This is a genomic window from Mesorhizobium sp. ESP6-5, from assembly GCF_020164695.1.
Taxonomy (GTDB): domain Bacteria; phylum Pseudomonadota; class Alphaproteobacteria; order Rhizobiales; family Rhizobiaceae; genus Mesorhizobium; species Mesorhizobium australicum.
On sequence record NZ_JAIUGR010000021.1, the window covers coordinates 1 to 56,664 of the forward strand.

The 56,664-nt window shown below is 62.9% G+C and carries 51 protein-coding genes, 2 tRNA genes and 1 pseudogene (1 of these 54 only partly in view); 24 read left to right on the plus strand and 30 right to left on the minus strand.

Features of this window, described 5'->3' with window-relative positions; genetic code table 11:
* Positions 1-124: 124 nt before the first annotated feature.
* Positions 125-742, minus strand: a complete 618-nt coding sequence (gene rpsD / locus LB524_RS27175; protein WP_015318151.1) for a 30S ribosomal protein S4 — start codon at positions 740-742, stop codon at positions 125-127.
* Between the two features lie 372 nt (positions 743-1,114).
* Between rpsD and LB524_RS27180 the strand changes: the two genes are divergently transcribed.
* On the plus strand, positions 1,115-1,309 hold the full coding sequence (locus LB524_RS27180; RefSeq protein ID WP_224531413.1) for a hypothetical protein: 195 nt from the start codon (positions 1,115-1,117) through the stop codon (positions 1,307-1,309).
* Positions 1,310-1,394: 85 nt separating this feature from the next.
* Here LB524_RS27180 and LB524_RS27185 read toward each other — a convergent pair whose 3' ends face one another.
* Entirely contained in the window at positions 1,395-1,577 is a 183-nt protein-coding gene (locus LB524_RS27185; protein WP_224531416.1) for a DUF3008 family protein, read from the minus strand.
* 159 nt (positions 1,578-1,736) lie between these two features.
* On the opposite strand from LB524_RS27185, the gene LB524_RS27190 reads away from it, so the two are divergent.
* Positions 1,737-3,119, plus strand: a complete 1,383-nt coding sequence (locus tag LB524_RS27190; protein WP_224531418.1) for an RNB domain-containing ribonuclease — start codon at positions 1,737-1,739, stop codon at positions 3,117-3,119.
* Here LB524_RS27190 and murI read toward each other — a convergent pair.
* Both murI and LB524_RS27200 read right to left on the minus strand, forming a co-directional pair.
* Positions 3,069-3,932, minus strand: a complete 864-nt coding sequence (gene murI / locus LB524_RS27195; RefSeq protein WP_224531420.1) for a glutamate racemase — start codon at positions 3,930-3,932, stop codon at positions 3,069-3,071. The genes LB524_RS27190 and murI overlap by 51 nt on opposite strands.
* Entirely contained in the window at positions 3,925-4,842 is a 918-nt protein-coding gene (locus LB524_RS27200; RefSeq protein WP_224531422.1) for an RNA methyltransferase, read from the minus strand. The genes murI and LB524_RS27200 overlap by 8 nt, the downstream gene beginning before the upstream one ends.
* A 212-nt stretch (positions 4,843-5,054) precedes the next feature.
* Between LB524_RS27200 and LB524_RS27205 the strand changes: the two genes are divergently transcribed.
* Positions 5,055-6,266 carry an NADP-dependent isocitrate dehydrogenase gene (locus LB524_RS27205; protein WP_140617002.1) on the plus strand — a complete coding sequence of 404 codons (1,212 nt, stop codon included), beginning with the start codon at positions 5,055-5,057 and terminating at the stop codon, positions 6,264-6,266.
* A gap of 15 nt (positions 6,267-6,281) precedes the next feature.
* The gene (locus LB524_RS27210; protein WP_224531424.1) at positions 6,282-6,917 is read left to right on the plus strand and encodes a glutathione S-transferase family protein; all 636 of its coding nucleotides are present in this window, start codon (positions 6,282-6,284) and stop codon (positions 6,915-6,917) included.
* Positions 6,918-7,142: 225 nt separating this feature from the next.
* On the opposite strand, the gene alaS is transcribed toward LB524_RS27210, so the two are convergent.
* Both alaS and recA read right to left on the minus strand, forming a co-directional pair.
* A complete protein-coding gene (alaS, locus tag LB524_RS27215; RefSeq protein WP_224531426.1) occupies positions 7,143-9,809 on the minus strand; it encodes an alanine--tRNA ligase in 2,667 nt (888 codons plus the stop codon).
* Between the two features lie 271 nt (positions 9,810-10,080).
* Positions 10,081-11,181, minus strand: a complete 1,101-nt coding sequence (gene recA / locus LB524_RS27220; protein WP_140787554.1) for a recombinase RecA — start codon at positions 11,179-11,181, stop codon at positions 10,081-10,083.
* A 281-nt stretch (positions 11,182-11,462) separates the two neighbouring features.
* Between recA and LB524_RS27225 the strand changes: the two genes are divergently transcribed.
* Both LB524_RS27225 and LB524_RS27230 read left to right on the plus strand, forming a co-directional pair.
* Positions 11,463-12,407, plus strand: coding sequence for a carbohydrate kinase family protein (locus LB524_RS27225; RefSeq protein ID WP_015318160.1), 945 nt, complete (start codon positions 11,463-11,465; stop codon positions 12,405-12,407).
* A 77-nt stretch (positions 12,408-12,484) separates the two neighbouring features.
* Positions 12,485-13,402 carry a pseudouridine-5'-phosphate glycosidase gene (locus LB524_RS27230; protein WP_224531428.1) on the plus strand — a complete coding sequence of 306 codons (918 nt, stop codon included), beginning with the start codon at positions 12,485-12,487 and terminating at the stop codon, positions 13,400-13,402.
* A gap of 186 nt (positions 13,403-13,588) precedes the next feature.
* Here LB524_RS27230 and LB524_RS27235 read toward each other — a convergent pair whose 3' ends face one another.
* A complete protein-coding gene (locus LB524_RS27235; RefSeq protein ID WP_015318162.1) occupies positions 13,589-13,912 on the minus strand; it encodes a TfoX/Sxy family protein in 324 nt (107 codons plus the stop codon).
* Positions 13,913-14,002: 90 nt separating this feature from the next.
* Here LB524_RS27235 and LB524_RS27240 point away from each other — a divergent pair, with 90 nt between their 5' ends.
* Positions 14,003-14,500 (plus strand): GFA family protein, encoded by a 498-nt coding sequence (locus LB524_RS27240; protein WP_015318163.1) that lies wholly within the window; start codon positions 14,003-14,005, stop codon positions 14,498-14,500.
* Between the two features lie 33 nt (positions 14,501-14,533).
* Here LB524_RS27240 and sufA read toward each other — a convergent pair whose 3' ends face one another.
* The 4 genes from sufA to sufD form a co-directional block, all read right to left on the minus strand.
* Positions 14,534-14,914: a Fe-S cluster assembly scaffold SufA gene (sufA, locus tag LB524_RS27245; RefSeq protein ID WP_140874124.1), complete on the minus strand. Its 381-nt coding sequence runs from the start codon at positions 14,912-14,914 to the stop codon at positions 14,534-14,536.
* Between the two features lie 101 nt (positions 14,915-15,015).
* Positions 15,016-15,408, minus strand: coding sequence for an SUF system Fe-S cluster assembly protein (locus LB524_RS27250; RefSeq protein WP_224531430.1), 393 nt, complete (start codon positions 15,406-15,408; stop codon positions 15,016-15,018).
* Between the two features lie 22 nt (positions 15,409-15,430).
* On the minus strand, positions 15,431-16,675 hold the full coding sequence (locus LB524_RS27255) for a cysteine desulfurase (protein WP_140874126.1): 1,245 nt from the start codon (positions 16,673-16,675) through the stop codon (positions 15,431-15,433).
* 5 nt (positions 16,676-16,680) lie between these two features.
* A complete protein-coding gene (sufD, locus tag LB524_RS27260; RefSeq protein ID WP_411909945.1) occupies positions 16,681-17,712 on the minus strand; it encodes a Fe-S cluster assembly protein SufD in 1,032 nt (343 codons plus the stop codon).
* Here sufD and LB524_RS29155 point away from each other — a divergent pair.
* On the plus strand, positions 17,711-17,779 hold the full coding sequence (locus tag LB524_RS29155) for a hypothetical protein (RefSeq protein WP_411908821.1): 69 nt from the start codon (positions 17,711-17,713) through the stop codon (positions 17,777-17,779). The genes sufD and LB524_RS29155 overlap by 2 nt on opposite strands.
* A 210-nt stretch (positions 17,780-17,989) precedes the next feature.
* On the opposite strand, the gene sufC is transcribed toward LB524_RS29155, so the two are convergent.
* The 3 genes from sufC to LB524_RS27280 form a co-directional block, all read right to left on the minus strand.
* On the minus strand, positions 17,990-18,745 hold the full coding sequence (gene sufC / locus LB524_RS27270) for a Fe-S cluster assembly ATPase SufC (protein ID WP_015318168.1): 756 nt from the start codon (positions 18,743-18,745) through the stop codon (positions 17,990-17,992).
* A 31-nt stretch (positions 18,746-18,776) separates the two neighbouring features.
* Positions 18,777-20,294, minus strand: a complete 1,518-nt coding sequence (sufB, locus tag LB524_RS27275) for a Fe-S cluster assembly protein SufB (protein WP_224531432.1) — start codon at positions 20,292-20,294, stop codon at positions 18,777-18,779.
* Between the two features lie 220 nt (positions 20,295-20,514).
* Entirely contained in the window at positions 20,515-21,675 is a 1,161-nt protein-coding gene (locus LB524_RS27280) for a cysteine desulfurase family protein (protein WP_224531433.1), read from the minus strand.
* A 254-nt stretch (positions 21,676-21,929) separates the two neighbouring features.
* On the opposite strand from LB524_RS27280, the gene LB524_RS27285 reads away from it, so the two are divergent.
* Positions 21,930-22,604, plus strand: a complete 675-nt coding sequence (locus LB524_RS27285; protein ID WP_015318172.1) for an alpha/beta hydrolase — start codon at positions 21,930-21,932, stop codon at positions 22,602-22,604.
* A 93-nt stretch (positions 22,605-22,697) separates the two neighbouring features.
* On the opposite strand, the gene LB524_RS27290 is transcribed toward LB524_RS27285, so the two are convergent.
* The gene (locus LB524_RS27290) at positions 22,698-23,519 is read right to left on the minus strand and encodes a phosphatase PAP2 family protein (RefSeq protein ID WP_224531434.1); all 822 of its coding nucleotides are present in this window, start codon (positions 23,517-23,519) and stop codon (positions 22,698-22,700) included.
* A 31-nt stretch (positions 23,520-23,550) separates the two neighbouring features.
* Positions 23,551-25,194 (minus strand): ArnT family glycosyltransferase, encoded by a 1,644-nt coding sequence (locus LB524_RS27295; RefSeq protein ID WP_015318174.1) that lies wholly within the window; start codon positions 25,192-25,194, stop codon positions 23,551-23,553.
* 343 nt (positions 25,195-25,537) lie between these two features.
* On the opposite strand from LB524_RS27295, the gene tyrS reads away from it, so the two are divergent.
* A complete protein-coding gene (gene tyrS / locus LB524_RS27300; RefSeq protein WP_224531435.1) occupies positions 25,538-26,791 on the plus strand; it encodes a tyrosine--tRNA ligase in 1,254 nt (417 codons plus the stop codon).
* A 76-nt stretch (positions 26,792-26,867) separates the two neighbouring features.
* Here the strand turns inward: tyrS and LB524_RS27305 are convergent, their stop codons facing one another.
* Positions 26,868-30,248, minus strand: coding sequence for a DUF3971 domain-containing protein (locus tag LB524_RS27305; RefSeq protein WP_224531436.1), 3,381 nt, complete (start codon positions 30,246-30,248; stop codon positions 26,868-26,870).
* Positions 30,249-30,343: 95 nt separating this feature from the next.
* Between LB524_RS27305 and LB524_RS27310 the strand changes: the two genes are divergently transcribed.
* The gene (locus LB524_RS27310) at positions 30,344-30,811 is read left to right on the plus strand and encodes a peroxiredoxin (protein ID WP_224531437.1); all 468 of its coding nucleotides are present in this window, start codon (positions 30,344-30,346) and stop codon (positions 30,809-30,811) included.
* A gap of 39 nt (positions 30,812-30,850) precedes the next feature.
* On the opposite strand, the gene LB524_RS27315 is transcribed toward LB524_RS27310, so the two are convergent.
* Positions 30,851-31,990, minus strand: a complete 1,140-nt coding sequence (locus tag LB524_RS27315; RefSeq protein WP_015318178.1) for a GNAT family N-acetyltransferase — start codon at positions 31,988-31,990, stop codon at positions 30,851-30,853.
* Complete coding sequence (locus LB524_RS27320) at positions 31,987-32,988, minus strand: sterol desaturase family protein (protein ID WP_224531438.1); 1,002 nt, start codon at positions 32,986-32,988, stop codon at positions 31,987-31,989. Before LB524_RS27320 ends, LB524_RS27315 begins: the two co-directional genes overlap by 4 nt.
* Positions 32,989-33,289: 301 nt before the next feature.
* On the opposite strand from LB524_RS27320, the gene LB524_RS27325 reads away from it, so the two are divergent.
* The 6 genes from LB524_RS27325 to LB524_RS27350 all read left to right on the plus strand — a co-directional run bounded on the left by LB524_RS27325 (position 33,290) and on the right by LB524_RS27350 (position 39,705).
* Positions 33,290-34,594 (plus strand): M23 family metallopeptidase, encoded by a 1,305-nt coding sequence (locus LB524_RS27325; protein WP_224531439.1) that lies wholly within the window; start codon positions 33,290-33,292, stop codon positions 34,592-34,594.
* A 190-nt stretch (positions 34,595-34,784) separates the two neighbouring features.
* Positions 34,785-35,951, plus strand: coding sequence for an ROK family transcriptional regulator (locus LB524_RS27330; RefSeq protein WP_224531441.1), 1,167 nt, complete (start codon positions 34,785-34,787; stop codon positions 35,949-35,951).
* On the plus strand, positions 35,948-36,712 hold the full coding sequence (locus LB524_RS27335; RefSeq protein WP_015318182.1) for an ATP-binding cassette domain-containing protein: 765 nt from the start codon (positions 35,948-35,950) through the stop codon (positions 36,710-36,712). Before LB524_RS27330 ends, LB524_RS27335 begins: the two co-directional genes overlap by 4 nt.
* 39 nt (positions 36,713-36,751) lie before the next feature.
* Positions 36,752-37,792 (plus strand): sugar ABC transporter substrate-binding protein, encoded by a 1,041-nt coding sequence (locus tag LB524_RS27340; RefSeq protein WP_015318183.1) that lies wholly within the window; start codon positions 36,752-36,754, stop codon positions 37,790-37,792.
* A 116-nt stretch (positions 37,793-37,908) separates the two neighbouring features.
* Positions 37,909-38,904, plus strand: coding sequence for an ABC transporter permease (locus LB524_RS27345; protein ID WP_140617016.1), 996 nt, complete (start codon positions 37,909-37,911; stop codon positions 38,902-38,904).
* A gap of 30 nt (positions 38,905-38,934) precedes the next feature.
* Positions 38,935-39,705: an SDR family NAD(P)-dependent oxidoreductase gene (locus LB524_RS27350; protein ID WP_140720685.1), complete on the plus strand. Its 771-nt coding sequence runs from the start codon at positions 38,935-38,937 to the stop codon at positions 39,703-39,705.
* A 53-nt stretch (positions 39,706-39,758) separates the two neighbouring features.
* Here LB524_RS27350 and LB524_RS27355 read toward each other — a convergent pair.
* A tRNA-Val gene (locus LB524_RS27355) sits at positions 39,759-39,834 on the minus strand.
* 217 nt (positions 39,835-40,051) lie between these two features.
* Between LB524_RS27355 and LB524_RS27360 the strand changes: the two genes are divergently transcribed.
* Both LB524_RS27360 and LB524_RS27365 read left to right on the plus strand, forming a co-directional pair.
* Positions 40,052-40,128, plus strand: a tRNA-Asp gene (locus LB524_RS27360).
* A 312-nt stretch (positions 40,129-40,440) separates the two neighbouring features.
* On the plus strand, positions 40,441-40,956 hold the full coding sequence (locus LB524_RS27365) for a hypothetical protein (RefSeq protein ID WP_015318186.1): 516 nt from the start codon (positions 40,441-40,443) through the stop codon (positions 40,954-40,956).
* A 70-nt stretch (positions 40,957-41,026) separates the two neighbouring features.
* On the opposite strand, the gene rbsK is transcribed toward LB524_RS27365, so the two are convergent.
* Genes rbsK through LB524_RS27380 form a run of 3 tightly spaced genes read right to left on the minus strand, consistent with a single transcriptional unit; the run spans position 41,027 to position 43,490 of the window.
* A complete protein-coding gene (rbsK, locus tag LB524_RS27370; protein WP_015318187.1) occupies positions 41,027-41,956 on the minus strand; it encodes a ribokinase in 930 nt (309 codons plus the stop codon).
* A gap of 4 nt (positions 41,957-41,960) precedes the next feature.
* Positions 41,961-42,413, minus strand: coding sequence for an RbsD/FucU family protein (locus LB524_RS27375; protein ID WP_140617019.1), 453 nt, complete (start codon positions 42,411-42,413; stop codon positions 41,961-41,963).
* Between the two features lie 27 nt (positions 42,414-42,440).
* Complete coding sequence (locus tag LB524_RS27380) at positions 42,441-43,490, minus strand: ABC transporter ATP-binding protein (RefSeq protein WP_140717504.1); 1,050 nt, start codon at positions 43,488-43,490, stop codon at positions 42,441-42,443.
* Positions 43,491-43,766: 276 nt separating this feature from the next.
* On the opposite strand from LB524_RS27380, the gene LB524_RS27385 reads away from it, so the two are divergent.
* From LB524_RS27385 to LB524_RS27395, 3 genes are all read left to right on the plus strand, one after another.
* Positions 43,767-45,431, plus strand: a complete 1,665-nt coding sequence (locus LB524_RS27385; RefSeq protein WP_015318190.1) for an ABC transporter substrate-binding protein — start codon at positions 43,767-43,769, stop codon at positions 45,429-45,431.
* A 69-nt stretch (positions 45,432-45,500) separates the two neighbouring features.
* Positions 45,501-46,622: a carbohydrate ABC transporter permease gene (locus LB524_RS27390; RefSeq protein ID WP_140823639.1), complete on the plus strand. Its 1,122-nt coding sequence runs from the start codon at positions 45,501-45,503 to the stop codon at positions 46,620-46,622.
* Between the two features lie 6 nt (positions 46,623-46,628).
* A complete protein-coding gene (locus LB524_RS27395; protein WP_015318192.1) occupies positions 46,629-47,546 on the plus strand; it encodes a carbohydrate ABC transporter permease in 918 nt (305 codons plus the stop codon).
* A 45-nt stretch (positions 47,547-47,591) separates the two neighbouring features.
* On the opposite strand, the gene LB524_RS27400 is transcribed toward LB524_RS27395, so the two are convergent.
* The gene (locus tag LB524_RS27400) at positions 47,592-48,335 is read right to left on the minus strand and encodes a creatininase family protein (RefSeq protein ID WP_140617022.1); all 744 of its coding nucleotides are present in this window, start codon (positions 48,333-48,335) and stop codon (positions 47,592-47,594) included.
* A 3-nt stretch (positions 48,336-48,338) separates the two neighbouring features.
* Positions 48,339-48,885 (minus strand): annotated as a pseudogene (locus LB524_RS27405) (SIS domain-containing protein).
* Positions 48,886-49,096: 211 nt separating this feature from the next.
* On the opposite strand from LB524_RS27405, the gene LB524_RS27410 reads away from it, so the two are divergent.
* On the plus strand, positions 49,097-50,119 hold the full coding sequence (locus LB524_RS27410; RefSeq protein WP_224531443.1) for an aldo/keto reductase: 1,023 nt from the start codon (positions 49,097-49,099) through the stop codon (positions 50,117-50,119).
* A gap of 86 nt (positions 50,120-50,205) precedes the next feature.
* Here LB524_RS27410 and LB524_RS27415 read toward each other — a convergent pair whose 3' ends face one another.
* The 4 genes from LB524_RS27415 to clpP all read right to left on the minus strand — a co-directional run bounded on the left by LB524_RS27415 (position 50,206) and on the right by clpP (position 55,560).
* Positions 50,206-50,478 (minus strand): HU family DNA-binding protein, encoded by a 273-nt coding sequence (locus LB524_RS27415; RefSeq protein WP_015318196.1) that lies wholly within the window; start codon positions 50,476-50,478, stop codon positions 50,206-50,208.
* A 196-nt stretch (positions 50,479-50,674) separates the two neighbouring features.
* Positions 50,675-53,086 carry an endopeptidase La gene (lon, locus tag LB524_RS27420; protein ID WP_224531444.1) on the minus strand — a complete coding sequence of 804 codons (2,412 nt, stop codon included), beginning with the start codon at positions 53,084-53,086 and terminating at the stop codon, positions 50,675-50,677.
* 274 nt (positions 53,087-53,360) lie between these two features.
* Positions 53,361-54,635, minus strand: a complete 1,275-nt coding sequence (clpX, locus tag LB524_RS27425; protein ID WP_013532190.1) for an ATP-dependent Clp protease ATP-binding subunit ClpX — start codon at positions 54,633-54,635, stop codon at positions 53,361-53,363.
* 295 nt (positions 54,636-54,930) lie between these two features.
* Entirely contained in the window at positions 54,931-55,560 is a 630-nt protein-coding gene (gene clpP / locus LB524_RS27430) for an ATP-dependent Clp endopeptidase proteolytic subunit ClpP (RefSeq protein ID WP_015318198.1), read from the minus strand.
* Positions 55,561-55,893: 333 nt separating this feature from the next.
* Here clpP and LB524_RS27435 point away from each other — a divergent pair, with 333 nt between their 5' ends.
* Entirely contained in the window at positions 55,894-56,487 is a 594-nt protein-coding gene (locus LB524_RS27435) for a hypothetical protein (RefSeq protein ID WP_140661971.1), read from the plus strand.
* 2 nt (positions 56,488-56,489) lie between these two features.
* Here LB524_RS27435 and LB524_RS27440 read toward each other — a convergent pair whose 3' ends face one another.
* Positions 56,490-56,664: the final stretch of an NAD(P)/FAD-dependent oxidoreductase gene (locus LB524_RS27440; RefSeq protein ID WP_224531445.1), read on the minus strand. It continues 929 nt past the right edge of the window; only the last 175 of its 1,104 coding nucleotides appear in the window; its start codon lies off the right edge, out of view; the stop codon is at positions 56,490-56,492.

Genomic DNA, 56,664 nt, shown 5'->3' on the forward strand with positions numbered 1-56,664 from the left:
CGACACCGAAATAACCAGCCCATTCAAACTATAAAAACAAAACCCCGCCAAAATTGACGGGGTTTGTCAGCAGTCTGAGGCCGCCTCGAGGGCGGCCTTTCCGGTATCGCAAAAAAGCGTTCGCTTAGCGCGAGTAGAATTCGACGACCAGGTTCGGTTCCATCTGCACGGCGAACGGAACGTCCGCCAGGCCCGGGATGCGCGAGAAGGTCGCGGTCATCTTGTTGTGATCGGCTTCGATGTAGTCGGGCACGTCGCGCTCGGCGAGGCCAACCGATTCCAGGACGATCACCAGCTGCTTCGACTTTTCGCGCACTTCGACGACATCGCCCGGCTTGCAGCGATACGAGCCGATGTTGACGCGCTTGCCGTTGACGTTGACGTGGCCGTGATTGACGAACTGACGGGCGGCGAAAATGGTCGGCACGAACTTGGAGCGGTACACAACCGCGTCGAGACGCGATTCGAGCAGGCCGATCAGGTTCTCCGAGGTGTCGCCCTTGCGGCGATCGGCCTCTTCATAGACCTTGCGGAACTGCTTTTCCGACACGTCGCCGTAGTGGCCCTTCAGCTTCTGCTTGGCACGGAGCTGCAGGCCGAAGTCGGAAAGCTTGCCCTTGCGGCGCTGGCCATGCTGGCCGGGGCCGTATTCACGCTTGTTAACCGGGGACTTGGGGCGGCCCCAGATGTTTTCGCCGAGACGGCGGTCGATCTTGTATTTCGCGGATTCGCGCTTGCTCATCGCATTCCCTTTCAAAAACAACACACCCGGCACCTCTTGGTCCGGGTGAAGGAACGCGCCCTCCTCTGGCCTCCGTTTTCGAGACCTGACAGGGTTTTCCCACGCAACGCGGCGGAAAACCCACGGGACACGTCAGTTCAAACAAGATCGGAAACGATTGTCGTGACAGATCTTGCGTATACAAAACAAACACCGGACATCGCTGCCCGGCGTTGGCGGCTGGTTAAACCGAGATTTAACCGGTGTCAAGCTTGTGAGTGGCGCGGCGCAACGCAACCGTATAGCGTCCAAGGCGTTGATGCGATGCCGATGTGGCGGGAGGTTTGCGCCAGCGGCACCAGGAAGGGACTGGAGCTAGAGGAGCTTAATTGCATGAAGAAGTTTTTCCTTACCCTGGCAGGGGCCGCGATGCTTGCCGGGTCGATGGCGGTGGCCCCTGAGCCGGCCATGGCGCGTCATTGGCACGGCCACAAGCAGGTCTGCCGCATCGTCGTGAAGAAGCGAGTGGTGTGGCGGCATGGCCATCGCAGGGTGATCGTCGAGAGAGTACGGCGCTGCCGCTGGTAAGACTGTTCAACGCCACAATTCCCGGGCCAGCGAACGTCGCTGGCCCTTTTTCATTCCAAGGTAGTCCGGCTCGAGCGCTCAATCCTTAGGATTTTTTCTCCGGCAATCCCTTGCGCTTCGTCTCGGCGAATTCCTCGAGCTGCTTTTCATTCATCGATTCATACATGCCCTTGGAGGCGCCCTTGAGTTCGCTTTTCTTGGTCTCGCCGTGTTTGGCGGAGAGTGCGGCGCCGGCGGCTTTCTGCTGGGCTTTCGAAGTGGCTGGCATGGCGAGTCTCCTTTGCTGTCAGGAGAAACGCCACGCTTCGGCGGCGGTTCCAGCGCCAGTGGCGCTGCTCCCCGTCCGCCTGGTGCCAACCCTTGGCCGCGCTCGGCGATTTTCGTCGGCAGCCTTCCCGTGTCCGGAACCCCAGTGTAGGACGGCTGAATGAAATCCCTGACCGATCCCTCACAGGTTCTCTCCGCGGGACTGGCGAAAATCCGCGCCGAATTCCACGTGCCGGACGGATTTCCGGCCGATGTGCTTGCCGCGGCGGAGGCGGCGGCCAAACGTGTGCCCAACCAGCATGCCGATCGAACTGAAATGCCGTTCGTCACGCTCGATCCGGCTGCTTCCACCGATCTCGATCAGGCGTTCTCGATCGAGGCGAGCGGTGGCGATCTTCTGCTGCATTACGCCATCGCCGACGTGGCCTGGTTCGTCGAGGACGGCGACGCGATCGATCGCGAAGCCTGGACGCGGGGCGAGACGCTTTACTTGCCGGACGGCAAGGCCGGGCTCTATCCGCCGGTAATTGCCGAGGGTGCGGCGAGCCTGTTGCCGGATGGACCCCGTCCAGCTGCTATCTTCACGGTTCGGGTTGCGCAGGACGGCGCGACGAAGCTGGACGGCGCGGAGCGGGCAATCATTCAAAGCCGCGCGAAGCTCGCCTATGACAGCGTGAAGGCCTCCGATGTCCCGGCCGGCTTCGCCGAAATGGCGCGGCGCATGGCGGCGAATGAGCGGCGCCGTGGGGCTTCCCGCGTCGACCCACCCGAGCAGGAGGTGGAAAGGCTTACCGACGGCACATTCCGGCTTTCGTTCAGGCCGCTTCTGCAATCCGAGCAGGACAACGCCGCGCTTTCGCTGGCCGCCAACATGGCGATCGCCGATGCCATGCTTGCGCATCATACCGGCCTTTTTCGGGTGATGTCGGGGCCGGATGCCTTCAAGGTTCAAAGGCTGCGCAACGCAGCACAGGCTCTCGGACTGTCCTGGCCGGCCTCGACCAGCTTGCGGGACTATCAGCGAACCCTCGATCCGACCGATCCGCATCAGGCGGCGCTGATGCTGGAAATCCGCCATGCAAGCCCCGGCGCATCCTATCAACCGTATCAGGACGGCGTTGTCCCATGGCATGAGGCGATGGCCGCGACCTATGCCCATGCAACCGCCCCACTGAGGCGCCTTGCCGATCGTTATGTCGTGCGCTGCGCGCTGGCTATCGCCAACGGCCAGCCCGTGCCCCAGGCTGTTACCGACGCGTTTGCCAGGTTGCCGAAGGCGATGGGACGCGCGGATAGCCGCGCTTCGCAGATCAACCACGCGGCCATCGACCTTGCCGAGGCGGTAATGCTGGAGGGGCGCGAGGGCGAGACGTTCAAAGCCGTCGTCACCGACTTCGTCGACCATGGCGTGCGCATTCAGCTTGCCGACATGGCTGTCGTTGCCACCGTGAAGGCCTCGGGGCTCAGACAGGGTGATGGTCTGACGCTTAGGCTAGTCCTGGCCGATCCGGATCAACGCAGCATCGTCTTCGAACCTGTTTGAGTGGCGGGCGGCTTTGCCGCTGTCCAAGTGAACGGTCAGCCCGAACCCCTGCATCAGGCGGCTGACGGCGAAGTCCGCCTTGCCCGAGGTGAAAACCGCGATATCAGGCTCGGCTTGCGGCAGCGCCCCATTGATCGGCGGCAGCAGCGAAAGGGCGCGCCGTGCGATCGCCTCGGCCGGATCGATCCAGTCGACCGGCCAGGGAGCGGTCTTGCGCATGCGATTGACCAGAAAGGGATAGTGCGTGCAGGCCAGCACGACGATGTCGGTGCGCATGCCGTCGCGCTCGATGAAGCATGGCTCGATCTCGGCGCGCACGGCCTCTTCGTCGACGAAGCCCTGGCGCATATAGGCTTCGGACAGGCCAGCCAGCCTGTCGCTGCCGACCAGGCGGACATGGCATTTCTGCGCCCATTTGCTGATCAGGTCGCGCGTGTACTGGCGCTTCACCGTGCCCGGCGTCGCCAGCACCGAGACCAGCCCGGAGCGCGTGCGCTCGGCCGCCGGCTTAACCGCCGGCACCGTGCCGACGAAGGGATGGCCGAGAAATCTTTCGCGCAGCGCGTCGATCACCAGTGTCGAGGCGGTGTTGCAGGCGATAACCGAGATGGCCGGCGCGAAGCGGTCGAGCAGTTTGGCGAATAATCCTAGTATATGCTCTCTTAGGGCCGGCTCCTCCCAGGCGCCAAAAGGAAAAGCGGCATCGTCGGCGACATAGATAAAGCGCCGGTCGGGCATCAGGACGCGTGCCTCGCGCAACACGGTCAGACCGCCGACGCCGGAATCGAACATCAGGATCGGCTGGTCAGTCATTGTCGGTTCCCTTGCCGCCGAGCAGTGGCGTGTCCGTGCCGTCGCCGCTAGCGTCCGGCGCCCGACCAGTCGCCTCCGCCTTGCGGGCGCGCGCCGCCGCCGCGGGCAAACGCCTCGGGTCATCGCCAGGTGACCCATCGCCGCGCGGCATCGCCGGCGAGAACCGGTCAAGCGAAGAGATGATGCCGCGCAGCACCTTGAGCTCCGGCTCGGCAAAGCCTGCCCGCGTCAGCACGGCGCGGAGGTTGTCGACCATTTTCGGCTTCTTCGGCGCCGGCCTGAAATAGCCGCGCGCCTCGAGCGCGCCTTCGAGATAGGTGAACAGGCCGTGCAATTCTTCCTTGCTTGCAGGCTTCATCTCCGGCCCCGAAAAATTGGTCCTGGTCTCGTCCTCCAGGCCCGACTTCATCCACTCGTAGGACATCAGCAAGGCCGCCTGGGCGATGTTGAGCGAGGAGAAATCAGGATCGACCGGGAAAGTGACGATCTCGTCGGCGAGGCCGACCTCGTCATTGTAGAGGCCGAAGCGCTCGCGACCGAACAGGATACCGGTGCGTTGCCCCATTGCGTGACGGGCGCGCAGCATCCTGCCCGCCTCCACCGGTCCACGCACGGATTTGAAACCGTCGCGCTGCCTTGCGGTGGTGGCGAAGACGAAGTTCAGGTCGGCAAGTGCCGAGGCCAGATCGTCGAAAACCTTGACGGCATCGATGACGTGGTCGGCACGGCTGGCGGCGGCACGCGCCTTCTCGCTCGGCCAGCCATCGCGCGGATTGACCAGGCGCAGCTCCGACAGTCCGAAATTGGCCATGGCGCGGGCGACCATGCCGATATTCTCGCCGAGTTGCGGCTCGACAAGGATGATCGCCGGGCCGGCTGCGGTGTTATCGGGATCTTTGGTAATGGGCATGATTGTCAATGAACTGCTGTTTGCGGCATTTCAGCGTCCCCTGCCATATTCGGCCGCGAAAATGAAGCATTCGCAAATGACGGCGCCGTGGGCTCACATTCGTGACCGATCGCCGTTTGCGTGGCCAAAAGCGCTTTGATATACGGGCGGCATCCCCGGCCGACGCCACGCGGGCAAGGCCGTCCCATTCCCAGCAACGAGGCATTCTTTCCATGGCGAAGATCAAGGTGGCGAACCCGGTCGTCGAACTCGACGGCGACGAGATGACCCGCATCATCTGGCAGTTCATCAAGGACAAGCTGATCCACCCTTATCTCGACCTCAAGCTCGAATATTACGACCTGGGCATCGAGCATCGCGACGCCACCAACGACCAGGTGACCATCGATTCGGCCAACGCCATCAAGAAATACGGTGTCGGCGTGAAATGCGCGACCATCACCCCCGACGAGCAGCGCGTCGAGGAATTCAAGCTGAAGAAGATGTGGAAATCGCCGAACGGCACCATCCGCAACATTTTGGGCGGCACCATCTTTCGCGAGCCGATCATCATGAAGAACGTGCCGCGCCTGGTGCCCGGCTGGACCAAGCCAATCATCGTCGGTCGCCACGCCTTCGGCGACCAGTATCGCGCCACCGATTTCCGCTTTCCCGGCAAGGGCAAGCTGACGATCAAGTTCGTCGGCGAGGACGGCCAAGTCATCGAGCACGACGTGTTCGACGCGCCCGGCGCCGGTGTCGCCATGGCCATGTACAATCTCGACGAGTCCATCCGCGAATTCGCCCGGGCGTCGCTGAACTACGGCCTGCTGCGCAACTATCCGGTCTACCTGTCGACCAAGAACACCATCCTCAAGGCCTATGACGGCCGCTTCAAGGATATTTTCCAGGAAGTCTACGAGGCTGAATTCGAGGCCGAGTTCAAGTCGAAGAAGCTTTGGTACGAGCACCGCCTGATCGACGACATGGTGGCCTCGAGCCTGAAATGGTCGGGCGGCTATGTCTGGGCCTGCAAGAACTATGACGGCGACGTCCAGTCTGACACGGTGGCGCAAGGGTTCGGTTCGCTCGGCCTGATGACCTCGGTGCTGATGACGCCGGATGGCAAGACCGTCGAAGCGGAAGCCGCGCACGGCACCGTCACCCGCCACTATCGCCAGCATCAGAAGGGCGAGGAAACCTCGACCAATTCGATCGCGTCGATCTTCGCCTGGACGCGAGGCCTCGCGCACCGCGCCAAGCTCGACGACAACGCCGAACTGAAGCGTTTTTCCGAGACGCTGGAAAAGGTCTGCATCCAGACTGTCGAGAGCGGCTTCATGACCAAGGACCTGTCGCTCTTGATCGGCCCCGACCAGCCCTGGCTCTCGACCACCGGCTTCCTCGACAAGATCGACGAGAATTTGCAGAAGGCGATGGCGTAACCGCCTCGCGGACAAATGGGCAAGCCGGTCGTCTACGGCGCGGATTACAGCGTCTATGTACGCATCGTCCGGCTTGCGCTCGAGGAGAAAGGCATCGCCTACGATCTCGTGCCGGTCGACATCTTTGCAGAAGGTGGCGCGCCGGCATGGTACGGCAAACACCATCCCTTCGGCCGCATCCCGGCCTTCGAGCATGAGGGGTTCCGCCTGTTCGAGGCGAGTGCGATCGCGCGCTATATCGACGACGCTTTCGACGGGCCGGCGCTGCAGCCCGCCGACACACGCGGCCGCGCAAGGATGAACCAGATCATCGGCATGCTCGACGCCTACGCCTACCGTGCGATGGTCTGGGATGTCGCGGTCGAGCGTCTGGAGAAAGAAGTGCCCGACGAGAGCTTGATCGCGGATGGCCTGCGGCAGGCCGAGACGGTGCTGAAGGCGCTGACTTCGCTGAAGCAAGATGGGCCCTGGCTGCTCGGCGACCAGCTGACCCTGGCCGATCTGCACGCGGCGCCGATCATCGGCTACTTCGTCAAGGTTCCAGAAGGACGGGGATTGCTGGCGCAGTTTGCAGGCATCTGGGATTTGTATTTGCGAATGGCTGGCCGCCCGAGCTTCGTGCGTACCGAAAAAGCGTATAACTCGAGGTGAGCTTCCTCGACGTCGCGCCGCCCCTGCCCTGGCGGGCATTTCTCCCCGTGAACGGGGAGAAAGAGGCTGCTCGCGTTGCCGGCGCTCTTCTGCAACGAGGGCGATTGGCGAAGGGCGCGACGAAAGCGCCCTTCTCCCCGTTCTACGGGGAGAAAATGGCGGCAGCCAGATGAGGGGCAGCGCTGCCCCAAGAGAAAGGATCCCGCCTGGGCCCACGCATGGTAGCTACGCTGCTTCGAGCGCCGCCCTCACCGCCGCGATCGCATCATCGGCCTTCGACGCATCCGGGCCGCCGGCCTGCGCCATGTCGGGGCGGCCGCCGCCGCCCTGCCCGCCCAATGCGGCGGAGGCCACGCGCACCAGATCGACGGCGCTGAAACGGCCGACGAGATCATCGGTGACAGCGACCACGACGCTCGCCTTGTTGTCCTCAGCCGTGCCAACAAACACGACGACGCCAGAGCCCAACGAAGTCTTGCCCGCGTCGGCCAGCGGCTTCAGGTCCTTCGGCGAGACACCTGACACCGCCTTGCCGAGAAAGCCGACGCCAGCGACGATCTCGTTGGCGGCAGGAGCATCGGCAGGCGACCCGCCGCCCAGCGCCAATTTCTTGCGCGCTTCGGCCAGGTCCTTCTCGAGCTTCTTGCGCTCTTCGAGCAGCGCTTCGACGCGCGCTGGCACATCTGCGGGCGAAATCTTAAGCGTTGCCGCCGTGGTCTTCAGGCGTCGGTCCTGCTCATCGAGATGCCTGCGCGCGGCCTCGCCGGTCAACGCCTCGATGCGGCGCACGCCGGCGGCGACAGCACCATCCGAGACGATGCGCACCAGGCCGATATCGCCGGTCGCCTTGACATGCGTGCCGCCGCAGAGCTCGACCGAATAAGGGCGGTTGGCCTTGGCGCCATGCAGGCCCGTGCCCATCGACACGACGCGCACCTCATCGCCGTATTTCTCGCCGAACAGCGCCATCGCGCCCTCGGCAATGGCGTCATCGACCGACATCAGGCGCGTGGTCACCGCGCCGTTCTGCACGACGATCTCGTTGGCCATGCGCTCGACCTCTTCGAGCTCCTGCGCGGAGATCGGCTTGTTGTGCGAGATGTCGAAGCGCAGACGCTCGGGTGCGACCAGCGAACCCTTCTGCGCGACATGGGTGCCCAGCACCTCGCGCAACGCCTCGTGGATCAGGTGCGTCGCCGAGTGGTTGGCGCGCAGCCGGGAGCGCCTGGCATGATCGACCTTAAGTTCGACCGCGGCACCCGGCCTGACCGTGCCGGCGACCACCTTGCCGAGATGCACGAAGAGGCCATCGGCCTTCTTCTGCGTGTCGGAAATCTCGATCGAGAAGCCCTCGCCCGAGATTATGCCGGTGTCACCCATCTGGCCGCCGGACTCGCCGTAGAACGGCGTCTGGTTGACGACCACGGCGACCGCATCGCCCTTGCCGGCGCTGTCGACGGTCTTGCCGTCCTTGACCAGCGCCTCGATGAGGCCTTCCGCCTGCTCGGTTTCGTAGCCGAGGAATTCGGTGGCGCCGGTCTTTTCACGCACGGAGAACCAAACCGTCTCGGTGGCGGCCTCGCCGGACCCGGCCCAGTGCTTGCGCGCCTCCGCCTTCTGCTGCTCCATCGCATTGGTGAAGCCGGCAAGGTCGACCGAGATGCTGCGCTGCCGCAGCGCGTCCTGCGTCAGGTCGAGCGGGAAGCCATAGGTGTCGTAGAGCTTGAATGCCGTTTCGCCATCGAGCATGTCGCCGGCGCCGAGCTTCTCCGTCGCCTCGGACAGCAGCCCGAGGCCGCGCACCAGCGTCTTGCGGAAACGGGTCTCCTCGAGTTTCAGGGTCTCGGCGATCATCGTTTCGCCGCGTGCCAGTTCGGGATAGGCCTGGCCCATCTCGCGCACCAGCGCCGGCACCAGCTTCCACATCAGCGGCTCGTTCGCCCCCAGCAACTGCGCATGGCGCATGGCGCGGCGCATGATGCGGCGCAGCACATAGCCGCGGCCTTCGTTCGACGGCAGCACGCCGTCGGCGACCAGGAAGGAGGACGAGCGCAGATGATCGGCAATGACGCGATAGGACGCAACCGTTTCGGCGTCGGGCGCGCGCCCAAGTGCCGAGGACGCCGCATCGATCAGATGACGGAACAGGTCGGTCTCGAAGACGCTCTCCACCCCTTGCAGGATGGACGCCATGCGCTCCAGGCCCATGCCGGTGTCGATCGACGGGCGCGGCAGGTCGACGCGCTCCTCTTTCGTCACCTGCTCATACTGCATGAACACCAGGTTCCAGAATTCGAGGAAGCGATCGCCGTCTTCCTCGGGACTGCCGGGAGGTCCACCCCAGATGTGCTCGCCACGATCGATGAAGATTTCCGAGCATGGTCCGCAAGGACCGGTGTCGCCCATCGCCCAGAAATTGTCCGAGGTCGGGATGCGGATGATGCGACCGTCGGAGAAACCGGCGATCTTCTTCCAGAAGCCAGCCGCCTCGTCGTCTGTGTGATAGACAGTGACCAGCAGCTTGTCCTTCTTCAGCCCGAACTCCCTGATGATGAGATTCCAGGCAAGCTCGATGGCGCGCTCCTTGAAATAGTCACCGAAGGAGAAATTGCCGAGCATCTCGAAAAAGGTCAGGTGGCGCGCGGTATAGCCGACATTGTCGAGATCGTTGTGCTTGCCGCCGGCGCGGACGCTTTTCTGGGCTGTGGTGGCGCGCGAATAGGGCCGCTTCTCCAAACCGGTGAAGACATTCTTGAACTGCACCATGCCGGCATTGGTGAACATCAATGTCGGATCGTTGCGCGGCACGAGCGGGCTCGAGGCCACGACCTCGTGGCCTTCCTTGCGGAAATAGTCGAGAAAGGTCGACCGGATCTCGTTGACGCCACTCATGGATACTGCCTTTTCAAGAGAGCCGCCGGCCGGACCGGCGGGAGATGGCTCTATATTTTCTAGAAGATGGAGCTGGCCTTTTAGCCGTAGCTCTTGACCCTGTCCAGAAACACGGAATTGGGCCAATTCGCGCTTTGCACCGGCACTTGCGGGGCCGCCCAAACGAAAACCGCCGGCGCGAAGGCCGGCGGTTTGGAACGCGGTACTACAGAACTCTGTTACTTAAGCATTGACTAATAGTCTGGATTTATGGCCAAATTCTGACCGTTGCCTACATCGCGCCGGCTTCGTCCTCAAAACCGTCTTCGCCATTGCCCTCGGAGCCACCATTTTCGAGGAACTTTTCGGCGATCAATCCGGCATTCTGCCTGAGCGCTAGCTCGATCTCGCGCGCGGTATCGGGATTGTCGCGCAGGAACAGTTTCGCATTCTCGCGGCCCTGGCCGAGACGCTGCGAATTATAGGAGAACCAGGCGCCCGATTTCTCGACCACGCCGGCCTTGACGCCGAGGTCGACCAGTTCGCCGGTCTTGGAGACGCCCTCGCCATACATGATGTCGAACTCGACCACCTTGAAGGGCGGCGCCAACTTGTTCTTGACCACCTTGACGCGGGTTTGGTTGCCGACGACCTCGTCACGATCCTTGACCGAGCCGATACGGCGGATGTCGAGGCGAACCGAAGCGTAGAATTTCAGCGCGTTGCCGCCGGTCGTGGTTTCGGGCGAACCGAACATGACGCCGATCTTCATGCGGATCTGGTTGATGAAGATGACCATGGTGTTGGAGCGCGAGATCGACGCGGTCAGCTTGCGCAGCGCCTGGCTCATCAGGCGGGCCTGCAGACCCGGCAGCGAATCGCCCATCTCGCCCTCGATCTCGGCACGCGGCGTCAGCGCCGCCACCGAATCGACCACCAGCACGTCGATGGCGCCGGAACGCACCAGCGTGTCGCAAATCTCGAGCGCCTGCTCGCCGGTGTCGGGCTGCGAGATCAGCAGGTTTTCAAGATCGACGCCGAGCTTGCGGGCGTAGACCGGATCGAGCGCGTGTTCGGCATCGACGAAGGCGCAGATGCCGCCCTTCTTCTGGGCTTCAGCCACGGTGTGCAGGGCCAGGGTCGTCTTACCGGAGCTTTCCGGCCCATAGATCTCGATGATACGGCCGCGCGGCAAGCCACCGACGCCGAGCGCGATGTCGAGGCCGAGCGAGCCGGTCGGCACCGTTTCGATCTCGACGACCTGCTCGTTGGCGCCGAGCCGCATGATCGAGCCCTTGCCGAAAGCCCGCTCGATTTGCGACAGCGCCGCATCCAGAGCCTTTGATTTGTCCACTGCCTTATCCTCTACCAGCCGCAAAGAATTCTGAGCCATGATACATCACCCCTTGGTCGTCAATGAAGGCCGGACAATCCGTAATCCCTGCCATTTTGTACCTTTTTTGTTCTCATTTGGCAAGGGGTGACAACCAACTGAAAAACAAAGGATATCGCGGTTTGTTCTTTTTTTGTCTCGCAAACCCGGGCACGAACGGGCTCCGCATTGGGCCAGACGGCTCGATCGTAGCGCCCGACCGAATCGCCGACCAGCATGCGAAGCTCTGTCGCGCACTCTAGCGCTTGTGCGGCCGCAACAACAAAGGTCATATCGCCACCATGGTGGAATCCCCGAAGATCCTGGCCGTGGGCGGCGCCCATATCGACCGGCGTGGCCAGGTGTACGGTCCCTATGTGCCGGCAGCCTCCAATCCTGGCACGATGCGCGAGGATGTCGGCGGGGGCGTCTTCAATGCGTTGCGCAGCATGGTGCGGCGCGGCGTGTCGGCCTCCCTGGTGTCGATGCGGGGCGGCGATGCGTCGGCCGATACGGTTTCACGGGCCATCGCCGAGGCAGGCATCGCCGATCTTTCGGCGGTGTTCCTCGACCGTACCACGCCGAGCTACACGGCATTGATCGATCGCGAGGGCGAATTGATCGTCGGCTTTGCCGACATGGCACTGTACGACCTGGCTTTTCCCAAGCAGATCAGGCGTTCCAAGATACGCCAGGAGGTGGCCGCCGCCGATGCCATCCTGTGCGACGCCAATTTGCCGTCGGCCGCCCTGGAGCGGCTGCTGTCGCTCGCCGCCGGCAAACCGGTTTTCGCCATCGCGATTTCGCCGGCGAAGGTAACGCGGCTGATACCGGTTCTCGGCGGGCTGGCCCAGCTCTTCATGAACCGGCGAGAGGCCGTCGTGCTGGCCGGTGTCAATGCAGCGGCCGCCGAGCGGGAAATGGTCGACGGGTTGCGGTGCAGCGGCCTTGCCAGCGGCGTGGTCACGGCCGGCAGCGGCCCTGTGCTGGGTTTCGACGAGACAGGCGCCTTTTCGATCCTGCCGCCTGCCCCCAGAAAAGTCGCCGATGTCACCGGCGCCGGCGACGCGCTGGCAGGTGCGACGGTCGCAGCACTGCTGCGGGGCCAGCCGCTGCGCCACGCCGTGCGCGAGGGCGTCGCCGCGGCAACGCTGGCCATCGAAAGCGCCGACGCGGTGCCCGAATTCACCGCGGCGAGCTTCGCGGAAGCGCTGGCCCTTGTGCCGGATGCCAGGGAAGTGGCATGAGACCCGGCAAGTTCATAACGCGCGGTGAAGCTACGCTTTCCTGATGGATGCGCCGCACTCCGGATTGGAGATCAGAGATGACGCCAGAGATCGCCCGCCCCTTCATCGATATCCACGCACCGGTGGCGCAGGCCCTGGCCGCCGGGCGCCCGGTGGTGGCGCTCGAAAGCACCATCATCACCCATGGCATGCCCTATCCCGACAATGGCGCCATGGCGGCCAACGTCGAAAAGATCATCGCTGACGGCGGCGCCGTGCCGGCAACCATCGCGGTGGTCAACGGCCGCATCAAGATCGGGCTTTCGGACGGCGAACGCGAATCGCTGGCGATGACCGGTGACGCCATGAAGCTGTCGCGCGCCGATCTCGCCTTCGCCGTCGCGCAGGGCCGCACCGGTGGCACCACGGTCGCCGCCACCATGATCGCGGCTGACATGGTCGGGATAAAGGTGTTCGCCACCGGCGGCATTGGCGGCGTGCACAAGGGGGCGGAAAAGAGCTTCGACATCTCGGCCGACCTCGATGAATTGGCGCGTACACCGGTGATCGTCGTCTCGGCCGGCGCCAAGGCGATCCTCGACATCGAAAAGACGCTGGAAGTGCTGGAGACGCGCGGCGTGCCCGTGGTCGGCCATGGCTGCGAGACGATGCCGGCCTTCTGGTCGCGGCAGTCACCGTTCCGAGCGCCCTTGACCTTGCACGGAGCGGAAGATATCGCGCATTTCTACCGGACACGCCTGGCTCTGGGCTTGGGCGGCGGCATGCTGATTGCCAATCCCGTGCCGGAGAACCAGGAAATCCCGGCCGAGGAGATGGCGGGCTACATCGAAGCCGCGCAAAAGGCGGCCGAGGGGCTCAACGTGACCGGCAAGGCCGTGACGCCGTTCCTGCTGGGAAAAATCCTGGAGTTGACCGGCGGCCGCAGCCTCAAGACCAACATCGCGCTGGTCGAGAACAATGCAAGGCTGGCGGCTGAGATCGCCAAGGCGCTGTAGGGACTGCCAAGAAAGTCCCCCTCACCCGGATTACCAAGACCGAATTGCAAAGAGCAATTCGGGGCAATCCGACCTCTCCCCGAGGGGAGAGGAACTTGCGGCCTCAACGCAAACCTCTTCTCCCCGCCGGGGAGAAGGCGGTCGCGAAGCGGCCGGATGAGGGGGTGGTCTCGCGCTGGCGGGAGCCTACTTCCCTGCCCGCCGCCCAGCTTCGTAGGCGCGTCGCGCCCACACCGTCATTTCGTCGGGATCGTCGAAAGCGCTGTCGGGAATGCTCCAATAGGGCATGGCGACAAGCTTGCCGTGGCGAGAGCCGGTGTAGGTCCATTGCCGGCAGCCCGCGGCTTCGAACTCCGATGCGCTCTGCGCGTCGGCTTTCAGCAGCAATTCGCCGCGCAGCACGATGGCGACGATGACGCCATCGAAATAGATGCCTTTGCCGCCGAATAATTTTCGGATGCTGACCGGACCGAGGCCCTCGAACAGTTCTGCGATGCGCTCATTGTCCATGCCGCGATCATGTCACCGGCATTTGCCCTTGTCATCGCCGCAACCAAAATCATGCTGACAGGTTGTGGCTATCCTGTCGGAGTTTTTGCCATGCCTGTGCTGCTCAAGGGGTCCTGTCGCTGCAACGCCGTGCGTTTCGAGGTGGAAAGCCACACGCCTGTGCCGTTCATGCTGTGCTACTGCTCGATCTGCCGCAAGCAGCAGGGCGGCGGCGGTTTCGCCATCAATCTCGGCGCCGCCTACGAGACGCTGAACATCAGAGGCAAGAGCAATCTCGGCGTCTATCGCGCCGAGATCGAGGATGACGAGCATCCCCACTGCGAGATATCGACCGGGGAGCGCAATTTTTGCCGCAAATGCGGGTCGGCGCTCTGGCTCTACGACCCAACCTGGCCGGAGCTGGTGCATCCCTTCGCCTCGGCGATCGACAGCGACCTGCCGAAACCACCCGAAAAAGTGCATCTGATGCTGAAATACAAGGCGAACTGGGTCGAGCCTGAGATCGGCAAGGGCGACAAGACGTTCGACGTCTATCCCGAGGAATCGATCGCGGACTGGCACAAGCGGACGGGTATGTGGGTGGAGTAGCTTTCTTCGCCCCGTCTACGGGGCGAAGGAAGATCAGGCCGAAGCGCGTGCCTCGGCCAGCGCCTTGAGATCGGCCGGCTTCAGTTCGACCGATTCGCCACAGCCGCAGGCCGAACTCTGGTTCGGGTTGTGGAAGGTGAAACCGGTGCGCAGCGTCGTCTGCTCGAAATCCATCTCGGTGCCGAACAGAAACAGGGCGGCTTCCGGCGCGACATAGACATGCGCGCCGTCGCGCTCGATATGGTCGTCCTTGGTGTTGGGCTCGGTCACCAGATCGACCGTGTATTCCATGCCGGCGCAGCCGCCCTTCTTGATGCCAAGGCGGATGCCATGCGCGTTTTCGCGCGTGGCGACGATCTCGCGCACCCGGTCGGCGGCCTTATCGGTCATCGTGATGACGGCAAAGCGTCCCATGTTTTTCCTTCTCCATTCCATGCAGGTTCAAGGCCTGCCGAATGATTCCTCACCTAAAATGGTGAAGTTTTACCACCGGCGCAAGTGTGCCAGGTGCGGCGCTAGTACCAGCCCACCGCCACCTGCGCCTCTTCGGACATGCGGTCGGGCGTCCAGGGCGGATCGAAAGTCATGTTGACCTCGACGCCGGAGACGCCCTCGACCGCGCCGACGGCATTTTCAACCCAGCCGGGCATTTCGCCGGCCACCGGGCAGCCAGGCGCGGTCAGCGTCATGTCGATCTTGACCGAGCGGTCGTCCTCGACGTCGATCTTGTAGACGAGGCCAAGCTCGTAGATATCGGCCGGGATTTCCGGATCGTAGACCGTCTTCAGCGCCGAGACGATATCGTCGGTCAGCCGCGCCAGTTCATCGGCGGGGATGGCCGAGGCGGAAACGACGCTGTTGCCGGAGTTTTCCGGCGTAGCTTCGGTGGTGGTGCTCACATCATCCATGGTCGTCACCCGAAAAAAATCGTCATCCGAAGAATTTGCGCGCTTTTTCAAGCGCCTCGGCCAAAGCGTCGACTTCTGCCCTGGTATTATACATGCCGAACGATGCCCTGCATGTGGAGGTTACGCCAAAGCGTTTCAACAGCGGCTGGGCGCAATGGGTGCCGGCACGGACCGCCACGCCTTGCCTGTCTATCACCATCGACACGTCATGGGCATGAATGCCTTGCAGCTCGAAGGAGATGATGGCGCCCTTGCCGGGCGCATCGCCGAAGATGCGCAGCGAGTTGATGGCGCGCAGGCGCTCGTGGGCGTAGGTCTTCAAGTCTTCCTCATGCGCGGCGATGCGCTCACGACCGACAGAGTCCATGTAGTCGAGCGCGGCGCCCAGTCCGATCGCCTGGACGATCGGCGGCGTGCCGGCCTCGAAGCGATGCGGCGGCTCGTTGTAGGTGACGATGTCTTCCGTCACCTCCTCGATCATCTCGCCGCCGCCCATGAACGGCCGCATGCCGGCGAGACTATCCTTCTTGCCGTAGAGCACGCCGATGCCCGAGGGGCCATAGACCTTGTGGCCGGTGAAGACGAAGAAATCGCAATCCAGATCCTGCACGTCGATCGGCATGTGCACCGCGCTCTGGCTGCCGTCGACAAGCACCGGAATTCCACGCGAATGCGCGATGCGCACGATCTCCTTGATCGGTGTCACCGTGCCCAGCGCGTTCGACATTTGCGTGATGGCCACGAGTTTAGTGCGATCGGTCAGCCGCTTTTCGAATTCCTCGATGTGGAAGACGCCGAGATCGTCGACCGGCACCCAGACCAGCTTGGCGCCCTGCCGCTCGCGGATGAAGTGCCAGGGCACGATGTTGGAGTGGTGCTCCATGATCGACAGCACGATCTCGTCGCCCTCGCCGATATTGGGCATGCCATAGCCATAGGCGACGGTGTTGATGGCCGACGTGGTGTTGGAGGTGAAGACGATGTTGTCGGTGCTTGGCGCATTGAGAAAGCGGCGCACCGTTTCCCGCGCCTTTTCGTAAGCGTCGGTTGCGGCATTGGAAAGGAAATGCAGGCCGCGATGGACGTTGGCGTATTCCTGGGAATAGGCGTGCTGGATCGTGTCCAGCACCACCCGCGGCTTCTGCGCCGAGGCGCCATTGTCGAGATAGACCAGCTTCTTGCCGTAGACTTCGCGCGACAGGATCGGGAAATCGCGGCGGATCGCCTCGACGTCGTAGAAATCTCCAATCTTGCCCGGTGCGTTCATCAGCTTCACCCGTGCGTCACAAACCACTCGTCGAGCTTCGCTTCCAGCGCCTCGACAATCGTCTCGTCGTCCAGTTCCTCGATCACCTCGGCGACGAAGGCTTTGACCAGCAGACCGCGTGCGCTCTTTTCGTCGACGCCGCGCGCCATCAGGTAGAACAGATGGTCGTGGTCGATCTCGGTCACCGTCGCGCCGTGGCCGCAGACGACGTCATCGGCGAAGATTTCGAGCTCCGGCTTGGTCGAGAACTCGCCATCGTCGGACAGCAACAGCGTGTTGCAGGCCATCTTGGCGTTGGTCTTCTGCGCATATTGATGGACGTTGATGCGGCCCTGGAAGACGCCACGTGCCTTGCCCGTCACCACGTTGCGGACGATCTCCGTCGAGGTCGTGTGCGGCACGGCGTGGTCGAGCACCATGGTCACGTCGGTGTGGGTGTCGCCGGCGAGCAGGTTGATGCCGCGCAATTGGAAGTCGGCGCCCTCACCTGTCGTCTTGACCATGATCTCCTGGCGCACAAGCTTGCCGCCGGCGTTCATGACGAACAGCGTCAGTTTCGCGTTCTTGCCGATATGGGCCTTGAACTGTGCCAGATGCGTCGCCGTCTCCGGCTGTTCCTGCACGATCAGCCACGTTACCTCGGCGCCCTCGCCGAGCACGAGTTGGCTGACAGAACTGACCAGCGCCGCGCCCTCGCCCGCCTGACGCTCGACGATGACGGCCTTGGCGCCGTCGCCGATGCGAACGGCCAAGCGCACATGGGTCTGGCCGCCGGCCTGCAAATTCTGCAGCTCGATCGGTTTTTCCAGTTCGGCGCCATCGGCGATGTCGACAAAGTAGCCGTCGGCGACGAAAGCCGTGTTCAGCGCACCGATGGCATCGTCATTGCCATAGGGATCGAGGCCCGGCGCGATGCTGCCGTCAATCAGCTTTTCCGACAGGCGCTGGACGCTGACGCCTTCGACAACTGGCGCCTTGGCACTCGATACGCCGTTCGACAGGCTCAGAACCGTCGAACCGTCGACGATTGGCGCGATGGCTTTCGCCGTGGCGGCCGGGTCGAACTCCGGCACCGCGTTCAAAAGACGGCGCAGGTCGGTATAATGCCAGGATTCGATGCGTCGCGTCGGCAAGCCGTGCTTGATCGCTTCGATGGCATCGTCGCGCTTCAGCATCACCGCGCCGTCGCCCGGCAACAGCGACAGCCGGTCGCCGAACGCGTCGATCAACGCGGTCTCGGCCGGTGTGCGCTGCGGTTGTGTGTGCATATTCATCAGCTTTGCCCCGTCTTTTGGCACAAAATGACCTGGCATCTCACGCGGCTTCGCCGATCACGCCGGCATAGCCATTGGCTTCAAGGTCGAGCGCCAGCGACTTGTCGCCCGACTTGATGACCTGGCCCTTGTAGAGCACGTGCACGCTGTCGGGCACGATGTGCTCGAGCAGGCGCTGGTAGTGGGTGATGACCAGGAACGCCCGGTCCGGCGCGCGCAGCGCGTTGACGCCATCGGAGACGATCTTCAGCGCATCGATGTCGAGGCCGGAATCGGTCTCGTCGAGCACGCAGAGTTTCGGCTCCAGCAGCTTCATCTGCAGGATCTCGGCACGCTTCTTCTCGCCGCCGGAGAAGCCGACATTGAGCGGCCGCTTCAGCATCGCCATGTCCATGCTGAGCGAGGCGGCGGCTTCCTTCACGCGCTTGAGGAATTCCGGGATTTTCAGCGGCTCTTCACCACGCGCCTTGCGCTGCTCGTTCATGGCCACCTTGAGAAATTCCATGGTCGCGACGCCCGGTATCTCCATCGGATACTGGAAAGCGAGGAAAATTCCTGACGTAGCGCGCTCGGCCGGATCCATTTCGAGGATCGACTGGCCGTTGTAGAGGATGTCGCCCTCGGTCACCTCATAGTCCTCGCGGCCGGCAAGGATGTAGGACAGGGTCGACTTGCCCGAGCCGTTCGGGCCCATGATCGCGGCGACCTCGCCGGCTTTCACCGTCAGGTTCAGGCCGCGGATGATCTCGGTGCCGTCATCGACGATGCGAGCATGCAGGTTCTTGATCTCAAGCATTCTTTGTTTCCTGAATATTTATCTGGGCTGGTCAGCCCACCGAGCCTTCCAACGAGATGCCGATCAGCTTCTGCGCCTCGACGGCGAACTCCATCGGCAGTTGCTGGATGACGTCCTTGACGAAGCCGTTGACGATCAGCGCGATGGCTTCCTCCTCGGGAATGCCGCGCTGCATGACATAGAATTTCTGGTCCTCGGAAATCTTCGACGTGGTCGCCTCATGCTCGAACTGCGCCGTGGAGTTCTTGGCTTCCATATAAGGCACGGTGTGCGCGCCGCACTGGTCGCCGATCAGCAGGCTGTCGCAGTTGGTGAAGTTGCGGGCATTGGTCGCCTTGCGGTGCGCCGAGACCTGGCCGCGATAGGTGTTCTGCGAGAAGCCGGCGGCGATGCCCTTGGAGATGATGCGGCTCGACGTGTTCTTGCCGAGATGGATCATCTTGGTGCCGCTGTCGACCTGCTGATAGCCGTTCGACACCGCGATCGAATAGAATTCGCCCGAGGAATCGTCGCCGCGAAGGATGCAGCTTGGATACTTCCAGGTGATTGCCGAGCCGGTCTCGACCTGCGTCCACGAGATCTTCGATCGGTGGCCTCGGCAGTCGCCGCGCTTGGTGACGAAATTGTAGATGCCGCCCTTGCCCTCGGCGTCGCCGGGGTACCAGTTCTGTACCGTCGAATATTTGATCTCGGCATCGTCGAGCGCGACCAGTTCGACCACCGCCGCATGAAGCTGGTTCTCGTCGCGTTGCGGCGCCGTGCAGCCCTCGAGATAGGAGACGTAGGCCCCCTCCTCGGCGATGATCAGCGTGCGCTCGAACTGTCCGGTGTTCTTCTCGTTCATGCGGAAATAGGTCGACAGCTCCATCGGGCAGCGCACCCCCTTCGGCACGAAGACGAAGGACCCGTCCGTGAATACGGCCGAATTCAGTGTGGCGTAGTAATTGTCGGAGGTCGGCACGACCGAACCGAGATATTTCTGCACCAGTTCGGGATGCTCGCGGATGGCTTCGGAGATCGAGCAGAAGATGACTCCGGCCTGCGCCAGTTCCTTTTTGAAGGTGGTAACGACGGACACGGAATCGAACACGGCGTCGACGGCGACGCGGCCCGACTTGTAGACGTTGTCGCTGGCTTCCTCGAACTCCGAGGCGTCGGTCTTCTGGACGCCTGCGAGGATCTCCTGCTCCTTCAACGGAATGCCGAGTTTCTCGTAGACTTTCAAGATCTCAGGATCGACGTCGCTGAGCGAAGTCGGTCCGGGCGTGCTCTTGGGCGCCGCGTAATAGTAGATGTCCTGGAAGTCGATCTTGGGGTAGTTGACGCGCGCCCAGGTCGGCTCTTCCAGCGTCAGCCAGCGCCGATAGGCTTCGAGGCGCCATTCCAGCATCCAGGACGGTTCGTCCTTCTTGGCCGAGATGAAACGGATAATGTCTTCGCTCAGGCCCTTGGGAGCCTTGTCGACGGCGATCTCGGTCTGGAATCCGTATTTGTATTGGTCGACGTCGATCTTTCGGACCCGATCGATCGTGTCCTGCACAGCAGGCATAAGCGTTCTCCATCCACGCCGGGGTCAAGGCCCGACAGTTTTCAAACTATGGCACCGCCAAATGGACGCCCGAGCAGCATCCGCGGCAGCGTAAGTTCAATATAGTGCGCCTCCACCGGAAATTCACCCGGCCAGCATGAAACGCACGGCTCTACCAGGCCGAAAGGCCCAAATCCGTTTTTCTCAAGCATCGGATTCTCCGGTCCGATTGCTCCAACCGCTAGGCGGCCTTCTCTCTACCCGCCCGACGCGCGGCAATGCTTGCCAGCGCGGCGCGGAACAGTTCGATGTCCTCGGCGGCGGTCGCGGCACCGACCGAGACGCGCAGGGCACCAAGGCTGTCGCCGTGCCCCATGGCCTTCAGCACATGGCTCGGCCCGACCTTGCCCGACGAGCAGGCGGATCCGGCGGAAAGCGCCACGCCTGCCAGATCGAAGGCGATCTGAGCGGTTTCGGCTTTGATGCCGGGAATAGCGAAGAATGTCGTGTTGGCAAGCCTTGGCGCGCCCGTTCCGAAGATTTCCACGTCCGGCACCAGCGTCTTCAGGATGGCTTCGGCCTCATCGCGACGCTGCCGCACGGCACCGACGGCCTTCAGTCCGGCCAGGGCTTCTCGTGCAGCGGCGCCAAACCCGGCAATGCCAGGCAGGTTCTCGGTGCCGCCACGGTGGCCTTTTTCCTGGCCGCCGCCATTGATCAGCGGCGTCGGCATCATCAGGTCGGCCGCGGCGACGATGGCACCGGCGCCCTGGGGGCCGCCGATCTTGTGTGAGGATAGAATTGCATAGTCGGCGTATCCAGCCGCCATGTCGATCGAGACGCGGCCAGCGGCCTGCACGGCATCGACGACAAGAATGCCGCCCTCCGCCTTGACGATTTCGGCAATGCGATCGATCGGCTGGATGACACCGGTTTCGTTGTTGGCGGCATGGATCGCCACCAGCGGCAGACCGTCGGCCTTGTCGTGGCCGGCGAGCGCCGCGGTCAAGGCGTCGAGGTTGACGATGCCATCGGCGTCGACACCGATCCGCGTTACCTGGCTTGCCGGGAAACGTCCGCCATTCAGCAGGCACGGATGGTCGGCCTCGCACACGTAGAGCCGGCTCATGCGAATGGCGCCGCGCCCCATCCGCCAGTCCGGCGTCAGAAGCGCCGAGGCGGCCTCGGTCGCACCCGAAGTGAAGACGACATGTTCGGCCTTGCCGTTGACCAGTGCCGCCACGTCGCGCCTGGCATTGTCGACGAGCCTGCGCGCGGCGCGCCCCTCGGCATGGACCGAAGAAGGGTTGGCCGCATCAAACGCAGCGACCATGGCCTCGCGCGCCGCTGAAAGCAGCGGCGCACTGGCATTATAGTCGAGATAGGCGCGTCTCGCGGCCATTTTTGTCCAGTTCTTCCCGTCAGAAGCCATTCCGCCGACGTATGGCGTTATTTCCTTGAAATTCCAAGGCAAGCCGTCCTATTTACGCGGCTTGCGGCGAGGGCGACCGGGCGATTGCGTTTCGGTCACCCAGTTTTGAACAATTCTAAACTAGCTTCTATGAAGACGCTCGCCCTGCGTCAAGGTCTGTGGAAGCGGGGCCAGAGGAACAGTTTTCCGGGCACCGCGCACTTGTATGTCACGTGGAGTATTTCATGCCTGAGGTCATTTTCACCGGTCCGGCCGGCCGCCTGGAGGGACGCTACCAGCCCTCGCGGGAAAAGAGCGCGCCGATTGCCATCGTGTTGCATCCGCACCCGCAGTTCGGCGGCACGATGAACAACAAGATCGTCTACGACCTCTTCTACATGTTCCAGAAGCGTGATTTCACCACGCTGCGCTTCAATTTTCGCGGCATCGGCCGCAGCCAGGGCGAGTTCGACCATGGAACCGGCGAGTTGTCGGACGCGGCGGCGGCACTCGACTGGGTGCAGTCGCTGCATCCGGATTCCAAGAGCTGCTGGGTCGCCGGCTATTCCTTCGGTTCGTGGATCGGCATGCAGCTGCTGATGCGCCGGCCCGAGATCGAGGGCTTCATCTCGATCGCACCGCAGCCCAACACCTATGATTTTTCCTTCCTGGCGCCCTGCCCGTCTTCGGGCCTGATCATTCATGGCGACGCCGACAAGGTGGCGCCGCCGAAGGATGTGCAGGGCCTGGTCGACAAGCTGCATACGCAGAAGGGCATCACCATCACGCAGAAGACCCTGCCCGGCGCCAACCACTTTTTCGCCAACGACGCCGATCTCTTGATCGAGGAATGCTCCGATTATCTCGATCGACGGCTGGCGGGAGAATTGTCCGATCCGAGGCCGAAGCGGCTGCGTTAAGACATCTGGCCAGGCGTGTTCGTGGGGCTATGAGCGGGCGGACAATGTCCGCTCCTCGCCATTTGGCTTGCCACGATACGGTTCGGCAGCGACTTATTTTTCTGGGGCAATAAGCCGGAACGATGATTTGCGGACCGGCAATCCTGAAGCTGCCGGCCGGAAGATGAAACCGAGCCTGGCAAAGACCAGTCCGCAGGCCACCGCGAAGGCACAGCCGAGGCCGAAGCCGGCGACGGTGTCGCTCGGATAGTGCGCGCCGACGAATATCCTGGTCGAGGCGATGCAGCCGGTGACCACAAGGGCGATATACCAACGCCGCGGAAACAAAAGCAGCAGGATACCGAACACGGCGCCCATCGTCGTGGCGTGGCCGGACGGAAAGCCGGCAAAGCGCGCATCGAAGGCAAAGGGGTGGAGTGCAAGGACGCCAAAATCCTGGAAGTAGAGCGGGCGCGCCCTGCCAATGGCATATTTCAAGACATTGACGGTCAGGCCCGACAGGCCAACGGCGCTCAGCACCAGAAAAGCCAGACAAGTCCAACTGTAGACCAGCATCAGCGCGCGCCGCGAAAGGCTTCGCCAATCCGTCAGATTGGCCGCGACAAGCAGAAGCGCGGACGGGATGAGATACCAGCCGCCCAGTCCGAACTGTGTGAAGAATTCGGCAAGCCTGGCGGCACCCGCCGACCATTGGCCATGGGCTACTCCCGCCGGCGTATCGAGACGAACAAAGGCGGCTGCCGTCAGAAAGACCCAGACCAGTCCCCACGCCCACCATGAGATGTTGGGATAGCGAGCGGGCCGAACGGCGAGGCGCCGCCTTGCGATCCGCAGGGTGTCGCGAAAATTGTCGAGGGACCGGCGTCCTATCCCGAGGAGGGAGCTGGTAACTGGTGGGCGTGATTTCACGAGCATTGGAAACTGGACTCTGTCATCGACCCAGCCGTCATTGGGCCACACGATAAAGGCCGAGCGACAGTTTGTCTCCCGACGAATAGTTGAGGCCATCGATTTCAGCGACGCGGTTCACCGATTTGCCTCGCACCGACAGCATGCCATTCAGCTTCTGCTCATCCCCGATCGGGGCCAGCCCCAAGGCACAGGCAGGATCGGCGAGCAGGTGCTCCGCCACGCCTCCGACATCGGTCAGCACCGTTTTCGTGCCGACCAGAAACACCAGGCTCGGCTCCTGATACCGCGCCGAGGCCAGCACCGTTGTGTCGCATGCCTGGTTGGCAAGCACGGCTTGCCTGATCGCCGGGCTCAGCCACATCGGCTTCAGCGACGGCGCGATGACCCCGAACAGCAAGGCATAGGTGATGCCCGCGCAGGCGGCGGTGGCTCCAATGCGAGGCAGCGGCACCTGCAACTGCCTGGAGAATGCGAGATAACCGGCGCCCAGCGCTGACGCTGCCGCAGGAATGCTCCACCAGGAGAAACTGTGCGTAAGGTAGATCGGTGCCCCGATACAGACCGCCGCCAGCCCGAGGCTGACCACCACCAGACCGAACGCGGTCGACCACCACAACCACTGCTGCCAGCGCTTGAGCGGCGCATTGGCGTCCTGCGGCGACAACGTCAGCAGCCAGCCGATCAGCAGCGCCATGCCAGGATAGGCCGGCAGGACGTAATGCGGCAGTTTGGTCGGGATGAGTTCGAACACCAGCCAGAACGGAATGTACCATGCCAGGCAAAAGCGCAGCCTGAAATCGTCGCGCACACGATTGAGGGCCTGCAGGCCGGCGCCGACCGCGATCAGGCCGAACGGCCACATGAACAGCGAATAGGTCAGCATGTAGAAGCCGGGCGGCAGGCCGTGCGATTCCTCTCCGGATGCGACCTTGTTCAGCATATCCTTGCCGACGGCTTCCTGAAAAAAGGCGCCGCCGCTCTTCCAGCCGATAAAAGCGACCCAGGGCAGCACGATGAGCAAAACGAGCGCGACGCCGCGCACGAGCTTCAGCTTCAAAAGCCAGCGCCAGTCGCGTTCGAAAGCAAACAGCGCGGCCGCCGTCAGCAGTGACAGAAGCGGGGCCACGGGTCCCTTGATGAGGATCCCGACGCCTTGCGCGAACCAGAATATCCACGGCAGATGGCCGGCCACCGGCTCGTTGCGGCGCGACGCCAGGTAGACTTGCGCCAGCGCGCCCTGCGCGGCCACGCAGCAGGCCAGAAGCATGGCGTCGGTTTTGGCGTCGCGTCCCTCGAACGCGGTTGCGAAGATCGCCGCCATCATCAGGCCGGCGGCAAGGCCGGCATTGGCGCCGAACAATTTTGTGCCCGTCCAGCCGATGCCCAGGACAGCGAGCGCGATTCCGAGCATCGAGACAAGGCGGTACACCCAGATCGGTGCGGCCGCGCCCTCGCCGCTCAATGCGACGGCAGCCGATTGCAGCCAGTAGATGCCGATCGGCTTCTTGTAGCGCGAGACATCCTGGAAGCGGATGTCGATATAGTCGCCGGTTTCGACCATCTGCTTGGTCGCCTGGACAAAGCGGGACTCGTCGCGGTCGATCGGCGGAAGGCTCGCCAAGCCGCTGAAACTCATGACCAAGCTGAACAGAAAGAGGAAGAGGTAGTTTCTGTTCATCGCGGGAGCTTTCCGGATCTGATCTGCGGGACGACCCCGTCGCGGCGTGCGGGCGCTGCCCTTGCGCGGCGCCTCATTACGCCAGCGGCATGGATGAGGCAAGGATTCGCAAATGCCATCCGCGCCGGCCGCAAAACCGGAATCCACTTTTGCTGATCATAGACTCCTCTTTGGCGCGCGATCGGGCGCAAAACCGGATTCCACTTTTGCTGATCGCGGACTCCTTGTTGGCGCGCGATCCGACGCAAAACCGGATTCCACTTTTGCTGATCGCGCTTGGGTGCTAAACGCGCGCGTTCACATATGCCCGCGCTGGACGGGCACACGCTTTCGGGAAAAAACCATGCCTGCCTTCAAATCCGATTTCCTGCGCACGATGAGCGAGCGCGGTTTCATCCACCAGACCTCGGATGATGCCGGTCTCGATCAACTCTTCGCCAAGGAGACGGTGACGGCCTATATCGGCTTCGACGCCACAGCCAGGAGCCTGCATGCCGGCTCGCTGATCCAGATCATGATGCTGCACTGGCTGCAGCAGACCGGCCATCGGCCGATCGCGCTGATGGGCGGCGGTACCTCGATGATCGGCGACCCCTCCTTCAAGGACGAGGCGCGCAAGCTGCTGACGCCGCAAGACATCGACGGCAATCTTGCCGGCATCCGCCGCAACTTCATGCCCTACCTCAAATTCGGCAGTGGTCCGAACGACGCGGTCATGGTCAACAATGCCGACTGGCTGATGGAGATCAACTACGTCAATTTCCTGCGTGATGTCGGCCGGCACTTTTCCGTCAACCGCATGCTTGCGTTCGATTCCGTCAAGTTGCGGCTCGATCGCGAGCAATCGCTTTCGTTCCTCGAATTCAACTACATGATCCTGCAGGCCTATGATTTCGTCGAACTCTACAAGCGCCTCGGCTGCCGCCTGCAGATGGGCGGCTCCGACCAATGGGGCAACATCATCAACGGCATCGATCTCGGCCGCCGTATGGAAGATGCGCAACTCTATGCGCTGACCACGCCGCTGCTCACCACCTCGTCCGGCGCCAAGATGGGCAAGTCGGCGTCGGGTGCGGTCTGGCTCGATCCGCAGATGCTGAGCCCTTACGAGTTCTGGCAGTACTGGCGCAACACCGAGGATGCCGACGTTGCCCGGTTCCTGAAACTCTACACCACATTGCCGCTGGACGAGGTCGCACGGCTCGAGCGGCTGGGCGGCTCCGAGATCAACGAGGCAAAGAAGATCCTCGCGACCGAGATTACCGCCCATCTGCATGGCCGCGCGGCCGCCGAACAGGCCAGCGAGACGGCGCGAAAGACTTTCGAGGAAGGCGCTCTCGCCGACACTTTGCCGACCGTCGAGGCGGACAAGGCCGCGCTCGAAGCCGGTGTCGGCATCCTGTCGCTATTGGTCAGCGCCGGGCTGGCATCATCCAATGGCGAGGCACGGCGGCACATCCAGGGCGGCGCCGTGCGCCTGAACGACCAGCCGGTCAGCGACGACCGCCGACTGGTGACACTTCAGGATTTGAGTCCGGAAAACGTCATAAAGCTTTCATTGGGCAGGAAAAAACACATCCTGGTCAGGCCGGCCTAAGGCCCTTGGAGCCGTTTCCCGGAAACGGCTCCAACTATGTGTCTTGAGGCAATTCCGGGCGGAAAACCGTTTCGCTCTAGCGGTACTCGAAGATCGACCTGAATATCCCCGGAGCGATCACCGACAGCGGATTGACGTCGAGCACGGGCTTGTTGGCATTGCCCCTGAGGCGGTAGGTGACGCCGATCAGGCCGCGGTCGCGGCCATTGCCCAGAAGCGCGCCGACGATGGGCAGTTCGCCAAAGATGCGGTTGAGGCCGTAGGCCGGCATGAAGGTGCCGGTCATATCCATATTGTTGTTCTGGTCGTAGAGGATGCCCTGGAAGGTCGTGCCGATGCGCGGACCGCGCAGCACGCCATTGGTCAGCCGGAGATAACCGCTGCCCTTGTCGATTTCGGCGTAGCCGCGCTCGAACTTCACCCGCGACGTGTCGAGCTTGCCCTTCACCGCCTGGTTGAGGCTGCGGCTGTCGCCGGCCGGCGTGGTCGAGACGATGGAGGCGAGCTTGGGTTCGTTGACGATGAAGAAGTTGCTGGTGTCGACCTTGCCCTTCATCGGCCCGTCGCTGCCCCCGGTCAGCGCCAGCGTGATCGATCCGCCTTCCATGTGCTCATAGATGTTGAGGAACCGCAGGATGGCGCCGGCGTCCGCCGACTGCACATTGAGCGAACGCCTGCCGTCGCCGGTGGTGTTGCTGATGGCGATGGCGGCACCCGAACTCGCCGTCGCGCTGACCTTCAGTCCGTTCACCCGCGAACCGGCCGCACTGTAGTCGAGCTTCAGGTTGGAGAGTTGCTCGTCGTGAAAACCGGTGAGCTGATTGACGTCCGCACTGACTGAAATATTGTCTGTTCCTGTCGTTTTGGTCGCCGTGTCCACATCGGACGTGAACTGCTTGATCAGCGAACGAGCATCAAGCGCATTGCCATTGATGCCGACCGCATAGCCCTTGCCCGATCGCTTCACCGACACGGAAACATCATCGCCCCGGTTCAGGGTGACCCTGCTGAATTTGGCCGACGACAGCGCGCCGTTGACCAGCACGATGCCGCCATCGATGGAGAATGTCTTGCCACCGAGGTCGAAGTCGGACAGCGTCGTGGTGTCGCCGGCCTTGGTCATGACGAAGGTGGCGCTGGCGGGAACCCCCGCCCCCTTGCTCCAGCCGGCCCAGGGAATGTCCAGCCTGGCATTGGTCAGGTCGACCGAAACGTTCTGGTTGCCGCTACCACTCTTGTCGATCGCGACCTTCACCGTTCCACCAAGCAGCGGCGTCAGGCCGGGCATGGCGGCGGCGCGGATCTTGTCGTCGAGCACAAGGGCGACTTTGCGGCTGCGCGGCGGCCCGTCATCCACCAACGGCTCGACGAGATCGAGTTCGGCCGGAATGCCGTTCAGCGATGCCTTGGCCGAAATGACAGCCTTTTGCGGGTCGACCGTGATCGAGCCGTCCGCGTCCGTCACGGCCTGCCCCTCGAACGGCTTGGCCAGGGACAGGCCGGTGTAGTCGAGCGACACCAGCCAATCGAGCTTCGCCGTATCGACGCCCGACTGCAGCGGAATATCCGCCTTGACGTGGCCGGTGACGCTGCCGGAAAGATCCTCAGGCAGGATGCCGACATGGCGCATGGCGTTGATCGGTTCGTAGGAGGCAAGCTCGGCGACGGCCGGCGCCTCCCCCTCCACATCGATGTCGAGTGCGCCGATGACCGGCGGACGGTTGGCGGCCTTGACCGTCAGCGTGCCATTGCTGGCCGCCACCGTGCGGCCGCTAGGCATGAAGACGGTGCCCGACGACAAGGAGACGTCGACGTCGTTGCCGTGGAATCCGACCACGCCCACCGCGTCGCGGATCGGCGGGATGCGGCCGGCAGTGTCGAAACGCGCGCCTTCGATCTGGAAGCGGCCGAAGACCTCGTCGGCGGAAAGCGGCACGCCATTGCCGAGGCGATCCGGCACCACCTGGAACTGGAGGCTGGCATCGACCACGCGGCCGCCGAACAGATTGTTCAGCACCCAGAGCCGCGCATTGCGCGCCGAAAACCACGGCCACAGCTGTTTGACGTGCGAGACCGGCATGTCATGGATGTTGAGCGCCAGATTGATCCCGGGAGCCTTGCCCTCGACGAATTCCACAGCCGCGGTGCCAAGCACCTCGCTGCTCCCGGCGGACCGAACCGCGATCTGCTCGGCCACCAGTTTATGGCTTTGCGGCTGGTAGACGCCGGCGATGCGCGCCAGGAACATCAGCGCGGGCTCAGGCGATTCCGATGGCGCCAGGGTCGAACCGTCGCTGGTCAGATCGTAACGGTAGGAGGGTTCCTCACCAGCCACCCCGGTTGCTGGTTTTGGCCCGATCGAGCCGCCGAAATCGAATGAAGACCTGCCGGTTTTCAAGAGCAGCCTGTCGACCTGGATCTTGTTGGAGCCATAGACAAGCGTCGCATTGACATCGGCATCCGCCGGCAGCAGCCCGCGTGTGCCAAGATCCAGCACGGACCCGGTGGACGAAAGGGCGGCGGTCAAGCGTGATGCGGTGGCACCTGACCCTTCCGATCCTGTCAACTTCAGCGCGACGGCACCAAGCTTGCCGGAGCCGGCAGCGGTGGCGCCGGCATCCGCCAGATTGATGCTGGCATCCAACGCCGTCACCCGATGCGCCGCGATGTTACGGGCGGCGGAAGCTACAACGGTGACTGTCCTGCCGTCGACGTCCGCGTCGGAGGTGAACTCCATGCCGCCCGGCCCCGACTGAACCACGGTGGCGTCGGCGATCTTGACCAGCTTGATCGATCCAGCGTCGGGCAACACGAACTCGACATTGCTGAGATCGATCCGGCGCATCGAATCTTCCCGCACGGCGTCGAGCGCACGATGGATGTAGCCGAACACCGCGTCCGACAGCTTCTCCGGATCGACGAGGCCGTTCTCGTTGCGCAGTGCCGCCGTCCAGTCGCCGCCGGACGGCATCGCCGCCATGACGATGCGGGCATCGGAGATCCTGGCGCTGGTCAGCCGCACCTCGCGCCACAAAAGCGGCACCAGGCGGATGCCGAAGCGCACACGCCCGGCATCGGCCATGGGTTTGCCGTCCGATGTCTTCAGGCTGACATCGCTCACCTGCAGCGCCACGAAGCTCGAACTGTCGAGCGTGATGCGGGCGGGCCCGACAGCGACATTGACGTCGACGCCCGCCAGCCTCTCGATGGCGCTCTCCGCCTCGACGCGCAGCCGGTCAGAACCAATGCCGGAAAGGCCGATGAGATAGACCGCCGTCGCGGCCAGCAGCATGAACGCGACCACGCCGGCAAACACGCGCGAAAGGATGCGAAAGCCGCGGCCGATCGCCGCCTGGCCAAGAGGCGGGACGCGGCACGCGGACGGCAGGGCGCCCAGGTCGGTGATTTCGTCCCGCCTGAACCGGATCTTCTCGTGCTGCGGTTGCTCCTGATCCACGCAATCTTCCGTTGTACAAACTCGCTCGTGGACGAATCCCCGGTCGACACTATATCGGTGTGGCTTCGCGCGTAACCTCAAACAAGGGCATCGATATGGCTGACCTCGAAGTAGGCGATCCCGCGCCGCAATTCGATCTGCCGCGGGACGGCGGCGGATCGCTCAGCCTGGCCGCATCCGCCGGCAAGCCAGTCGTGCTCTATTTCTATCCTCAGGATGACACGACAAGCTGCACGCAAGAGGCGATCAGCTTCTCGCGGCTGAAGCCGGAATTCGAGAAGGCCGGCGCTGTCGTCATCGGCCTGTCGCCCGACAGCGCCAAGAAACACGACAAGTTCAAATCGAAATACAATCTAACCATCGATCTTGCCGCCGACGAGGAGCGCAAGGTGATCGAGGCCTACCGCCTGTGGGTCGAGAAATCGATGTATGGCCGCAAATACATGGGCGTCGAGCGCGCGACATTCTTGATCGGCCGTGACGGACGGATCGCCAAGATCTGGCGCAAGGTCCGGGTCAAGGGCCATGCCGAGGCCGTTCTGGAAGCCGTTCGCGCGCTTTGAGCGTCGCCAAAGCACACGACGCAAACGACGATCGTGGCGCTATTCGTCAGGCACCGCGTCGGCTTTCGGCTGCCGCCGGGTCTTCCAGGACTTCGAAACATGGTCCACATGATCGGCCAGTGCGGCGAGATGACCGCGCAAGCCGCGCGCACCCATCATCGACGACAGCGCGACTGATTGCGTGGCGAAGCGGCGCTTGAAATCCTCGCCGCCGCAGAGAAAATCAATCGTGGCAAGGCCACGGTCGAGCGACCACTGGATATAGTCCATCATCAGCACCATACCCGGCGAGGCGCGCTCGTGTTCGGGATCGTAGGTGGTGACGAAAGCCATCATCGTGCCGTGCTGCTCGAAGTTGATCGAGACCGCGATGATCGTGTCGTCAAGCTCCAGCACGAAAATGCGCAACAGCCCGAGGTCGGCCAGCACGGAAATAAGCGCGGCGAGAACCGGCGAGCCCTCATCGAACAGATCCGAAGCGCGGCCATGCCGAACGAGCCAGAGCCGCTTCAGCGTCGCGACCCGCTCGAGCACCGGCTCGCGCGGGTCATCCGCATCCAGGAGGCGGAAACGCAATGCGCCGCTCTCTTCCATGAATTTGCGGCCGCGACGATAGTTCTGCCGGCCCTTTTTCGACAACGTCTCGAACCATTCCGCCCCACTCTGCCAGGGACCAGTGACACGATAGCTGATTTCACCGCGGTGGTTGGGCCGAAGCGCTTTGCCATGGGCCGGGTGCAGCAGGGCATGAACCCCGGCATCCGGCAGCAGACGGTTGAGGTAGATCAGGTCGAAGCCGCCCTGATCGAAGACATGCTGCCAAAGGCGGGAGATCGCCTGCGGGTCGCTGTCGGGTGCAACCAGCGCGTCGCCATAGTCACTGTGATCCTTCGCCGCCCATTCGAGCATGCGGATGCCGGAGCGCCTGAAGGTCGCGAGCGCTATCACGCCCTCGAGCCGGTCGCCGTTCCAGGCAAGCCCAATCCTGAGGGCGCGCCGCTCCTGATGCGGGGTGGTGCGCCACCAGGCCGCGATCCAGTCGGGATGCTGGAAGACAAGCCCGCCAGCCCGCTGCCAGAGCGCGCTCCAGGCCGGTGCGATCTCGGCCAGGCGCACCGCCGATGTCACGATTTCGAAGGTGCGTGTCCGCGGGATGGAGAGCGTGACGGGAGCGTTCATGGCCGTGTCCCTTCCGATGGTCGCTCGGTCCGTGGCTGTCGCTTTCCAGGCCGGATGCGCCTGGCAACATGGCCCCACATCCGCTTCAGCGGCATGACATAAAGGCCGGCGAGCGACTGGTAGTCGCGCACATCGCGGTCGACCAGTCCGAACTTGAAGTCCTCGTCGGGCCTCGGCACGCACAATGTTCCGAAGAGCCGGTCCCAGAACGAGAAGAGCAGTCCGAAATTCTTGTCGTAGTGGCGCGGATCGACGCTGTGATGCAGCTGGTGCCAATGAGGACACAGGATCAAGTTGTTGAGCGGGCCAAACGAGATCTTGAAATGCGTGTGCCTGACGAAATCCATCATCAGGATGTTCCGCATGACATAGACGTTGACGCCAAAGACGGTCAGTTCGACAAGGTTCAGCGAAATCAGCGACCAAATGCCGAAGCACAGCCCCACGATGAGCCCGTCCCAGGCTCGGTTCATCAACTCGTCGAGCGGATGGACCCGGTCCTTGGTGATCCCGACCAGCACCTCGGCCGAGTGATGCACCTTGTGCAATTCCCAAAGCAGGGGGTAGCGATGCTGGGCGACGTGATAGAGATAATAGGAAAAGTCGTAGGCGAGCAGCATGCTGATGGTGAAGATCAGCACCGTCACCGGTCCTGCCGGCCCCTCGATCAGAGGCGGCTGAAACTGGAACAGTGTCGAAAACAGCCAGTTGGTCCCGTAGCCCACCGCCGTGACGAAGACAATTCCGGCGGGCAGCATCAGGAAAGGCATCAGGGCCTTCCTGGTGATCCAGAACAGCAGGTCGGCCTTCGCGGAGGGATGGGTGATGACCTCATGGGGGACGACGAACTCGAAAAATTCCTTCCAGCTCTTCTCCTCGACCGTGCGCCAATAAGCCACGAGCGCGCTGACAAGGGCCGTCAGCAGCAAAAGCCCGGTCGCCAGCAGACTGGTGCCCGAAATCTTGTCGAGGATCTTGCCAACCAGGTCGTCCAGCATTCCTACCGCCACGGTGAATCCGAAATACCAGCAGGTCTTTACTCGAAAAGAGTCAATTAAATGCAATCGAATACAGTTAAGAAACCTGGAGCTTGCTCAGCGCGTGACTGACCGCTGCTGGCGGAACATTGGTGCTCCTCGCCAACGATTTCGCGACGTAGCGGCCGTAGCTGGCGATTTCCATGCAACCTCTCGCCTGCATTGCGTGCATTCGGCGTCGCGCTGCCGATACGGCAAGCCTTTGTTAACCCTAATAATGTGTAATCAGGCGGTCGTGGTGTCGTAACGAAAGCTTGGTCCCGTGAACGCAACCGGTCAGTCCGCAGTCTTCGGCAGGCGCAAGGAACCGCACACGATCATCATCGCCCGGGGCAACGAGATCAGGCACTTCACGATCCGCCCCTGGCTGGCGGCATTCATCGGTTCAGCACTCGCCGCCATTGCCATCGGCTACCTCCTGGCCACATCCTATCTCGTGCTGCGCGACGACCTGATCGGCGCCACCACGGCGCGCCAAGCGCGCATGCAGCAGGCCTACGAGGACCGCATTTCGGCGCTTCGCGCCCAGGTCGACCGCATCACCAGCAGGCAGTTGCTCGACCAGCAACTGATGGAGACCAAAGTCAGCGAATTGCTCGAGCGCCAGACGCAGCTCAGCCAGCGGCATGGCCGTCTCGGCCCACTGCTCGAACGCGCCGAAAGTGACGTTGGAACGGTGCCCGCCGAAGATCCGGCCGCGGCCGCCAAGCCGGACAAGCGCGCCGAGGTGACCGGCGGCATCAGCCAGCCAGCGCGGAATTACGCGATTGCCAGCCTGGGCGCGGATCTCGGCACCGCCGACACAAGGCCCTTCTCCTTGTGGTCGACCCGCACCGATCCGCTGCCCAGCGACTCAGCCGCCGATCGCGCCGACAGGCTGTTCGTCTCGATCAACCAGTCGCTGAAATCCATCGAGAATGAACAGCTCAGCCGCATCAACACGCTCGCGGACAACGCCTACAAAAGCGCCGATGCCATCCAGCAGGCGCTGCAGACGGCCGGATTGCCGGTCGACAGTGATTTCGGCAAGAACGAAAGCGATGTCGGCGGACCGCTGATTCCGCTCGACTCGTCGATGATCTTCGACAGCAAGGTCAAGGAACTGGACGAGGCGCTGGATACGCTCGATCACCTCAAGAAGGAAGCGCGCCGGTTGCCGCTTGCAAACCCTGCCCCTGGCCACTCCGTCACCAGTCCGTTCGGCGTGCGCACCGATCCCATTCTCGGCACGGCCGCGTTGCATTCGGGCATGGATTTCAGGGCGCCGATCGGCATGGCGGCCAAGGTCACCGCGCCCGGCATCGTCACCAAGGCCGGCTGGAATGGCGGCTATGGCCGCATGGTCGAGATCGACCATGGCAATGGCTTTGCCACGCGTTACGGACATCTCAGCGAGATCGACGTGACGGTAGGCGAGAAAGTGGACGCCGGCGCCGTCATCGGCAAGACCGGCAGCAGTGGGCGCTCGACCGGCCCGCATCTGCACTATGAAGTGCGTCACAATGGCGAGGCGATCGATCCGCTGCGCTTCTTGACCGTCGGCAAGAAAGTCGCCCAGTATCTCTAGCAAGATCAACCGCTCGCTTGCTGAATCCGGAGCCGTCGGTCCCGGTCGAGCACACCTCTCCTCGCCATGCGGTATCCCGCACCCCGTAAACCGCCATAGGATCGCGGCTCCAGCTTCCGGATTATTTTTGAATTCCATTTGACTGAATAAATGTTTGATGCGAACCTTACGTCAAGTGGGGGCGCAAGGCATGGCATTGCGGGGGACCAATCAGGAGTTCGGGCGGCCATACAATCGGCGCATCGTGCTTGAGTCCATCCGCCGTCATGGCCCGATCGCACGAGGCGACATCGCCAGGCACGTCGGGCTCACCGTGCAGACCGTGTCGACCATCGTTCGCGAACTGGAGGAACAGGGCTACATCCTGTCCGTGCGCGAAGAGCCGAAGGGACGTGGCCTGCCACCGGCAACGCTGCGCATCAACCCGGAAGGCGGCTATGCCGTCGGCATCCACCTGACGCCGCTTGGAATAGACGCCGCGCTGATCAATCTCAGCGGCGACGTTATCGAGAGTTCACGCCGCGAAGCGTCCAACGCGACGCCCGATCACGCGTTCGACCAGATCGGCGCCATGGTCCGCGACCTCACGGGCAAGCGGCCCGGCGGCCGCGTCATCGGCGTCGGCATGGCGCTTCCCGGCCCGTTCGACGTGGACTCCATGAGCTTTGTCGGCCCGACCACAATGACCGGCTGGAAGCATGTGGCGCTGCGTGAGCGGCTGACCGCCGCGACGGGATTGCCAGCATTCTTCGAGAGCGACATGGCCGCCGCCGCGATGGGCGAGCGGCTCTATGGCATCGGAGCCCGCCATTCCGACTATTACTATATCTATTTCGGCGTCGGGCTTGGCGGCGCGATGATGCATGATGGCAGCGTTCTGCGCGGCGCCTGGGGCAATGCGGGCGAGATCGGCCACATTCCCGTGGTCCCCGATGGCGAGCTTTGCCCCTGCGGCAACCGAGGCTGCCTCGAGCGCTACCTCTCGCTCGAGGCGCGGGGCCGCCGGGCCGGCAGCGACGCCGATTGGGTAGCGCAAGTCGGCCCGATCTTCCGCAACACCATCGCCATCATCGAAAACCTCTTCGATCCAGAGACGGTCGTGCTCGGCGGCCTGGCGGCATCGGAACTGCTCGAGCGCCTGGCGGACGCGGCCGAACCGCTGCACAATTCGGTTTCGGCCCGCGCGGACCGCAAGACGCCGCGCGTCATCGTCGCCAGCGGCGGCCAGCATGCCGTGCTGCGCGGCGCGGCGGCGCTCGCCGTTTCAGGGGTGTTGTCGCCACGCTTCGGGCAGATGTTCGCCGCCGAACGCGAGCGCGGCCGCGACATACTTTCGGGCAGGGAGATTGCCGCATGAGCGAACCCCTGCTGGTGCTCGACAACGTGACCAAGAACTACGGCGCGATCGAAGCGCTGAAGGGGATCAGCTTTTCCATCGGCAAGGGCGAAGTGGTGGCGCTGCTCGGCGACAACGGCGCCGGCAAGTCGACGCTGGTCAAGATCATAGCTGGCGGTCTCGAACCGACCTCCGGCCGCATGCTGTTCGAGGGCAAGGAATTCCTGGCCCGGTCCCCGGCGGAAGCCAAGGCGGCAGGCATCGAGACCGTCTACCAGGACCTATCGCTGTGCACCAATGTCGATGTGGTGGCCAATTTCTTCATGGGCCGCGAGATCACCAGAAAGGTGCTCGGCATTCCGGTGCTCGACGAGCGCGCCATGGAAGCCGTCGTCGGCAAGGCGCTGGCCAGCGCCGGGACCCGCATTCCTTCACTGCGCACCAATGTCGAGCATCTCTCGGGCGGCCAGCGGCAGGCCATCGAGCTGAACCGCTTCGTGCATTGGGGCGGCAAGCTGGTGCTTCTCGACGAGCCGTTCGCCGCACTTGGCGTCGAGCAAACCCGGCGCGGTCTCGAAATGATCCGCCAGGTGGCGAGCCAGGGCATCGGCGTCGTCATCATCACCCATATCATGCAGCAGGCTTTTCAGGTCGCCGACCGGATCGTGGTCATCCGGCAAGGCGTCGTGGCGGGCGATGTCGCCCGCAACAAGACAAGTCCCGATGCGGTGATCAACATGATCACCGGAGAGACGCTTGCCGGTGCCGGACCGGCGGGCTGAGGGACAAAGAGGGGTCCGGCTTAACAGGGAGCCAACGACATGAAGCGAATACTTCTTGCTGTCTTCGGTATCCTGGCACTGGCCTTTGCCACGCTCACGCCGGCATTCGCCCAGTCCAAGGGTATTGTCTACTACATGGTGCCGACATTGCTCGACGAGTTCCAGACCGGCTCGGTGAGCGCGCTGGAGCTGTTCCTGAAACAGACCGGCTACGAGATGAAGACGCTGAACGCCGACAACAAGACCGACGCGCAGCAGTCGCAGATGAACGACGTCATCGCGCTGAAGCCGGCGGCGATCATCCTGGCCGCCGTCGATTTCAATGCGCTGAAACCATCGATCGAGGCCGCGCGCGCCGCCGGCATTCCGGTGGTTGAGTTCGACCGCCAGATCACATCAACACCGTCCGACTTCACGTCGGTCGCGGGCACCGTCGAGATCGGCTACGTCGCCGCCGAGCAGGCCGAAAAGCTTTTGAAAGCCAAGAACGGCTCGGTGAAGGGCAAGGTCCTGCAGGTACTTGGCGATCCCGGCGATCCCTACACGCTCGACATCCAGAAGGGTTTCGAGGAGAAGATGAAGGCGTTCCCGGACGTCAAGATCATCTCGCTGCCGGCCATGCAGTGGGAGGCCAGCAACGCCGGCACCATCGTTGCCGACCAGATGCTGGCCAATCCCGACATCGACCTGATCTTCAGCCATGCCGCACACCTGTCGGTCGCCGCCGTCGCCTCGCTCGAGGCCGCCGGCAAGAAGCCGGGCGACGTCATGCTGATGAGCTCGAACGGCGCACCGGTCGGCCTCGACCTGATCCGCAAGGGCTGGCTCAACGTCGAGGTCGAGCAGCCGCTTTACGCACAGGCCGCCGCCGTCGCCATGTTCATGGACAAGGTCGTCAAGAAGGAAGAGATCAAGCCCGGCGAATACGATGTGCTTGGCCTGAAATCGACCCTCACCAAGGAAGCCTGGGGCCCCAACATCAAGATCCCGGGTGCCGCCATCACCAAGGAAAACGTCGACAACCCGGCTTTCTGGGGCAACCAGAAGCCGCCGACGGATACCGTCAAGCCGGTCGAATAGACAGGCGGCCCGACCGCTCCGGGCCATACCAGGCCCGGAGCCCTGCCCTGCCCGCATGAAACGAGACGCAGGCAACCTGCCGCGGCCTTGATCCCGCACGCCAACCGGATCGACACATGAACCCTCGCACACGCCACGCCCTGGAGTTCGTCCTCGACAACCTCGTCTGGTTCATGCTGCTTTTTGTCCTGGTCGTCTTCTCGCTGTTCATCCCGAACTATTTCCAGCTCGGCATCTTCGCAAACATCATCGAGGCGTCGAGCGTGCTCGGCGTGATGTCGATCGGCCTGGCGCTGGTCATCATTGCCGGGCACATGGACCTGTCGGTCGAATCCGTCGCCGCTCTCAGCGCCATGGCGGTGGGCATCCTGTTTTGTTCCTCGGGCATTGGCCTCGGCGTGCAGTTGCACCCGGGATGGCTGATGGTTCCGGTCTCGCTGCTGCTGGCGCTGGCCGTCGGCGGCCTCATCGGCGCCTTCAACGGCTATCTCGTGGTCAAGGTCAAGATGAGCGCCTTTATCATCACGCTCGCCTCCTACATCTGGGTGCGCGGCCTGGTGCTGGTCATTTCGGGCGGCCGCTCGGCGCAGGATCTGGCACCCGCCATCCGCTGGTTCGGCATCCAGCGCCTGATCGGTCTGCCGCTTACCGCCTGGATCGCGGTGGCCTGTTTCGTCGTGTTCTCGCTGATCATGGCCAAGACCCCGTTCGGCAGGCACCTGGTGATGATCGGCGGCAATGAAACCGCGACCTTCCGTGCCGGCATCCGGGTGAACCGCAACCTGATCATCGCCTTCGTACTCGCCGGCGCCATCGCAGGGCTGGCCGGCTGGCTGCTGGCGATCCGCACCTCGGGCGCCACCGCCAATCTGGGCGTCGGCCTTCTGTTCAACGCCTTCGCGGCCGTGGTTATCGGCGGCGTCAGCCTGAAGGGCGGCGTCGGCACCTTGCCCGGCGTGTACGCCGGCGTGCTCCTGCTTTCGGCCATCAACACGGCGATTAACCTGATGGGCCTGCCCGCCAACTTCACCCAGGTCATCCATGGCCTGCTGGTGCTGGCGGCCGTGCTGCTCGATGCATTCAAGCAAACCATTCGCCAAAGATTGGCGTGAGACGGGGATTGGCGTGACAGGACGGCTCGCATGACAGGACGACTGGAAGGCAAGGTGGCGCTGATCGTCGGCGGCGCGCGCGGCATCGGCAAGGGCATCGCGCTGCGCTTCGCCGAGGAAGGTGCAAGGCTGGTGCTCGCCGACTCCGAGACCGAGGCCGGGCGGGCAAGTGCGGATGAGCTTGGCGTCCCCTTCATCCGCACCGACATCTCGCAAATGAGCGACGCCGAGGCCGCCGTGGCGCTTTCGCTGAAACACCATGGCCGCCTCGACGTCATCGTCCAGAATGCCGGCATCTATCCCTGGCAGTTGATCGAGAACACCAGCGCCGACGACTGGGACCGCGTCATGGCGGTCAATTTGCGCGGCACCTTCAACGCCAGCCGCGCGGCCCTGGTGCCGATGAAGGCGCAGCGCTTTGGCCGCATGCTCTACACCTCCTCCATCACCGGCCCGCATGTCACCAGCCCCGGCCATGGCCACTATTCGGCGACGAAAGCAGGCATCAACGGCTTCATTCGCGCCGCAGCGCTGGAATTCTCCGGCTACGGCATCACCGTCAACGGCGTCGAACCCGGCAATATCCTCACCGAAGCCATCCAGGAGCATCGCGGCGCCGCCTATATCAAGAACATGGAAGATTCGATCCCGCTCGGCCGGCTCGGCAGCCCACGCGACGTGGCCAACGCCTTCCTGTTCCTCGCCTCGGACGACGCCAGCTACATCACCGGCACGACCATTGTCGTCGATGGCGGACAGTTGCTGCCCGAGGGGAAGGATTTCCGTATGGTGCCGCCGTGATACCGCGACGCGCCAGCGGCCGGCTCTCAGCTGACTTGAAATGTGAGTTTGAATGGTGGGCGATGACGGGCTCGAACCGCCGACATCTTCGGTGTAAACGAAGCGCTCTACCAACTGAGCTAATCGCCCGCTCCGGGCCGGACCTTTAAGCGGTCGGGACCTGCTTCGCAAGGCCAAATGAGTGCGGGATGCCCTGTTCGCAGGCCGGATTTGCGAACAAAATGCCGGCTGTCAAAAAACCTTCTCCTGTTTGGCGTTATGATGGTTTGGTGCGCTTGACACCCGGTAGCGAACCCCTTATCCAGCGCCCCAACGACGAACACGGCTGACACGTGCTCGTCAATGCGCGGGTGTAGCTCAGTTGGTTAGAGTGCCGGCCTGTCACGCCGGAGGTCGCGGGTTCGAGCCCCGTCACTCGCGCCATTTCCCCTCAAGGATGATGATCCTTGGCTCCGGGGAAATGCCGACAAAATTGTCAAAGATCTCTCCAGGAACAGCGTCCGAAGACCTTCTTCGGCCCGGTTCTTCTCGGCTCCAAAATCACTCTTGCATGAGCGATGCCTTGGAATCCACGACGCGATTCGTGTGGGTCGCCAAGCAACGGACGAAGAGGCCCTGCGGACAGCGGACGACTTGGTCATTGCGAATCTGCTTGCGCAATCGCCCACAAAACGCTCGATTCATGCCGCAGGCAGCCAGATTGCAGTATGCTGCCGGAATGGCATGGAGGACGTAATGTCAATTGCACCGAACATTTCCACGCGCACGATATTCACGCTGATTTGCCTGGGTGGCGCGACGACGGCCGCATCCGTCCTTTTTCCCGCCGCCGCGTCGGCCGACCGGCTGCAGCGATGCGCTCGCGAGGGTGAGATCTGCCGCCTGCCCTATCCCGCCGAGGTCGTCTACGGCGCCAGGGGCCGCACGACCTCGCGTTACATCGAGCGCAACGCGGTACCCTGTTCGAACCGCGTTTTCGGCGATCCCGCGCCGGGCAAGGAAAAGTTCTGCTTCATCGTGAAGCGCGACCGTGACGAGTCGAACGACGACTACGATCAGCCACGCCGCGAGAAGTGGGCGGTCTGCGCCGAGGAAGGCGAATTCTGCGATTTCTATGGCCGCAAGGTGGTCAGGTATGGCGCCCGCGGCCGGTTCACGCAGGACGTGTTCCGCAATGGCGTCCAATGCGACAACGATGCATTCGGCGATCCCGCTCCCGACCAGGGAAAGCGCTGCTACGTCATGCAGTAGCTTCTCAACGCCCACTGACCCGGAGGCCAGAACGGTCTGGGCTCCGGGACCCCGCGAACCCTGAGCAGCCTCAGCGCTTGGCCAGCAACGCCTCGACCTCCTGCGATGTCGGCATAGACGGTGCCGTGCCTGGACGGGTCACCGAAATGCCGGCCACGGCGCAGGCGAAGCGCACCGCCTCCAGCGGCTCCACGCCGCGCGAAAGTGCTGCGGCCAAGCCGCCGTTGAAGGCGTCCCCCGCGCCGGTGGTTTCGACGACAGGGCCGGCACTGATGGCGGAAACATGCTCGGAGCGATCCTTCGTGTGCAGGAGCGCGCCCTTTTCGCCCAGCGTGACGATGACCGTGCCGACGCCCTTTTCGAGCAGCTTGCCGGCGGCGGCACGAGCCTCCTCGACCGAAGAAACTTTCAGCCCGGTCAACTCCTCCGTCTCTGTCTCGTTCGGTGTAAGATAGTCGCAGAGCGCGTAGATGCGGTCGGGTAGCTTTGCCGCCGGTGCCGGGTTGAGGATGGTCGTCACCCCGGCCCCGCGTGCGATCTCCAATGCCCGCAGCGCGGCATCGATCGGCTGTTCGAGCTGCGTCACGAAAACACCGGCACCCCTGATAAGGTCGGCATTGGCTTCGATGTCCTCGGGCGTGATCAGCATGGCAGCGCCGGGGCTGACGATGATGGCGTTGTTGCCGCTCCCCTCCTCGACGAAGATGTAGGCGGCACCGGTGTAGCTGTCCGGCGTGTCGATGGCGGCGCTCTTCACGCCGGCATCCTTCCAGGTCCGCTTGGCCATGTCGGCGAAGGCATCGACACCGAGGCGGGTCAGGAACGCGACGTCGGCCCCCAGCTTGCCAGCGGCCACGGCCTGGTTCGACCCCTTGCCGCCTGGCCCCAGCTTGAAGGAATTGCCAAGGATCGTTTCGCCCATGCGCGGCTGGCGCTGGGCCCTGTAGGCCGTGTCGGCGACAAACACACCGAGGATGACGACCGGCTTGCCCGAGGCCATGCCGCTACTCCGCATCCGGCGGCACGACGCCCTTGCGGAAGGCAAAGCAGCCGTAGAAGCGGCGTTCGCCGGTCTGGATGACGCAATAGGCCTGCTTGGCGCGCTCGTAGAAGGCGTAACGCTCGACCGGCACCATCGGCCAGGACTTGCCCTCCGCGGCGTCGATCTCTTTCTGCACTTCCTTCTGCACGGCTGGGATCTCGTCCGGCTTTCCGACGATCTCCATTCGGGCGGCGGAATCATCGACGAAGGTGTCCAGCGGGTAGAGCGACAGCACCGCCTTGACCACTTGCGCCGCCGGCGCATCGATGCGGAGCACCCGACCGAGCGCCGTCTGGCGCGCCACCGAATCGGACGGGAAGTTGGTGTCGGCGATGATCAGGTCGTCGCCATGCCCCATCGCCCGCAATGCCTGGAGCACGTCGGCATTGAGCAACGGATCGATCCCTTTGAGCATGATGGTCCTCGTGGAGTGCGTTTGAGATCAGAGACGCTTGCCGGTCTCGGCGTCGAACAGATGGATATGGTCGAGCCTTGGCCGGAGCTTCAGCGTATCGCCGGGCTTGAAGTCATGGCGCTCGCGAAACAGCGCCACCATCTCGCCGTCGCCGAAGCGGAGGAACACCAGGGTTTCCGAGCCGGTCGGCTCGACCACGGAAATCTTCGCCGGCACGCCTTCGGGATGGATTTCGAGATGTTCGGGGCGCACACCATAGACGACGGAGCGCCCTTCCTCGACGGTGTTGTTCGGAGCGACCGGGAATAGCGTTCCGGCAATCTCGACGCCGCCCTTGCGCCCGGTACCCTTGAGCAGGTTCATCGACGGCGAGCCGATGAAGCCGGCAACGAAAAGGTTCGCCGGCCGGTCGAAAAGCTCCAGCGGCGCGCCGACCTGTTCGATGCGGCCATCGCGCATGACGACGATCTTGTCGGCCATCGTCATGGCTTCGATCTGATCGTGGGTGACATAGATGGTGGTGGTCTTCAGCCGCTGGTGCAGTTCCTTGATCTCGGTGCGCATCTGGACGCGCAGCTTGGCGTCGAGATTCGAAAGCGGCTCGTCGAACAGGAATACCTGCGGATTGCGCACGATGGCGCGCCCCATGGCGACGCGCTGACGCTGGCCGCCGGAAAGCTGGCGCGGGTAGCGCTTCAGATAGGGGCTGAGGTCAAGGATGTCGGCGGCGCGCTTGACCCGCTCGGCAACCACGGCCGGATCGGTCTTGCGCAGCTTGAGGGCGAAGGCCATGTTCTGCTCGACCGTCTTGTGCGGGTAGAGCGCATAGTTCTGGAACACCATGGCGATGTCGCGTTTTGCGGGCGGCAGGTGATTGACGACACGGTCACCGATGGCGATGGTGCCGCCGGAGACGGTCTCCAGCCCCGCCACCATCCTGAGCAGCGTGGACTTTCCGCAACCGGACGGGCCGACAAGCACGACGAACTGGCCATCGGCAATGTCGACGCTGACTTCGTGCAGAACCTTGACGGTTCCAAACGCCTTGGCCACATTGCTGATCGCGACTTGAGCCATCGTTCCCCCATCGGCTCCACTGGCCGCAGGCGCAGAAGCTAACCAACGCGACCGGTCAGGGCAAGTCGGTCTCTTATAGATAAAAACCCGTCCTCGTTGACACGGCGTTTGGTTGTGAGAATAGTGACGAGCGCCAATCCGAACGCTGGTACTCTACCCGAAAAAACGGAACGCGAAGCGACGCAGGTCGGGGTCCTGATTTCGCTTCTAAAAGGCCAGCGCCCGGCACGATTGGCACTTTCGATTCACGACTAACGTTCTGGGAGGAAATAGTCCATGCGAGTAGGTCTTTACGACAAACTGGTACGTGCCGGCGCCACAAGGCGCGACATATTGAAGGGCGCGGCCTCGATGGCCGCGATCGCCGCCGCATCCGGCGCCGGACTTGGCGCGCTGACGCGCCCGGCTTCCGCCGCAAGCGAACTGCGCTCGAAAATCCTGCAGATCCCCGGGGTTGGCAAAGGCCAGCCGACAGACGCCGACTTCCAGAAGGTCGGCGAGCTTTGCCTGGAGGCGACCAAGGCCAATGTCAAGGAAGGCGAGTTCGCCGGCGTCGAGCTCACCTTCATGGGCCTCAACAACCAGAACCTGCACAATGTGCTGTTCCGTGGTTTCCTGAAGCCATGGGAGACCTATACCGGCGCCAAGATCAGCTGGATCGACCTGGCGCAGGCCGACTACAACGCCCGCCTGCAGCAGTCGATCGCCACCGGCACCGTCGACTTCGACATTATCGAGATGGGCGCGCCGTTCGAGGGCGACGTCTGCGGCAAAGGCCTGACTTCGGAGATGCCCGACTGGGTCAAGAAGCAGATCGACTTCGACGATCTCGTCAACTACCTCAAGCCGCCCGTCGGCACGTGGGATGGCAAGCAGTACCGGGTCACCATCGACGGCGACGCGCACAATTTCAACTACCGCACCGACGTGTTTGCCGATGCCGACCTCGCCAAGCAGTGGAAGGATGGCGGGGCGACGAGCGAATGGGGCGTGCCTAAGACCTGGCAAGAGGTTCAGGCCGTGACCAAGTTCCTGAAAGGCAAGAAGTTCAAGGGCCAGGATGTCTACGGCTACCTCGACGCGCCCAAGCCCTGGGGCGGGTTCGGCTTCTACTTCCTAGGCAGCCGTGCCACCGCCTACGCCAAGCATCCCGACGACAAGGCCTGGCTGTTCGACGCCGACACGATGAAGCCACGCATCAACAATCCGGCCTGGGTACGCGCCATCCAGGACGTCATCGACGCCCTGCCGTCGGAGCCGGCCGACCAGATCAATGCCGACCCGAACACCACCGCCTTCCAGCAGTTCCTGGCCGGCACCGGCTCGATGATCCCCTGGTGGGGCGACGTCGGCTCGAACGTCAAGACCAATGACAGCTCGGTCATCGGCGATGTCACCGGCTTCTCGATCCTGCCGGGCTCCGACGATGTCTACAACTCCAAGACCGGCAAGTGGGAGAAGCTCGCCAGCGGCCCGAACTATTCTCCCAACTGCGCCTATCTCGGCTGGGGCGTCTATGTCATGGCCCGCGTCGATAGCGACGAAAAGAAGAAGAAGGCGGCATGGTCGGCCGCCGCCCATCTCGGCGGCAAGGACCTGTCGATCTGGACGGCGATGTATCCGTCGGGCTTCCAGCCCTACCGCAATTCGCACTTCGACATTCCGGAGTGGGTGGCGGCCGGCTACGACGAGGCGTTCATCACCTCATACCTGAAGTCGGAAGGCGACAGCTACAACCATCCCAACGCGGCGATCGAGCCGCGCATCCCCGGCATCTTCCAGTATTACAGCGCCGCCGAGGATATCCTGGCCAACACCTTCGCCGGCAAGATGAAGGCGCAGGAAGGCGCCGATGCCATCGCAGCCGCCTGGGAGAAGCTGACCGACCAGATTGGCCGCGACAAGCAGATCAAGCTCTACAAGGCCTCGCTCGGCATGTAGGCTGCCCTGTGAACCGTGGTCCGGCGGCAACGCCGGGCCACAGCCTTCCCTTCCAAACGGGCGAGATTTGTGACTGACCAGACTTCGACCGCGACCCGGTGGCCGGCAGACGCCGCCCCCTATGATCTGATCCCGCCGGGCCGCAGGCGTCTGGGCTGGGCGCTGATGGCGATTGCCACGCTCGGCCTGCTGGCAACGATCGTGGTGCAGATCCTCTACAAGACCGAGGTCGATACGATCGGCTTCGAGACATGGCGGCCCGTGGTCTACGCCTATGTGCTGTGGGGTGTGGCGATCGGCATCGGCCAGGTTCTGACACGCGGCGAGGACGGCCAGCGCGCGCTGTTCCTGCTGCCGGCCCTTTTGTTCACCATTGCGATGGTGATCTTCCCGACCCTGTTCGGCTTCTACATCGCGCTGACCGATTGGAACCTCTCCTCCTTCAGCGGCCGCAGGTTCAACGGGCTCGACAACTTCTGGCAGATGCTCGCCGACCCCTACTACCGCAACGCCCTGTTCAACATGGTGCTCTATGTGCTGGCGGTGCTGGTCGAATATGTCATCGCCTTTGGCCTGGCACTGCTCCTCAACGCGCAGATCCGGGCTCGAAAGTTCTTCCGGGTGGTGTTCCTGATGCCGCTCATGCTGTCGCCGGTCGCGGTGTCGTGGATGATCGGCAAGTCGCTGATGGAATACCGCTTTGGACCCGCTGCCACGCTGGCGCGCCATCTCGGCTGGGAAGACCCGGCCTTCTTCTCGAACCCGATCACCGCCCGCATCTCGATCATGCTGCTGGACGCCTGGACCTTCATTCCGTTCATGATGATCATGCTGCTGGCGGGGCTGCAGGCGATGTCGCGTGAGGTGCTGGAGGCGGCACGGGTCGACGGCGCCACGGCCTGGCAAACCTTCTGGCAGGTCACTTTCCCGCTGATGCTGCCGGTGTCGGTGACGGCGGTGATCCTGCGCATCATCTTCAAGCTGAAGCTTGCCGACATCATCATCACGGTCACCTCGGGCGGTCCAGGCGGCGCCACCGATTCGGTCTCGAGCTTCATCTACCGCGAGTACCGCGACCGCTCGAATGTTGGCTATGGCACCATGCTGGCGATGGCCTATCTCGTCATCATCGTGGTGTTCGTGACCTGGCTGTTGAAGTTCGCCAGCCGTTTCGTGCGCAATGTGAATTAGGTAGAGATGAGCGTTCAGACCACCGACTACGTCGCATCCGAAATCCGCTCGCCGGCGAGCTTCCTCGCCAGCCGCGTCTTCATCTATGGTGCGCTCGCCTGCTGGGGCTTCATCTGCCTGTTTCCGATCTATTGGACCATCACCACATCCTTCAAGACGGCGGTGGATGTCACCCAGGGCCACCTGATCCCGTTCGTCGACTTCCAGCCGGATTGGAAAGGCTGGCGATCGCTCGGCCTGTCGCCGGACTCGATCTTGCAGACATCGACGGTGCGCGACGAATTCCTCAAGCGCTTCATGAATTCCGTCATCACCTCGGTTGGCGCGTCGAGCCTGGCGATCATCATCGGCAGCCTCGCCGCCTATGGCCTGACCCGCTACCGCTACCATTTCGCCTGGTTCAAGAACGAGGACATCTCCTTCTTCTTCCTGTCGCAGCTCATCCTGCCGCCGGTGGTGCTGGCCCTGCCCTTCCTGGTGCTCTACCGTGAAGTCGGATTGCTCGATACCCGCGTCGGACTGATCCTGCTCTACACGCTGATGGTGCTGCCGATCGTCATCTGGATCATGCGCGACCAGTTCAATTCCATCCCCGTCGAACTCGAGGAAGCAGCCCTCGTCGACGGCCTGTCGATCTGGGGCGCCTTTTTCCGTATCGTCATGCCGATCGCGCTGCCGGGCATGGTGGCCGCCTTCATCCTGGCGATGGTGCTGTGCTGGAACGAGTACTTCTTCGCCGCCCTTTTGACCTCGACGGACGCCAAGACTATTCCCGTCATGGTCGCCAGCCAGACGGGCTCGCAAGGCATCAACTGGTGGTCGATGGCGGCGCTTGCCACGGCCGCGATCGCGCCGCTTGCCGTCATCGGCATCGCCCTGGAGCGCTACCTGATCATGGGCATGACCGCTGGCGCGGTGAAGTGACCGGGCGTCTTCACCTCCCCTCGGTCGGAGAAAGGTCGCGCTAATCTAAGCCTTCAGGATCGCGCGCAGATGATCCATGATCATGGCGACGCCCTTCTGTCCAAGTGCTGCCGAGGCTTCCGCCGCAGTTGCCGTATACCAGCTTTTGTTGTCCGCGAAATGCGCGGCGTCCACCGCTTCCGGGCATAGCGCCAGCATCAGCGATGTCTCGCCGATGCCGGCATGGTCGAACGGATATTTGCCGTTCATGGCGGTCGGCATCAGCGGGTGCACCTGCACCCAGTTGAAGAAGTTTTCGCCCTCGGCATGTCCGGCATAATAGTCGGCCATCGTCTCTGAACCCCACCAGCCCTCGCCACGCTGCTTCTCGAGGAAGCGGAAGATCGCCTGTCTGCCTGCGGTCTTGAAGGCGAGATCCGTCGGCATGCCGGCGGCGAAATTCTCGGTCTGGTGATGAATGATGGCGTGGATGTTGCGAAACCCAATGCGCAGCAGGCTGTAGAACAGCGCCTCGCCGAATGGCGCCAGTTGATTGCCGCCGACCTGGACGGAGCCGCTGCCTTCCGGCGGTGCCACCGCGTAACTCGCCGCGCCATAGTAGAAGGGCGGCAGGATGACGACATCGCTCTCTTTTTCGAACAGCTCCAGCGTCTTGATGACTGCCAGCGTATCCATGCCGACGGCCATGTGCTCGCCATGGTATTCCAGCACGCCGAGCGGCAGCGCGACCGGCCAATTCTGGGCGATTGCCTTTCGGATCTGGTGCGGCAGCATCAGTTCATAGCGCATGATCTATTCCATGTTGGTGTGGCGGGCGCGCATGGCTTCCGGCGACGCCGCGGTCATCTCCCTGAGTTTCAGCACCATGATCTCGAACAGCACGAACAACGCGCCCTCGAACACCGAGCCCATCGGCAGCACCGACGTCTTTTGCGGCCCCTGGTCGTCGGCCATGGTTCTGCGCCGGGATCAGCAGCGTCAAATCGGCCAGCCCTGCGGCGCTGCCGCCTGCCTGGGCGGTCAGGAGCAGGACGGTGGCGCCTGCCTCGCGCGCGATGCGCATCAGGGTGAGTACGGTCGAGGTTTCGCCGGGTCCGGAACTGACAAGCAGGACATCGCCCTGCCCTACAGGCGGGGTGGTCATGTCGCCGACGACCGAAACCGGCAGGCCCAGATGATAGAGCCGCATGGCGAAGCCCTTCACCTGCAAGGCCTCGCGGCCGCAGCCATAGACGACGATCTGTCTGGCACCGACCAGCATCCCACAGGCGGCGTCGATCCGATCGCCATCGACGCGCGCCAGCACCGCGCCAAGCTCGTCGAGCGCAGTCTTGAACATCTCCGAGCTGGAGTTGCTCACGGTCGCGCCGCCTGCGCGCCGGCAATCGAATTGGATTGGCAATTCCTGATCACGCTTTTCCCCGGAACAGCTTGATTTCGTTCATGCTAGCAACCGGGAAAATGCGTGTCCAACGCTCAGCGGCGCTTTTGCCAAGCCACGAGCGTGATAGTGTCATGTCAGACAAATCAATCCGGGAAAATTTCAAGACATGAAGACACGGCATTTCGACCGCATCGGCAATGGCGGCATCACCTTCACGGAGCTGGGTTTCGGTACGGCGCCGCTCGGCAATCTTTACCGCGCCGTCTCCGACGAGGACGCCAATGCGACGCTGGAGGCCGCCTGGGCGACCGGCTGCCGCTACTATGACACCGCGCCCCTCTACGGGCTCGGCCTGTCGGAAACGCGTCTCAACCCGTTCCTGCGCTCCAGGAAGCGCGACGACTACGTGCTGTCGAGCAAGGTCGGCCGCATCATGCGCGCCTGCCCGCCAGAAGAGCGCACCGGCATCGGCAAGTTCTTCGACACGCCGTCGCGCAAGGAGGTCTACGATTACAGCTATGACGGCGTCATGCGCTCGTTCGAGGCCTCGCTGGAGCGGCTTGGCGTCGACCGCATCGATATCCTGTTCGTGCACGATGTCGATATCTTCACCCACGGCAGCAAGGAGGCGTCCGACCGGCGCATCGAGGAGTTCATGCGCTCGGGCTATTATGGCCTGCTCGCCTTGCGCGACCAGGGCGTCATCAAGGCGTTCGGTGGCGGCATCAACGAATGGCAGGTGGCCCAGACCCTGGCCGAGCGCGGCGATTTCGACCTGTTCCTGCTTGCCGGGCGCTATACGCTGCTGGAACAGGAGGCGCTGACATCGTTCCTGCCGCTTTGCCAGAAACGCTGCATCGGCATCGTTCTCGGCGGCCCGTACAATTCCGGCATCCTGGCCACCGGACCGAAGCCCGGCGCTTACTACAATTATTCCGAGGCGCCGCAGGATGTGCTCGATCGCGTGGCGCGCATCGAGGCCGTCTGCAAGCGCCATGGGGTCAGGTTGATCGAAGCCGCCCTGCAGTTCCCGCTGTTGCACCCGTCGGTGGTTTCGGTCATCCCCGGCGGTCAGCGGCCTGAAGAGGTCGAGAGCAACCGCTCGCTGCTGGACGCGAAACTCCCTGCAGCGCTCTGGGCCGACCTCAAGAACGAAGGCCTCATGCGCGCCGACGCCCCGACAGCTTGAGGAGCTACCGTCCGGCCCAATACGCCGAAAAAAGAAAAGCCGGGCAAGCCCGGCTTTTCTGGTTTTTTCAAAAATAAAAAACGCGCTTAGTTGACGGCGTCCTTGAGACCTTTGCCGGCCGAGAACTTCGGCACGGTGCGCGCCGGGATCTTCACTTCGGCGCCGGTCTGCGGGTTGCGGCCGGTGGATGCGGCGCGCTTTGACACGGTGAAATTGCCAAAGCCGACAAGCCGGACATCGCCGCCCTTCTTCAGTTCGCCGGAGATGACAGAAAACACTGCATCGACCGCAGACTGCGCGTCACCCTTCGAAATGCTCGCGGCGTCGGCGACAGCGGACACCAGTTCGTTCTTGTTCATAAAAATTCCCTTCCATGAGAACACCGGAACTCACGACTCATCCGGCAGGAAACGGACTTTAGAAAGAAGCGTTCCCGCAACCAAGTCGAAAAGGCAGGAAAAAAGCGGAAAAAGCCCGGAATTCCGGGGTTTTTCACATGAAAAAGCCGGGCGCGAGGCCCGGCTTTCTGTTTGTGCGCTGCAACCTTAGAAAAAACTAATGCGCAAGCGACTTTCCAGCGTCATCGCTCGTGTCCGTGGAAGCCGGCGGATTGACCGGTTCGACCCATTCGATCGGCTCCGGCATCCGCACCAGCGCGTGGCGCAACACCTCACCGACGCGTGAGACCGGAATGATTTCCATGCCGTTCTTCACGTTGTCCGGGATCTCCGCCAGATCCTTGGCGTTGTCTTCCGGGATCAGCACCTTCTTGATGCCGCCGCGCAGTGCGGCGAGCAGCTTCTCCTTGAGGCCGCCGATCGGCAAGATGCGGCCGCGAAGCGTTATCTCGCCAGTCATCGCCACATCCGCCCGCACCGGAATACCCGTCAGCACCGACACGATGGCCGTGGCCATGGCGGCACCGGCGGACGGACCGTCCTTCGGCGTGGCGCCTTCCGGCAAGTGCACGTGGATGTCGCGCTTGTCGAACAGCGGCGGCTCGATGCCGAAATCGATGGCGCGCGAGCGGACATAGGAGGCCGCCGCCGAGATCGATTCCTTCATGACGTCGCGCAGATTGCCGGTCACCGTCATGCGGCCCTTGCCGGGCATCATGACGCCTTCGACCGTCAGCAGCTCGCCGCCGACTTCCGTCCAGGCAAGACCAGTGACGACACCGACCTGATCGTCAGCCTCGACCTGGCCGAAGCGGTAGCGCTGAACACCGAGATAGTCGGCGAGGTTCGCCGCCGTGATGCTCACCGTCTTCTTCTTCGTCTTCAGGATCTCGGTCACCGCCTTGCGCCCGAGCTTCATCAGCTCGCGCTCCAGGCTTCTGACGCCCGCTTCACGGGTGTAGGTCTGGATGATGGCGCGGATCGCGTCCTCACCGACGGAGAACTCCTTTGGCTGCAGCGCGTGATCGCGGATCACCTTCGGCATCAGGTGCCGCTTGGCGATTTCGATCTTCTCGTCCTCGGTGTAGCCGGCGATACGGATGATCTCCATGCGGTCCATCAGGGGCGCAGGGATGTTCAGCGTGTTCGCCGTCGTCACGAACATCACGCTCGACAGGTCGTATTCGACCTCGAGGTAGTGGTCCATGAACGTCGAGTTCTGTTCGGGGTCGAGCACCTCGAGCAGCGCGGACGACGGATCGCCACGGAAGTCCTGGCCCATCTTGTCGATCTCGTCGAGCAGGAAGAGCGGGTTGGACTTCTTGGCCTTCTTCATCGACTGGATGACCTTGCCGGGCATCGAGCCGATATAGGTGCGCCGGTGGCCACGGATCTCGGCCTCGTCACGCACGCCGCCAAGCGCCATACGGATGAATTCGCGACCGGTCGCCTTGGCGATCGACTTGCCGAGCGAGGTCTTGCCGACGCCGGGAGGGCCGACGAGGCACAGGATCGGCCCCTTCAGCTTCTTCTGGCGGCTTTGCACGGCAAGGTACTCGACGATGCGGTCCTTGACCTTGTCGAGGCCGAAGTGATCGGTGTCGAGCACGTTCTGCGCGTAGGCCAGGTCCTGCTTGACCTTGGAGTTCTTGCCCCACGGGATCGACAGCAGCCAATCGAGATAGTTGCGCACGACAGTCGATTCGGCCGACATCGGCGACATCGTCCTGAGCTTCTTCAATTCGGCATCCGCCTTTTCGCGGGCCTCCTTGGAGAGCTTGGTCTTCTTGATGCGAGCCTCGATCTCGGCGGCCTCGTCGCGGCCGTCCTCGCCCTCGCCGAGCTCCTTCTGGATCGCCTTCATCTGCTCGTTGAGGTAGTATTCGCGCTGCGTCTTCTCCATCTGGCGCTTGACGCGCGAGCGGATGCGCTTCTCCACCTGCAGGACGGAGATTTCGGCTTCCATGAAGCCCATCGCCTTTTCCAGCCGCTCCTTGACGGAAAGCGTGGCCAGCATTTCCTGCTTTTCAGGGATCTTGATGGCAAGATGCGAGGCAACCGTGTCGGCGAGCTTGGAATAGTCGTCTATCTGGCTGGCGGCACCCACCACTTCGGGCGAGATCTTCTTGTTCAGCTTGACGTAGTTCTCGAAGTCGGTGACGACCGAGCGGGCCAGGGCCTCGACCTCGACCTCCTCCTCTTCCGGCTCGACCAGAGCCGTGGCCTTGGCCTCGTGGAAGTCGGGACGGTCGGTGAAGGAGACGATTTTCGCGCGCGAGGCGCCCTCGACCAGGACCTTGACGGTGCCGTCGGGCAGCTTCAGCAATTGCAGCACATTGGCGAGCGTGCCGATGTCGAAGATCGCATCGGGCTCGGGATCGTCATCGGCGGCATTCATCTGGGTGGCAAGCAGGATCTGCTTTTCCTGACCCATCACGTCTTCCAGCGCCTTGATCGACTTTTCGCGCCCGACGAAGAGCGGAACGATCATATGCGGGAACACCACGATGTCGCGCAGTGGGAGGACCGCGAAGACGCCGTCGCTGGGAGCCTTGGATATTTTGGCCATTGTCCAACCTTTCATGTCGCGGCCACCATCAGGCCAACCGCGAATCTCATATTAACGACCGGGGATCGTTCCGCCTACCACCGTTTATGACGGGAGTTTTACAGCACAGAAATCGGGCACCTCGGCCTTCTCGTGTTAGGTGGAGGCAGGCAGGGCAAAGATCAAGAGTTAACATCGTCCCCAATCCACTCCATCGCGACGCTGTGCCGGTTCCTCACAGCAAAACGGCGCCGCAGGGGCGCCGTTCCATAAAAATATAGGGCCAAGTGCCATATCAGGCGCTGACATTGCCCTTCTTTTCCTTCTGTTCGGAATAGATGTAGAGCGGCCGGGCACTGCCGGTCACCACCTCTTCCGAAATCACAACCTCGCGCACGCCTTCGAGCGCGGGCAGTTCGAACATCGTGTCGAGCAGGATCGCTTCCATGATCGAACGCAGGCCGCGCGCGCCGGTCTTGCGCTCAATGGCGCGCTTGGCGATCGCCGAAAGCGCGTTCTCGTGGAAGGTCAGATCGACATTTTCCATCTCGAACAGGCGCTGGTACTGCTTGACCAGCGCATTCTTCGGCTCGGTCAGGATCTGGATCAGTGCCGGCTCGTCGAGATCCTCCAGCGTCGCCAGGACCGGCAGACGGCCGACAAACTCCGGAATGAGGCCGAACTTCAACAGATCCTCGGGCTCGACCAGGCGGAAAACATCACCCGTGCGGCGATCCTCCGGCGAGGCGACGACAGCTCCGAAGCCGATCGAGGTTTTCCTGCCGCGATCCGAAATGATCTTGTCCAGCCCGGCGAAGGCGCCGCCGCAGATGAACAAGATGTTGGCGGTGTCGACCTGCAGGAACTCCTGCTGTGGGTGCTTGCGGCCGCCCTGCGGCGGCACGGAGGCGACCGTGCCTTCCATGATCTTGAGCAGCGCCTGCTGAACGCCCTCGCCCGACACGTCGCGGGTGATCGAGGGATTGTCGGACTTGCGTGAAATCTTGTCGATCTCGTCGATGTAGACGATGCCGCGCTGGGCGCGCTCGACATTGTAGTCGGCCGACTGCAACAGCTTCAGGATGATGTTCTCGACGTCCTCGCCGACGTAACCGGCCTCGGTCAGCGTCGTGGCGTCGGCCATGGTGAAGGGTACGTCGATGATGCGGGCCAGCGTCTGTGCCAGCAGCGTCTTGCCGCAGCCGGTCGGGCCGATCAGCAGGATGTTGGACTTGGCCAGCTCGACATCGTTGTTCTTGCCGGCATGCGCGAGGCGCTTGTAGTGGTTGTGGACGGCCACCGACAGCACGCGCTTGGCGTAGGGCTGGCCGATGACATAGTCGTCGAGAACCTTGAGGATCTCCTGCGGGGTCGGCACGCCCTCGCGCGACTTCACCATCGAGGTCTTGTTCTCCTCGCGGATGATATCCATGCACAGCTCGACGCACTCGTCGCAGATGAACACCGTCGGACCGGCGATCAGCTTGCGCACCTCGTGCTGGCTCTTGCCGCAAAACGAGCAATAAAGCGTGTTCTTGGAATCACCGCTGTTGTTGCCGACCTTGCTCATTTTCATGTCCTTTCATGGCCGCCCGCCGATGGTCTGGCTGAAAGGGCGCATACTCTATTTATCGCGGGAATCCGCCGCCGCCAGTCTTCCGGCTCCCGCAACGTATTCCGTACGAAACACAAATCAGAAAACGTGGCAATGATTCGCAGCTTCCCCACGCAAAGCTAAGCCGTCGAAAATCAACATAGCCTTAACGTAGGCAATCCCGACCTCCGAGGGAACAGCCAATTGTGGCCGAAATGACGCAAGACACGCCAAAAGCGCGTGATGGTGCCATCCAACTGCCAACTAGCCTTTATGCCAACGCCCCCTCGGCCGCCTCGCGCGACGAAATGACCTTGTCGATCAGGCCAAAATCCTTGGCCTCGTCGGCGGTCATGAAATGGTCGCGGTCGAGCGTCTTCTCGATGTCCTCATAGCTCTTGCCGGTGTGCTTGACATAGACCTCGTTGAGGCGACGCTTCAGCTTGATGATGTCCTGGGCGTGACGCTCGATATCGGACGCCTGCCCCTGGAAGCCGCCGGACGGCTGGTGAACCATAATACGGGCGTTGGGCGTGGCGAAACGCATGTCCTTGTGGCCGGCGGTCAGCAGCAGCGAGCCCATCGAGGCCGCCTGGCCGATGCACAGCGTCGACACGGCCGGTTTGATGAACTGCATGGTGTCGTAGATCGCCATGCCCGAGGTGACGACGCCGCCCGGCGAATTGATGTAGAGGTTGATTTCCTTCTTCGGGTTCTCCGCTTCGAGGAACAGGAGCTGCGCGCAGACCAGCGTCGCCATGCCGTCCTCGACCGGACCGGTGATGAAAATGATGCGCTCCTTGAGGAGGCGCGAGAAAATGTCGTAGGCCCGCTCGCCGCGATTGGTCTGTTCGACCACCATCGGAACGAGGTTCATGTAGGTTTCGACGGGATTCTTCATCAGTTATCTCTTGTCTCGCGGTGGGATTCCGGCGCCGGACAGCTGGCAGCTCGGGCAGAATCGGTTCTGGATCGTTAAGATGTAAATAGGATGCCGGCTCATCCTTGTGCAAGGCCGACCCGTCCTAGCCATCTGGGTAAGTCGAATCAAGCTTCCGGGCAAGAATTAGCAGCAGCTGATGCCACGCCGACCTCAAATACCGACCGGCCCCGCCAGGGTAGCAGTTTCTTAACCTCGTCACTTAACGAAATGCGCCAAAACCGCTTTTCTCCGCAACGGCTTCCCCTACAATTCAACGTTGAACTTGTGCCTACAGTTCAGACGGGGAGTGCCATGTCCGGGAAAACCGCATGCTTCACCATTGCAGGGATGACCATGCTCGGCTCGATTTCGCAAACGGCGGCCGGTGGTCGCGCCGTCGAATGTTACGAGCCCGTCCACACACCGGCCGTTTACGACACGGTCTACGAAGACGTCATGGTCAGCCCTCCCGGCCAGCAGATCGTCGACTATGATCCGCCGATCTATGGCACGCGCGAGCGAGTGGTGGTGACTGTGCCGGCCCAGGTTCGGTATGAAGTGGTGCCTGCGGCCACCAGGACCGTCTACCATACCGTCAGGGTCGATAGCGGCGGCTATTCCTGGAAATGGCGCGTCATCCATGGCCGCCGCGTGTTGTGCAAGGTTTGGCACAAGGCACGCTTTGAACGCGTCGCCGAGACGGTGGTGATACAGCCCGAGCGCACGCGGCGCGTCGTCATTCCGGCGCAATATGACAGCATCGCCGAGGAGGTGCTGGTGCGGCCCGAGCAAAGGCGCGTCATCGATATTCCCGCCGCGTACCAGACCGTCCCGCGCCGCGTGCTGGTGCGCGAAGGCTCATCCGGCTGGCGGCGGGTGCATATTCCAAGGCACTGCCAGGACTAGGCTTAGGCCACCTCGGCCCGCAGCCAGGCCTTAAGACCGACGACATCGCCATCGCCAATGGCTTTGGCCACACGACGCCCGACCGCCGCGCCGAACTTGTAGCCGTGACCCGAGCACGCCGAGACGACCAGGCACTTGCCGGTCTCATGCGCCAGGAATCTCTCGTCATCGGTGAAC

What these genes read in the sequence shown, in the direction of transcription:
- rpsD (WP_015318151.1), bottom strand. Translation starts at nt 742, where the DNA reads ATGAGCAAGCGCGAATCCGCGAAATACAAGATCGACCGCCGTCTCGGC.
- LB524_RS27180 (WP_224531413.1), top strand. Translation starts at nt 1,115, where the DNA reads ATGAAGAAGTTTTTCCTTACCCTGGCAGGGGCCGCGATGCTTGCCGGG.
- LB524_RS27185 (WP_224531416.1), bottom strand. Translation starts at nt 1,577, where the DNA reads ATGCCAGCCACTTCGAAAGCCCAGCAGAAAGCCGCCGGCGCCGCACTC.
- LB524_RS27190 (WP_224531418.1), top strand. Translation starts at nt 1,737, where the DNA reads ATGAAATCCCTGACCGATCCCTCACAGGTTCTCTCCGCGGGACTGGCG.
- murI (WP_224531420.1), bottom strand. Translation starts at nt 3,932, where the DNA reads ATGACTGACCAGCCGATCCTGATGTTCGATTCCGGCGTCGGCGGTCTG.
- LB524_RS27200 (WP_224531422.1), bottom strand. Translation starts at nt 4,842, where the DNA reads ATGCCCATTACCAAAGATCCCGATAACACCGCAGCCGGCCCGGCGATC.
- LB524_RS27205 (WP_140617002.1), top strand. Translation starts at nt 5,055, where the DNA reads ATGGCGAAGATCAAGGTGGCGAACCCGGTCGTCGAACTCGACGGCGAC.
- LB524_RS27210 (WP_224531424.1), top strand. Translation starts at nt 6,282, where the DNA reads ATGGGCAAGCCGGTCGTCTACGGCGCGGATTACAGCGTCTATGTACGC.
- alaS (WP_224531426.1), bottom strand. Translation starts at nt 9,809, where the DNA reads ATGAGTGGCGTCAACGAGATCCGGTCGACCTTTCTCGACTATTTCCGC.
- recA (WP_140787554.1), bottom strand. Translation starts at nt 11,181, where the DNA reads ATGGCTCAGAATTCTTTGCGGCTGGTAGAGGATAAGGCAGTGGACAAA.
- LB524_RS27225 (WP_015318160.1), top strand. Translation starts at nt 11,463, where the DNA reads ATGGTGGAATCCCCGAAGATCCTGGCCGTGGGCGGCGCCCATATCGAC.
- LB524_RS27230 (WP_224531428.1), top strand. Translation starts at nt 12,485, where the DNA reads ATGACGCCAGAGATCGCCCGCCCCTTCATCGATATCCACGCACCGGTG.
- LB524_RS27235 (WP_015318162.1), bottom strand. Translation starts at nt 13,912, where the DNA reads ATGGACAATGAGCGCATCGCAGAACTGTTCGAGGGCCTCGGTCCGGTC.
- LB524_RS27240 (WP_015318163.1), top strand. Translation starts at nt 14,003, where the DNA reads ATGCCTGTGCTGCTCAAGGGGTCCTGTCGCTGCAACGCCGTGCGTTTC.
- sufA (WP_140874124.1), bottom strand. Translation starts at nt 14,914, where the DNA reads ATGGGACGCTTTGCCGTCATCACGATGACCGATAAGGCCGCCGACCGG.
- LB524_RS27250 (WP_224531430.1), bottom strand. Translation starts at nt 15,408, where the DNA reads ATGGATGATGTGAGCACCACCACCGAAGCTACGCCGGAAAACTCCGGC.
- LB524_RS27255 (WP_140874126.1), bottom strand. Translation starts at nt 16,675, where the DNA reads ATGAACGCACCGGGCAAGATTGGAGATTTCTACGACGTCGAGGCGATC.
- sufC (WP_015318168.1), bottom strand. Translation starts at nt 18,745, where the DNA reads ATGCTTGAGATCAAGAACCTGCATGCTCGCATCGTCGATGACGGCACC.
- sufB (WP_224531432.1), bottom strand. Translation starts at nt 20,294, where the DNA reads ATGCCTGCTGTGCAGGACACGATCGATCGGGTCCGAAAGATCGACGTC.
- LB524_RS27280 (WP_224531433.1), bottom strand. Translation starts at nt 21,675, where the DNA reads ATGGCCGCGAGACGCGCCTATCTCGACTATAATGCCAGTGCGCCGCTG.
- LB524_RS27285 (WP_015318172.1), top strand. Translation starts at nt 21,930, where the DNA reads ATGCCTGAGGTCATTTTCACCGGTCCGGCCGGCCGCCTGGAGGGACGC.
- LB524_RS27290 (WP_224531434.1), bottom strand. Translation starts at nt 23,519, where the DNA reads ATGCTCGTGAAATCACGCCCACCAGTTACCAGCTCCCTCCTCGGGATA.
- LB524_RS27295 (WP_015318174.1), bottom strand. Translation starts at nt 25,194, where the DNA reads ATGAACAGAAACTACCTCTTCCTCTTTCTGTTCAGCTTGGTCATGAGT.
- tyrS (WP_224531435.1), top strand. Translation starts at nt 25,538, where the DNA reads ATGCCTGCCTTCAAATCCGATTTCCTGCGCACGATGAGCGAGCGCGGT.
- LB524_RS27310 (WP_224531437.1), top strand. Translation starts at nt 30,344, where the DNA reads ATGGCTGACCTCGAAGTAGGCGATCCCGCGCCGCAATTCGATCTGCCG.
- LB524_RS27315 (WP_015318178.1), bottom strand. Translation starts at nt 31,990, where the DNA reads ATGAACGCTCCCGTCACGCTCTCCATCCCGCGGACACGCACCTTCGAA.
- LB524_RS27320 (WP_224531438.1), bottom strand. Translation starts at nt 32,988, where the DNA reads ATGCTGGACGACCTGGTTGGCAAGATCCTCGACAAGATTTCGGGCACC.
- LB524_RS27330 (WP_224531441.1), top strand. Translation starts at nt 34,785, where the DNA reads ATGGCATTGCGGGGGACCAATCAGGAGTTCGGGCGGCCATACAATCGG.
- LB524_RS27335 (WP_015318182.1), top strand. Translation starts at nt 35,948, where the DNA reads ATGAGCGAACCCCTGCTGGTGCTCGACAACGTGACCAAGAACTACGGC.
- LB524_RS27340 (WP_015318183.1), top strand. Translation starts at nt 36,752, where the DNA reads ATGAAGCGAATACTTCTTGCTGTCTTCGGTATCCTGGCACTGGCCTTT.
- LB524_RS27345 (WP_140617016.1), top strand. Translation starts at nt 37,909, where the DNA reads ATGAACCCTCGCACACGCCACGCCCTGGAGTTCGTCCTCGACAACCTC.
- LB524_RS27350 (WP_140720685.1), top strand. Translation starts at nt 38,935, where the DNA reads ATGACAGGACGACTGGAAGGCAAGGTGGCGCTGATCGTCGGCGGCGCG.
- LB524_RS27365 (WP_015318186.1), top strand. Translation starts at nt 40,441, where the DNA reads ATGTCAATTGCACCGAACATTTCCACGCGCACGATATTCACGCTGATT.
- rbsK (WP_015318187.1), bottom strand. Translation starts at nt 41,956, where the DNA reads ATGGCCTCGGGCAAGCCGGTCGTCATCCTCGGTGTGTTTGTCGCCGAC.
- LB524_RS27375 (WP_140617019.1), bottom strand. Translation starts at nt 42,413, where the DNA reads ATGCTCAAAGGGATCGATCCGTTGCTCAATGCCGACGTGCTCCAGGCA.
- LB524_RS27380 (WP_140717504.1), bottom strand. Translation starts at nt 43,490, where the DNA reads ATGGCTCAAGTCGCGATCAGCAATGTGGCCAAGGCGTTTGGAACCGTC.
- LB524_RS27385 (WP_015318190.1), top strand. Translation starts at nt 43,767, where the DNA reads ATGCGAGTAGGTCTTTACGACAAACTGGTACGTGCCGGCGCCACAAGG.
- LB524_RS27395 (WP_015318192.1), top strand. Translation starts at nt 46,629, where the DNA reads ATGAGCGTTCAGACCACCGACTACGTCGCATCCGAAATCCGCTCGCCG.
- LB524_RS27400 (WP_140617022.1), bottom strand. Translation starts at nt 48,335, where the DNA reads ATGCGCTATGAACTGATGCTGCCGCACCAGATCCGAAAGGCAATCGCC.
- LB524_RS27410 (WP_224531443.1), top strand. Translation starts at nt 49,097, where the DNA reads ATGAAGACACGGCATTTCGACCGCATCGGCAATGGCGGCATCACCTTC.
- LB524_RS27415 (WP_015318196.1), bottom strand. Translation starts at nt 50,478, where the DNA reads ATGAACAAGAACGAACTGGTGTCCGCTGTCGCCGACGCCGCGAGCATT.
- lon (WP_224531444.1), bottom strand. Translation starts at nt 53,086, where the DNA reads ATGGCCAAAATATCCAAGGCTCCCAGCGACGGCGTCTTCGCGGTCCTC.
- clpX (WP_013532190.1), bottom strand. Translation starts at nt 54,635, where the DNA reads ATGAGCAAGGTCGGCAACAACAGCGGTGATTCCAAGAACACGCTTTAT.
- clpP (WP_015318198.1), bottom strand. Translation starts at nt 55,560, where the DNA reads ATGAAGAATCCCGTCGAAACCTACATGAACCTCGTTCCGATGGTGGTC.
- LB524_RS27435 (WP_140661971.1), top strand. Translation starts at nt 55,894, where the DNA reads ATGTCCGGGAAAACCGCATGCTTCACCATTGCAGGGATGACCATGCTC.